45 protein-coding genes and 15 pseudogenes (1 of these 60 only partly in view) are annotated in these 57,183 nt (G+C 68.5%); 30 read left to right on the plus strand and 30 right to left on the minus strand.

What is annotated here, in order from left to right; all coding sequences use genetic code 11:
- Positions 1 to 404, plus strand: a 404-nt coding sequence (locus AB0412_RS33065) for a DUF2182 domain-containing protein (protein ID WP_366406301.1), incomplete at its 5' end; no start/stop codon positions are given.
- A gap of 138 nt (positions 405 to 542) precedes the next feature.
- Positions 543 to 1,199 carry a DUF1326 domain-containing protein gene (locus AB0412_RS33070; protein WP_366406302.1) on the plus strand — a complete coding sequence of 219 codons (657 nt, stop codon included), beginning with the start codon at positions 543 to 545 and terminating at the stop codon, positions 1,197 to 1,199.
- A gap of 357 nt (positions 1,200 to 1,556) precedes the next feature.
- Here AB0412_RS33070 and AB0412_RS33075 read toward each other — a convergent pair whose 3' ends face one another.
- A complete protein-coding gene (locus tag AB0412_RS33075) occupies positions 1,557 to 1,748 on the minus strand; it encodes a hypothetical protein (protein WP_366406303.1) in 192 nt (63 codons plus the stop codon).
- Positions 1,749 to 2,093: 345 nt separating this feature from the next.
- On the opposite strand from AB0412_RS33075, the gene AB0412_RS33080 reads away from it, so the two are divergent.
- The 4 genes from AB0412_RS33080 to AB0412_RS33095 all read left to right on the plus strand — a co-directional run bounded on the left by AB0412_RS33080 (position 2,094) and on the right by AB0412_RS33095 (position 6,182).
- Positions 2,094 to 2,357: a hypothetical protein gene (locus AB0412_RS33080; protein ID WP_366406364.1), complete on the plus strand. Its 264-nt coding sequence runs from the start codon at positions 2,094 to 2,096 to the stop codon at positions 2,355 to 2,357.
- Between the two features lie 836 nt (positions 2,358 to 3,193).
- A complete protein-coding gene (locus AB0412_RS33085; protein WP_366406304.1) occupies positions 3,194 to 3,832 on the plus strand; it encodes a DUF4253 domain-containing protein in 639 nt (212 codons plus the stop codon).
- Positions 3,833 to 4,267: 435 nt separating this feature from the next.
- Positions 4,268 to 5,215 (plus strand): IS5 family transposase, encoded by a 948-nt coding sequence (locus tag AB0412_RS33090; protein WP_366406305.1) that lies wholly within the window; start codon positions 4,268 to 4,270, stop codon positions 5,213 to 5,215.
- 100 nt (positions 5,216 to 5,315) lie between these two features.
- The gene (locus tag AB0412_RS33095; RefSeq protein WP_366406306.1) at positions 5,316 to 6,182 is read left to right on the plus strand and encodes an SMI1/KNR4 family protein; all 867 of its coding nucleotides are present in this window, start codon (positions 5,316 to 5,318) and stop codon (positions 6,180 to 6,182) included.
- 442 nt (positions 6,183 to 6,624) lie between these two features.
- Here AB0412_RS33095 and AB0412_RS33100 read toward each other — a convergent pair.
- The 3 genes and pseudogenes from AB0412_RS33100 to AB0412_RS33110 form a co-directional block, all read right to left on the minus strand.
- Positions 6,625 to 6,855, minus strand: a pseudogene (locus AB0412_RS33100) (SDR family oxidoreductase); the annotation flags it as partial.
- Between the two features lie 51 nt (positions 6,856 to 6,906).
- Positions 6,907 to 7,881, minus strand: coding sequence for a zinc-binding dehydrogenase (locus AB0412_RS33105; protein ID WP_366406307.1), 975 nt, complete (start codon positions 7,879 to 7,881; stop codon positions 6,907 to 6,909).
- A gap of 208 nt (positions 7,882 to 8,089) precedes the next feature.
- Positions 8,090 to 8,694: pseudogene (locus AB0412_RS33110) on the minus strand (IS5 family transposase); the annotation flags it as partial.
- Between the two features lie 779 nt (positions 8,695 to 9,473).
- On the opposite strand from AB0412_RS33110, the gene AB0412_RS33115 reads away from it, so the two are divergent.
- From AB0412_RS33115 to AB0412_RS33130, 4 genes and pseudogenes are all read left to right on the plus strand, one after another.
- Positions 9,474 to 9,887 carry a hypothetical protein gene (locus tag AB0412_RS33115; protein ID WP_366406308.1) on the plus strand — a complete coding sequence of 138 codons (414 nt, stop codon included), beginning with the start codon at positions 9,474 to 9,476 and terminating at the stop codon, positions 9,885 to 9,887.
- Between the two features lie 100 nt (positions 9,888 to 9,987).
- Positions 9,988 to 10,071: pseudogene (locus AB0412_RS33120) on the plus strand (IS5/IS1182 family transposase); the annotation flags it as partial.
- A gap of 30 nt (positions 10,072 to 10,101) precedes the next feature.
- Positions 10,102 to 10,554: pseudogene (locus tag AB0412_RS33125) on the plus strand (IS5 family transposase); the annotation flags it as partial.
- A 120-nt stretch (positions 10,555 to 10,674) separates the two neighbouring features.
- Positions 10,675 to 11,181, plus strand: coding sequence for a DUF6624 domain-containing protein (locus tag AB0412_RS33130; RefSeq protein WP_366406365.1), 507 nt, complete (start codon positions 10,675 to 10,677; stop codon positions 11,179 to 11,181).
- 76 nt (positions 11,182 to 11,257) lie between these two features.
- On the opposite strand, the gene AB0412_RS33135 is transcribed toward AB0412_RS33130, so the two are convergent.
- The 3 genes from AB0412_RS33135 to AB0412_RS33145 form a co-directional block, all read right to left on the minus strand.
- A complete protein-coding gene (locus AB0412_RS33135; RefSeq protein WP_366406309.1) occupies positions 11,258 to 11,530 on the minus strand; it encodes an NUDIX domain-containing protein in 273 nt (90 codons plus the stop codon).
- Between the two features lie 201 nt (positions 11,531 to 11,731).
- Entirely contained in the window at positions 11,732 to 12,241 is a 510-nt protein-coding gene (locus AB0412_RS33140) for a hypothetical protein (RefSeq protein ID WP_366406310.1), read from the minus strand.
- A 40-nt stretch (positions 12,242 to 12,281) separates the two neighbouring features.
- Positions 12,282 to 13,013 (minus strand): TetR/AcrR family transcriptional regulator, encoded by a 732-nt coding sequence (locus tag AB0412_RS33145; RefSeq protein WP_366406311.1) that lies wholly within the window; start codon positions 13,011 to 13,013, stop codon positions 12,282 to 12,284.
- Positions 13,014 to 13,104: 91 nt separating this feature from the next.
- Between AB0412_RS33145 and AB0412_RS33150 the strand changes: the two genes are divergently transcribed.
- The gene (locus AB0412_RS33150) at positions 13,105 to 14,139 is read left to right on the plus strand and encodes an amidohydrolase family protein (RefSeq protein WP_366406312.1); all 1,035 of its coding nucleotides are present in this window, start codon (positions 13,105 to 13,107) and stop codon (positions 14,137 to 14,139) included.
- A gap of 269 nt (positions 14,140 to 14,408) precedes the next feature.
- Positions 14,409 to 14,918 (plus strand): annotated as a pseudogene (locus tag AB0412_RS33155) (hypothetical protein); the annotation flags it as partial.
- A 2,251-nt stretch (positions 14,919 to 17,169) separates the two neighbouring features.
- On the opposite strand, the gene AB0412_RS33160 reads toward AB0412_RS33155, so the two are convergent.
- The gene (locus tag AB0412_RS33160) at positions 17,170 to 18,138 is read right to left on the minus strand and encodes a helix-turn-helix domain-containing protein (protein WP_366406313.1); all 969 of its coding nucleotides are present in this window, start codon (positions 18,136 to 18,138) and stop codon (positions 17,170 to 17,172) included.
- A 113-nt stretch (positions 18,139 to 18,251) separates the two neighbouring features.
- On the opposite strand from AB0412_RS33160, the gene AB0412_RS33165 reads away from it, so the two are divergent.
- The 4 genes and pseudogenes from AB0412_RS33165 (at position 18,252) to AB0412_RS33180 (ending at position 21,430) form a co-directional block, all read left to right on the plus strand.
- Positions 18,252 to 19,196: an MBL fold metallo-hydrolase gene (locus AB0412_RS33165; RefSeq protein WP_366406314.1), complete on the plus strand. Its 945-nt coding sequence runs from the start codon at positions 18,252 to 18,254 to the stop codon at positions 19,194 to 19,196.
- Positions 19,193 to 20,398, plus strand: a complete 1,206-nt coding sequence (locus tag AB0412_RS33170) for an MFS transporter (RefSeq protein WP_366406315.1) — start codon at positions 19,193 to 19,195, stop codon at positions 20,396 to 20,398. The genes AB0412_RS33165 and AB0412_RS33170 overlap by 4 nt, the downstream gene beginning before the upstream one ends.
- A 384-nt stretch (positions 20,399 to 20,782) precedes the next feature.
- Positions 20,783 to 20,919: pseudogene (locus AB0412_RS33175) on the plus strand (IS5/IS1182 family transposase); the annotation flags it as partial.
- 151 nt (positions 20,920 to 21,070) lie between these two features.
- Complete coding sequence (locus AB0412_RS33180; protein WP_366406366.1) at positions 21,071 to 21,430, plus strand: ribosomal protein L7/L12; 360 nt, start codon at positions 21,071 to 21,073, stop codon at positions 21,428 to 21,430.
- 9 nt (positions 21,431 to 21,439) lie between these two features.
- Here the strand turns inward: AB0412_RS33180 and AB0412_RS33185 are convergent.
- Positions 21,440 to 22,020 (minus strand): annotated as a pseudogene (locus AB0412_RS33185) (IS5 family transposase); the annotation flags it as partial.
- 2 nt (positions 22,021 to 22,022) lie between these two features.
- On the opposite strand from AB0412_RS33185, the pseudogene AB0412_RS33190 reads away from it, so the two are divergent.
- A pseudogene (locus AB0412_RS33190) lies at positions 22,023 to 22,256 on the plus strand (hypothetical protein); the annotation flags it as partial.
- 206 nt (positions 22,257 to 22,462) lie between these two features.
- Here AB0412_RS33190 and AB0412_RS33195 read toward each other — a convergent pair.
- Positions 22,463 to 22,555: pseudogene (locus tag AB0412_RS33195) on the minus strand (N-acyl homoserine lactonase family protein); the annotation flags it as partial.
- Positions 22,556 to 22,761: 206 nt separating this feature from the next.
- Between AB0412_RS33195 and AB0412_RS33200 the strand changes: the two are divergent.
- From AB0412_RS33200 to AB0412_RS33225, 6 genes are read left to right on the plus strand one after another with little or no spacing between them, the layout of a single operon-like run.
- Positions 22,762 to 24,141: an ATP-grasp domain-containing protein gene (locus AB0412_RS33200; RefSeq protein ID WP_366406316.1), complete on the plus strand. Its 1,380-nt coding sequence runs from the start codon at positions 22,762 to 22,764 to the stop codon at positions 24,139 to 24,141.
- Complete coding sequence (locus tag AB0412_RS33205) at positions 24,050 to 24,475, plus strand: hypothetical protein (RefSeq protein WP_366406317.1); 426 nt, start codon at positions 24,050 to 24,052, stop codon at positions 24,473 to 24,475. Before AB0412_RS33200 ends, AB0412_RS33205 begins: the two co-directional genes overlap by 92 nt.
- Positions 24,468 to 28,103: a hypothetical protein gene (locus AB0412_RS33210; protein ID WP_366406318.1), complete on the plus strand. Its 3,636-nt coding sequence runs from the start codon at positions 24,468 to 24,470 to the stop codon at positions 28,101 to 28,103. The genes AB0412_RS33205 and AB0412_RS33210 overlap by 8 nt, the downstream gene beginning before the upstream one ends.
- Positions 28,104 to 28,128: 25 nt before the next feature.
- Positions 28,129 to 28,728, plus strand: a complete 600-nt coding sequence (locus AB0412_RS33215; protein ID WP_366406319.1) for a LamG-like jellyroll fold domain-containing protein — start codon at positions 28,129 to 28,131, stop codon at positions 28,726 to 28,728.
- Entirely contained in the window at positions 28,689 to 29,786 is a 1,098-nt protein-coding gene (locus AB0412_RS33220) for an amidohydrolase family protein (RefSeq protein WP_366406320.1), read from the plus strand. Before AB0412_RS33215 ends, AB0412_RS33220 begins: the two co-directional genes overlap by 40 nt.
- Before the next feature lie 21 nt (positions 29,787 to 29,807).
- Positions 29,808 to 31,061, plus strand: a complete 1,254-nt coding sequence (locus tag AB0412_RS33225; protein WP_366406321.1) for a hypothetical protein — start codon at positions 29,808 to 29,810, stop codon at positions 31,059 to 31,061.
- On the opposite strand, the gene asnB is transcribed toward AB0412_RS33225, so the two are convergent.
- The 3 genes and pseudogenes from asnB to ssuE form a co-directional block, all read right to left on the minus strand.
- Complete coding sequence (gene asnB / locus AB0412_RS33230) at positions 31,034 to 32,872, minus strand: asparagine synthase (glutamine-hydrolyzing) (protein WP_366406322.1); 1,839 nt, start codon at positions 32,870 to 32,872, stop codon at positions 31,034 to 31,036. The two genes, AB0412_RS33225 and asnB, sit on opposite strands and share 28 nt — an antisense overlap.
- A 20-nt stretch (positions 32,873 to 32,892) precedes the next feature.
- Positions 32,893 to 34,371 (minus strand): radical SAM protein, encoded by a 1,479-nt coding sequence (locus AB0412_RS33235; protein ID WP_366406323.1) that lies wholly within the window; start codon positions 34,369 to 34,371, stop codon positions 32,893 to 32,895.
- Positions 34,372 to 34,764: 393 nt separating this feature from the next.
- Positions 34,765 to 35,321: pseudogene (ssuE, locus tag AB0412_RS33240) on the minus strand (NADPH-dependent FMN reductase).
- Between the two features lie 404 nt (positions 35,322 to 35,725).
- Here ssuE and AB0412_RS33245 point away from each other — a divergent pair.
- Positions 35,726 to 35,893 (plus strand): hypothetical protein, encoded by a 168-nt coding sequence (locus AB0412_RS33245; protein WP_366406324.1) that lies wholly within the window; start codon positions 35,726 to 35,728, stop codon positions 35,891 to 35,893.
- 510 nt (positions 35,894 to 36,403) lie between these two features.
- Here the strand turns inward: AB0412_RS33245 and AB0412_RS33250 are convergent.
- The 9 genes and pseudogenes from AB0412_RS33250 to AB0412_RS33290 form a co-directional block, all read right to left on the minus strand.
- A complete protein-coding gene (locus AB0412_RS33250) occupies positions 36,404 to 37,246 on the minus strand; it encodes a GNAT family N-acetyltransferase (protein ID WP_366406325.1) in 843 nt (280 codons plus the stop codon).
- A gap of 80 nt (positions 37,247 to 37,326) precedes the next feature.
- Complete coding sequence (locus tag AB0412_RS33255) at positions 37,327 to 38,538, minus strand: bifunctional class I SAM-dependent methyltransferase/NUDIX hydrolase (protein WP_366406326.1); 1,212 nt, start codon at positions 38,536 to 38,538, stop codon at positions 37,327 to 37,329.
- Positions 38,522 to 40,381, minus strand: a complete 1,860-nt coding sequence (fxlM, locus tag AB0412_RS33260; protein ID WP_366406367.1) for a methyltransferase, FxLD system — start codon at positions 40,379 to 40,381, stop codon at positions 38,522 to 38,524. Before fxlM ends, AB0412_RS33255 begins: the two co-directional genes overlap by 17 nt.
- A gap of 66 nt (positions 40,382 to 40,447) precedes the next feature.
- Positions 40,448 to 40,642, minus strand: a pseudogene (locus tag AB0412_RS33265) (hypothetical protein); the annotation flags it as partial.
- Positions 40,643 to 40,786: 144 nt separating this feature from the next.
- A pseudogene (locus AB0412_RS33270) lies at positions 40,787 to 41,453 on the minus strand (IS5 family transposase); the annotation flags it as partial.
- Positions 41,454 to 41,504: 51 nt separating this feature from the next.
- Complete coding sequence (locus tag AB0412_RS33275) at positions 41,505 to 41,930, minus strand: transposase (RefSeq protein ID WP_366406327.1); 426 nt, start codon at positions 41,928 to 41,930, stop codon at positions 41,505 to 41,507.
- Positions 41,927 to 42,463 (minus strand): annotated as a pseudogene (locus AB0412_RS33280) (winged helix-turn-helix domain-containing protein). Before AB0412_RS33280 ends, AB0412_RS33275 begins: the two are co-directional and overlap by 4 nt.
- Positions 42,464 to 42,575: 112 nt before the next feature.
- Positions 42,576 to 43,166, minus strand: coding sequence for a hypothetical protein (locus AB0412_RS33285; RefSeq protein WP_366406328.1), 591 nt, complete (start codon positions 43,164 to 43,166; stop codon positions 42,576 to 42,578).
- A gap of 80 nt (positions 43,167 to 43,246) precedes the next feature.
- A complete protein-coding gene (locus tag AB0412_RS33290) occupies positions 43,247 to 44,740 on the minus strand; it encodes a hypothetical protein (protein WP_366406329.1) in 1,494 nt (497 codons plus the stop codon).
- 675 nt (positions 44,741 to 45,415) lie between these two features.
- Here AB0412_RS33290 and AB0412_RS33295 point away from each other — a divergent pair.
- Positions 45,416 to 45,661, plus strand: a complete 246-nt coding sequence (locus tag AB0412_RS33295) for a hypothetical protein (RefSeq protein ID WP_366406330.1) — start codon at positions 45,416 to 45,418, stop codon at positions 45,659 to 45,661.
- Positions 45,662 to 46,129: 468 nt separating this feature from the next.
- Here the strand turns inward: AB0412_RS33295 and AB0412_RS33300 are convergent.
- Together AB0412_RS33300 and AB0412_RS33305 are read right to left on the minus strand one after the other, a co-directional pair.
- Positions 46,130 to 46,268: pseudogene (locus tag AB0412_RS33300) on the minus strand (IS5/IS1182 family transposase); the annotation flags it as partial.
- Between the two features lie 92 nt (positions 46,269 to 46,360).
- Positions 46,361 to 46,765 carry a DUF6336 family protein gene (locus AB0412_RS33305; RefSeq protein ID WP_366406331.1) on the minus strand — a complete coding sequence of 135 codons (405 nt, stop codon included), beginning with the start codon at positions 46,763 to 46,765 and terminating at the stop codon, positions 46,361 to 46,363.
- Positions 46,766 to 48,330: 1,565 nt separating this feature from the next.
- Between AB0412_RS33305 and AB0412_RS33310 the strand changes: the two genes are divergently transcribed.
- Positions 48,331 to 49,137 carry a hypothetical protein gene (locus AB0412_RS33310; RefSeq protein WP_366406332.1) on the plus strand — a complete coding sequence of 269 codons (807 nt, stop codon included), beginning with the start codon at positions 48,331 to 48,333 and terminating at the stop codon, positions 49,135 to 49,137.
- Positions 49,138 to 49,324: 187 nt separating this feature from the next.
- Here the strand turns inward: AB0412_RS33310 and AB0412_RS33315 are convergent, their stop codons facing one another.
- The 5 genes from AB0412_RS33315 to AB0412_RS33335 all read right to left on the minus strand — a co-directional run bounded on the left by AB0412_RS33315 (position 49,325) and on the right by AB0412_RS33335 (position 52,719).
- Positions 49,325 to 50,515 carry an amidohydrolase family protein gene (locus tag AB0412_RS33315; protein ID WP_366406333.1) on the minus strand — a complete coding sequence of 397 codons (1,191 nt, stop codon included), beginning with the start codon at positions 50,513 to 50,515 and terminating at the stop codon, positions 49,325 to 49,327.
- A 29-nt stretch (positions 50,516 to 50,544) separates the two neighbouring features.
- A complete protein-coding gene (locus AB0412_RS33320; protein ID WP_366406334.1) occupies positions 50,545 to 50,892 on the minus strand; it encodes a DUF6545 domain-containing protein in 348 nt (115 codons plus the stop codon).
- Complete coding sequence (locus tag AB0412_RS33325; protein WP_366406335.1) at positions 50,873 to 51,664, minus strand: MAB_1171c family putative transporter; 792 nt, start codon at positions 51,662 to 51,664, stop codon at positions 50,873 to 50,875. The genes AB0412_RS33320 and AB0412_RS33325 overlap by 20 nt, the downstream gene beginning before the upstream one ends.
- Positions 51,664 to 52,113, minus strand: a complete 450-nt coding sequence (locus tag AB0412_RS33330; protein ID WP_366406336.1) for a hypothetical protein — start codon at positions 52,111 to 52,113, stop codon at positions 51,664 to 51,666. Before AB0412_RS33330 ends, AB0412_RS33325 begins: the two co-directional genes overlap by 1 nt.
- Positions 52,114 to 52,263: 150 nt before the next feature.
- The gene (locus AB0412_RS33335; protein ID WP_366406337.1) at positions 52,264 to 52,719 is read right to left on the minus strand and encodes a helix-turn-helix domain-containing protein; all 456 of its coding nucleotides are present in this window, start codon (positions 52,717 to 52,719) and stop codon (positions 52,264 to 52,266) included.
- Positions 52,720 to 53,148: 429 nt separating this feature from the next.
- Here AB0412_RS33335 and AB0412_RS33340 point away from each other — a divergent pair, with 429 nt between their 5' ends.
- The gene (locus tag AB0412_RS33340; protein ID WP_366406338.1) at positions 53,149 to 53,982 is read left to right on the plus strand and encodes a tryptophan synthase subunit alpha; all 834 of its coding nucleotides are present in this window, start codon (positions 53,149 to 53,151) and stop codon (positions 53,980 to 53,982) included.
- A gap of 731 nt (positions 53,983 to 54,713) precedes the next feature.
- A pseudogene (locus tag AB0412_RS33345) lies at positions 54,714 to 55,146 on the plus strand (restriction endonuclease); the annotation flags it as partial.
- 167 nt (positions 55,147 to 55,313) lie between these two features.
- Here AB0412_RS33345 and AB0412_RS33350 read toward each other — a convergent pair.
- Positions 55,314 to 55,532 carry a hypothetical protein gene (locus AB0412_RS33350; protein WP_366406339.1) on the minus strand — a complete coding sequence of 73 codons (219 nt, stop codon included), beginning with the start codon at positions 55,530 to 55,532 and terminating at the stop codon, positions 55,314 to 55,316.
- A gap of 722 nt (positions 55,533 to 56,254) precedes the next feature.
- Here AB0412_RS33350 and AB0412_RS33355 point away from each other — a divergent pair.
- Positions 56,255 to 56,953, plus strand: coding sequence for a hypothetical protein (locus AB0412_RS33355; protein ID WP_366406340.1), 699 nt, complete (start codon positions 56,255 to 56,257; stop codon positions 56,951 to 56,953).
- A 62-nt stretch (positions 56,954 to 57,015) separates the two neighbouring features.
- On the plus strand, positions 57,016 to 57,183 hold the 5' portion of the coding sequence (locus tag AB0412_RS33360) for a hypothetical protein (RefSeq protein WP_366406341.1). Its footprint extends 306 nt past the window's final position; the window shows 168 of its 474 coding nt (coding positions 1-168); its start codon is at positions 57,016 to 57,018; the stop codon falls past the right edge of the window.

Genomic DNA, 57,183 nt, shown 5'->3' on the forward strand with positions numbered 1-57,183 from the left:
GGCGCTGGATCGGCTCGATCGCCTTCCTGCTCGCGGGCCTGTACCAACTCGGTCCCCTCAAACACGTCTGCCTGCGGCACTGCCGCGACCCGCTGGGCCATCTGGTGCGCTACGCCGGTTTCCGGCGACCCGCCCGCGACCTGCGGGTGGGCATCCATCACGGGGCCTACTGCGTCGGCTGCTGCGCCGGGCTGATGGTCGTCCTCGTTCCGCTCGGGGTCATGAACATCGCGGCGATGGCCGGTCTGGCCCTGGTGATCTTCGCGGAGAAGCTGTGGTCCCGCGGGCCGGCGCTCGCCGGCGTCGTGGGCATCGCCTTCCTGGTCCTGGCCCTGCTCGCACCGTTCCAGGACTGGCTGCTGCCGGGGCTGCAGGGCTCGATGCCGTCGATGGACGGCATGTGACCCCCCGGCCGGTTTCCCGGCCGGGGCGTGAGGTGCAAGCTGGAAGGGAGGCCGCGTCCCGAACCCGGGAACGGGCTCGATGCACACGGTCTCGCCACTCCGAGTGAGCCCCTTCGGGCTCGGCAGGAGGAAAGCGAGATGACACACCAGGCCACCACCGGTACGCGCTGGCACCTGTCCGGCGACTGGTTCGATGCGTGCAAGTGCGCCATACCCTGCCCGTGCACGTTCGCACAGCCCCCGACCTACGGCGACTGCGAGGGCGTGCTGGTCTGGCACATACGGGAAGGCAACTTCGGCGACATACGGCTCGACGATCTCAACGTCCTGATGCTCGGCTCCTTCGAGGGCAACCCGTGGGCCGGCACGCACACCCACCCCTACGCCGCGGTCTTCCTCGACGAACGCGCCGACGACCAGCAGCGAGCCGCGCTCGAGGCCGTCTTCGGCGGTGAGGCGGGCGGCTGGCCGGCGCAGTTCGGGGAGATGTTCCATCCCGAGATGCGCGGCATGGACGTCGCACCCATCCGCGTGGAGGTCGACGAGGACCTGGCCACCTGGCGTGCCGAGATCCCAGGCCGGGTCACAGCGACCGCCGAGGCTCTCACCGGCCCGACCACCCCGGACGGCGCTCGCGTCCAGGTCCACAATGCGCCGGGTGCCGAGGTCGGGCCGGGCCAGATCGCCACATGGGGTCGGGCCACCGTCGACCATGCCGACGCGTTCGGCTTCTCCTGGGAACGCTCCGGCAAGTCGAGCAAGTACTTCCCCTTCGAGTGGAGCGGGCCTGAGTGAGAGGAAGGGCTGATTTCGTCCTGCGCCTGCACCTCGATCTCTGGCTACGGCGACCCCGGCCGTAGCTCAGGACCTCGCGGCGTCGTGATCTCCCGCAGGATGCGGGTCAGGTCCGCCGGGGACGCCGCCAGGCGGACCAGGGTGCCGGTGTCGTCGCGTTCGGCCACGTGCCAGGTGCGTCTCGGCGGTGCACGGGACGGCGGATTTCCAGTCCCGGTACGGGGACTCGGCCTTCGGCGCGAGCGACGCGACCAGTGCCGCGCCCGCCGGCAGCAGCCCGCACAGGGCCACGGCGCCGGCCCCGCCACCTCGGCGGGCCGGCCTCGGCGCCGGGCCTGTGAGTCTGCGGAACAAATGCTAGGTGCGGACCATCTGGTAAGAGACGTCGACGGCGTCGTGCTCGTCGAGCAGCCGGTCGTAGATCCGCTTGACCGTGTGTCGCTGCTTCCGCGGAGCGGTCAGATCCGACTTCAAGATGGCGTCGATCACCGGCTTGTAGGGGTCCAGGCGAGTGGCGCGCGGCCGCATCTTCTTCCGCGGCTCCGGCATGGCCGAGATCAAGGCCCTGTGCACGGTCTCGTAGCCGACGCCTCGATCTTGGACTTTGGCAGCACCCGTGCCCCTTCGCCACGAGGAGCACAACCATGGTCCCGAAGCAAGCACCGAGGCGTTCTCGAAACTCAGCGACATCACTCTCTCGTGGAACCGGGCGTCTCACAGCTGAGCGACAGACGTTCTTGAAATTCACCTACAAAGCCATCGTCCGCCTGTGAATGACTCCCTCAGCACAGCCCGCCGGCGCCTAGAGAAGCCGGCCGAAGCCGTCCCTCAGTGGCGTGCCGCATGGTGGAAGAGGACGCTGGTGAGGGGGTCGATGCGATGGAAAGACGTCTCATGACTCAAACCAGCACAGACAAAGCGCACACGCCGTTCCTGTCTCGCCCCGGCGTACGCCGTCTCATGCCGTTCGTCCTGATCACTGCGATCGCTCTGGTCTTCATCTTCGAGAACCGGACCAGTGTCGAGATCCGCCTCCTCATTCCGATGGTGACCATGCCCCTGTGGGGTGCTCTCCTGATCGCCTGGGCGCTCGGCATCCTCGCCTGCTTCTTCACGGCGCGCCGGAGGTCGAACCGGCACTCGAAGCGCCCGAGGTGAATTCCTGTTGATTTCCTGTTCAACGTCCGGCAAGGCAGCCTTTCCTGTCGGCGATGGCTGAAAAGTGGTTCTGGATCACTTTCAGTGTCGGGAGGAGGGGACAAGTTGATCTACTGCGGTATCGCCTGGGCGGAGACGAACACGACGTTGCCTCGATCGACGACACAGGCCGGATGTTGGCCAAACAGCACATCACGGATGATGCGACTGGTTACAAGCGCCTGCTAGGGCCTGTCCGGCGGACCATGCCCGCGGCAGGTGAGGAGTCCGGGCAGCAAGAGAGCATCTGATCAATGTGCACGCCGATGTGAGTGGGATGTCTGTTTCGGTTCGCCAGGTTGGTGTGGATTCTCCGGTCAGCTCGCGGGGCATTTTCTTAGACGCCATCCGCATACCGCTCAACAGGCTTGATCAGTCGAACAGGGCTCCTGTCCAGGTGAGAAACATCCAGGCGCTGGGAATGCCCTGCGCCGAGTCCGTGCTGGCGGAGCGGGGTCTTTGGGGAGCTGGCCTGGTGGTGCGACGTGTAGGAGGTTCGCATCAGGCCGAATCCGTGCCGTGGCCGATGGAATGCGTCGTGCCGCGCGAAGTTCAGGTGCCGGTGGGCCGGTGACCGCCGACCCTCCACTGCGCGTGAGCGCCAGGAACGGGAGGGATACGGAAGAACGATGCGGGGCGACTCCATGGACACGCTCGCGGCCGAGCTGGGCGTGCGTGCGGAACAGATACGGAGGGCTCGAACCCCGAGAGGGGGTGTACTCGTCGGTTTCCGGTGCGCGCCCGGGGCGTGTCTCGACGTGTGGAGGCGCGCTCGTGAGCGATACGGAACCACAGGATTGTGGCCCTTCATCACCCACACCTCGCCGACCGAATGGGAATGGGCGGACGCACCCGGCGAAAGCCACGACGAGAAGCACGGCCAGTCGATCATCGACAGGCTGATGGAGCTGCAAGCGAACGAACTCCTCACAGAGGCGGAGTGGTTCAAGCCGTCCCAAGGACACCCGAGCCCTGCCCGCGACCTCGAAGACCTGGCCCGGCTACTCACAGATGCCACTCCGGTGGCCGAGACGCGGGCACCGAGGTCTGCGGAATCACTGCTTGGCGCCTTCTTCGCAGAGCCTCCCGAGTGGATCTGCCTCGTTCCCACCGAGGACCCGCCCAGCCTCCCGGAACTCCTGGACGCACCGGACACGCCGAACCACACGCCGTTCCCCGGCGGAGAAGCCCTGTCCTACCGGGACCACGCGAACGTCCTGCGGGAGTGGCACAACCGGTACGGCGCGGAGATCTGCTACCTCGACACCCACGAGGTGCTGCTGTCGGTCGAGCACCCCCCGGCGGCCCCGTCCGAGACAGCACGGGTCGCGATCGAGCACTACGCCTACTGCCCCGACCTCGACCAGGTCATCGGCGGACTGCCCGAGGTCGCCTTGCAGGTCCCGACACGGACCTGGTTCTTCTGGTGGGATTGATAAGCGGCCCGCGTGCGGGGCTGCTTGAGCACCTGTTGTCCGTGCCCGTCGACGCACTTCGGATCTATGGCGGGCAGACCGGGCAAGGCGTGGCTGCTGGCTGACCGTGAAGGATTTATGTCCAGCCCAGCTACTCCGGTGCACGAACAGCGGGAGTCCGACAGGAGTGAGACGTCATCCGTATGCCGGCCGATGGACGTGATCAGTCGAACGGGGTTCTGGATCGGGTGATCGTTGCGGTGTCGGTGTATTAGGCGAGGATCCCTCGGTAGCTCGGAGTTGCGAAGCTCAAAAGACCGAGGAGGCCCTCTTGTCGCAGTCTTGCGCGACCATGCCCGCGGCGTCCGACTCCCGCGTGTCGGTGTGCGATTGCCTCGCGCACCGGTTCGGGAACGCGCCGATCACCCGGAGCGCACTGCGTGTTACGGCTCGGACATGACGGACGCGGAATGGCAGGTCATACGGGCGGCACTGCCGGTTCCGGCATGGCTTGAGGGGCGGGGCGGCCGGCCCGAGGGCTATTGCCACCGCGTCATGCTGGACGCGGTCCGCTACGTCGTGGACAACGGCGTGAGGTGGGCGAACCTGCCGCGTGACTTTCCGCCGTACCGGCGCGTGCATGCCTTCGCCCGCCGCTGGCAGATCACCGGCCTGCTCGCCGAGCTGCACGGCCGGCTGCGCGACACGGTCCGCGCCAAGGAAGGCCGCACGCCGGATCCGACGGCCGCCATCGTGGACTCGCAGTCGGTTCGGGCGGCAGCGAATATTCCCAGGTCAACGTCCGGATGGGACGTCGGGAAGAAGGTAGGCGGCAGGAAGCGCCACCTGCTGGTGGACTGCCTCGGTCTGGTTCTGGCCGTGGCGGTGACCGCGGCGAGCGTGCAGGACCGCGACGCCGCGGTCCCGCTGCTTGAGCGGCTGCGGCAGCTGTACTTCTCGATCCGTCTCGTCTGGGCGGACGGCGCCTACACCGGAACCCTGGTCGCCTGGGCAAGGCAGAAACTGCAGCTCACCGTGGACATCGTCAAACGTACCGACCACCGCCCGGGGTTCGAAGTGCTGCCGAGAAGGTGGGTAGTCGAGCCCACGCTGAGCTGGCTGTTTCACTCACGCCGACTGGTGCGCGACTACGAGGCCAGCCGCGACAGCTCCGCCTGGGCCGACCCGAGCGCGGCCTGCACCCGCTCGGCCTCCTCCTGCAGCCGGGCCACCTCCTCCCGAACGTTCATCTCCCGGGCCTCCAGCAATCCGAGCACCGACGGCATGACCACCTCCGCGAACGACACGAGCAGACGAACCACTCGAACCAATCCGCTACACAAGGGAGTTCACGCACCACCAGCCAGCATCAAAGGATCACTTCGGAAAGGGGATGGCTTCTGAGAGCTCCTAACACGATCACGGCGGGACTCAGTGGATCTTCACTGCTCGGCAGGCGCTTGGCCGGCTCCCTGCTGTCAGTGACGCGTGTTTGACTGCCGCCATGGATGCAGATCAACTACTGGCGACCGTGGCGGGACTCGTGTGGCCTGACTTCGGTGAGCTGACGTGCGACGAGCCTGGGCATCCGGCGGGACATGTCTGCCTGCCGGTATCCGCCAGCACGCCCGTGAACTACCTCGTGGAGACAATCGACGACCGGTACGGGTCTCCTCACAGCCACCTGCCGTCACTGCCCTGCGATGAAGAGATTGACTGGCTATGCGCCTGGGCGTTCGGCGGGCGGTGGATCGCGTTCGGTCATTACCGAAGCGGCGTGGACGTCCGGCCGGTGGTGACCGTCACCGAGCGGAGCACGCCGAGCCCGGACCAGCTGCCGGCGGAGGCGTCGTGGCTGGATCGGCTCGTCGCGATCACGGGGTGGGCGCCGGGACAGGCGCATGAAGTCGACTGGGCAGCGGTCGAGTCCCGGCTGGGAACGCGCCTGCCAACCGACTACAAGCGTCTCGTCGAGACGTTCGGCGAGGGCCAATTCGACGGCTTCCTTGACGTCTACCTTCCCGAGACGATGAGGCAGTTCGCCGCATGCGAAGCGGCACTGGGGCAGCAACCGTGGGAGCCTCATCCGCCCTTCCCGGCTCCTGACGGATTGCTGCCCTGGGCAGGCAACGAGCACGAGCAGGCGTTCTACTGGATCACCGAGAGTCCTGACCCCGACCAATGGCCCATCTACGCCACCGGCGTCGGCTCCGAGGAGGGACATCGTTTCGACTGCAGCGCCACGGAGTTCTTGTTCCGTCAGCTCACCGACCGGCGACATCCCTTCTCCATCCCTGCCGACTTCCACGCTCATTGGTTTCTGAGCTACGACGGCAGCGGCGAACGTTCGTATGCCGCCGCCGACAGATGAGCACACAGCTGAGGGAGACAAGGGCGTCGTCGTCACGCTTGGAGCGCCGGGGCGCCGCAGCTCAGAGGTTTTCGACCACCCGGCGGGGCGGCCGCCGCGGTCTCCTGCACTGGCCGCCCCGGGCGGTTCAGAGCATGGGTCGTTGGCACGGGCCCGTCGGCCGCCGTCCTCGGCTGGCGGGTAGATCACACGGGCTGCGCGCGGGCCATTGCACCAGGGTGTGGTGTACGCCGAGGGCGCGCGTGCGGGGTGCCGGTGGTCTCCGTAGGCTGGGCCCTTCCTGCCTCCGCCGCAGTCCGCCGCACCTTCGACCGGCACACCCTGGACGGCGCCGGAACCCGGCTGCACTGCTGGACCTGGTCGTCACCCTCGGGACGCCTGCTGCGCCACCGCGGCCTGGCCGCCCGTGCCCTGAGGCTGACGGTGAAATTCGTGGGCGGGACTAGGCGATGCCGCCGTTGTTCATCAGCAACTGGCCGTTGACCCACTCGCCTTGTCTGCAGCACAGGAAGTCCACGAGGTGGGCGGTGTCCTGCGGGGTGCCGAGACGGCCGAGCGGGGTGTGGCGGATGCAGTGCTCGCGGATCTCCTCGGACATTCAGCCGGTGTCGATCGGTCCGGGGTTGATCACGTTGGCGGTCACGCCGAGGTGGGCGAGTTCGCGGGCGGCGGCCTGGCCTGCCGGTGGGGGCCGGGCGCCAGGCTCCCACCGGCAGAGCCCCGTTCAGCGCACGGCGAGCACGGTCTTGGCGGGTGCCTGTCGCTGTTCCAGAGCACGGTGGACGTCGGCGGCCTGGTCCAGCGGCAGCACGGCCGGGGCGGGCTCGCGCAGGATGTCACGGTGCGTCAGACCGACCACCGCCGACAGCGCCGCGGCGACCCGGTCGGGCACGAGGTGCGCCACTGCGCCCAGGCTGAGGCCGAGCACTTGCCTGGTGCCCAGCCACGCCGAGTCGGTCGACACCGGATGCTCGTGGCCGCTGGCGTTGCCGAGCACGACCAACCTGCCGAACGGCGCGAGCAGTTCGTAGGCGCGCCTGCTCAGCTCACCACCCACGGGGTCGATGACAACGTCCACCTCGCCACTCGCGATGCTGCCGAGGTCGTCGCTGCCGACGGTGTGCGTCCACGGGCCGGTGGCGGACGCCCCGCTCGGGGTGCGGCCGAAGACGCCGGTCACGGATCGTGCCGGGTGGCCGGCGGCGATACGGCCGGCGATGCTGCCCAGACCGCCGCTGGCGCCTAGCACGAGGACGTTGTCGTGGACGCCGAGCCGGGCCAGGTCGTGCAGGGCGAGCCACGCGGTGACGCCGTTGACCAGGACGGCGGCGATGCGCGCCAGGTCGGCGTCGTCGGGCAGGCGGGTCACCATCGTGGTGTGGGCCACGGCGACCTCGGCGTAGCCACCGGCCCGCATGCCCCGGCCGAAGTCGTTGAGCAACGCGGCCACCAGCTGCCCGGGTCGGAAACCGACCACACCGGGTCCGACCTCGCGCACGTGGCCGGTGACCTCGATCCCCGGCGTGAACGGCGTCGGCACCTCAAACGCACCCGAGCGGAACAGGGTGTCCACGAAGCCGACGCCTGCGTACGCGACGTCGATCGCCAGCTCACCCGGTCCAGGTGAGGGCTCCGGCACCTGTGCGAGTTGAAGGGCATCCACCGGTCCAGGGGTCTTGACGACCACAGCGCGCATCATGCTCCTTCCGCGTCGGCCACTCCGACAGCCCCATCAACCAGGGCGGTGCTGCGCGCATTCCGCCGCCGGGTCGCCGAGGTTGCGCCCAGCGGAGGTCCAGCGGTGGCCAGCAGCAGGACGCGTTCCATCGCCTGGCCGGCGCAGCAGTCAGTCCTGCGGACGAATCGCCCTCCGTGCTGAGCAGGGCTAGGCCGTTTCTCTTGGATCACCGTGCTGACCAGATGTCGGCCAGTACTACAGCTGGCCGGGTTGGGGGACGTCCGACGCGGTGGGGGATGCGCGGTCGTGCCATCACGTCAGTGAAGGTGGGCGCGTCGCCGGCCTGTCCTGCCCTGAGTACAAAGGCCAGCGGTCGGCAGTTGCCGTCGGCGGCGAGATGGATCCTCGTTGTCAGGCCGCCGCGGGACCGGCCGATGGCGTGGTCCGCGGGCTCGTTGGCCGGACCCCCTTTTTTGCGGGCTCCGGCTGCGTGCTGATGTGCCCGAACGACAGTGGAGTCGACGGACACCACCCAGCCCAGCCCTCATCGGCGTCTGCCTGTGCCAGAAGAGCGGTGAACACTCGCTCCCAGGGCCCGTCGATCGCCCGGCTCCTCAGGCGGCTGTAGGCGCCCTTCCATGAACCGAACTCTGCAGGCAGATCCATCCACGGAGATCCGGTCCGGTACTTCCAGGCGATTACATCGATCACCTGCCGGTGGTCACGCCGCCTTCCTCCTCTGCGAGGAGTCCGGTCAGGCAACAGGGGCTCGATCCTGGCCCACTGGGCATCGGTCAGCAGGCTCAACACAACGACGGGCCCTTCCCGCCGCAACGCCTCAGAACCCGGCCATGGATTTGTCGAGCACTCCGCCCAACGCACCGTAGGCACTGCAGCGAACCGAGTGCCTTCCCCTGCGGCGGAGCCCGAACCCAACGATGAACGACAACGCGAAGACCCCACCGAGGACCATGGCTACCAGCGGGTCGTAGACGAAGTACGCGAAGCACGAGACGCCAGTCCAGACGAGGATCGGCAGGATCGAACCGCGCAGCACCGACCAGAACCTGACCCGTTCTGGCCCCGACGGCAGGGCACGCCCATGCCACACCTCTATGTGGTTCCTGGTCAGACAATGCTCAGGTCGCATGAAGCCATCACAGCACAGCTCGGAACAGTGCTGTGATCCGTAAGAAAGTGCCTAGGTGAGGGTGGTGCTCGAACTCGGCGGCGGTACGGCCTGCCACCGGCCGGTCGCCGGCGAACTGCGTTCGACATGGCGGCGTGACAGCGGCCGCTCTCATGTGCTTGCGTCTCGTCCTCCTCGGGCACGGCTTCGTCACCCCGTAGGCCGGAGGCTGGGGCCTGGAGGAGCAGCGGTCGGGAGGAAAGTTGGGCGGCGCGGCCAGGGAATGGGGCGTCTGAGCCGGTTGCGCGTCGGCCGGGGCCGCCGCGCCTGGACTTAGGATCTGCAGCACTACCAGGACCGCATGGACCCTCCTGGCTGCGAGGCGGCCCGCCAGGGCTTCATCAGCAGCCTCAGTGTCTTCGCCGGTTCCCCGGCTGGGCTGCACCCTTGACCTCAACCTTGGTTGAGGCGCAACACTCGGCGCATGGAGACCACAAAGAGCAACACCATTCTCTTCCGCAACACCATGCGCATCACAGACGGTCACCTCGACGGTTTCCGGCGTGCCATCGCGCAGGCGGTGACATTCGCTCAAGAGCACGGCCCTCAGCTCATGGTCGAGGTCTTCATCGACGAGGAGCGGATGCTGGCGCACAGCTTCCAGCTCTACCGCGACTCCGATGCCGTCCGCGCCCACTGGCGTCTCTCGGATCCGTACATCCGCGAGGTAATGGAGCACTGCACCGTGCAGCACTTCGAGATATTCGGTGCACCGGACCATGACATCGTGGCGGCTCTCAAGACCCCCGATGGCGGATCCTTCCCCTTCGTCGTCTCGCCGCGCCTCGCCGGCTTCAACCGTCTTGGGACGCCCGGCTTGGATGAATCACACTCTTAGCATGATTCATGACTCTTTGAGTGGATCTGCTGGCGCCTGAGGGTGTGGCTGCGGGGGCGGATCTGCCGGTCCGCGCTTGTTGATCTGGTGCTGTGACCGGGTGAGTGAACGCAAGCCGTACCCGAGCGACTTATCGGACGAGCAGTGGTCGTTGATCGAGCCGGTGATCACCGCCTGGAAGGACCGGCACCGCTCGGTCAGCGGCCACCAGGGGGCCTAGATTCACCTTGCTGGAGAAGGCGGGCGCCGCCCCCTGGCCTTGCTGATCACTCCGGGCCAGTGGGGCGACGCCCCGCAGCTCATCCCCGTCATGGAACGCATCCGCGTCGGCCGGCTCGGCGGCGGACGCCCGCGCACCCGTCCGGACCACCTCGGCGGCGACAAGGCCTATACCTCCCGGCGTAACCGCCGCTACCTGCGCAAACGGCAGATCAAGCACACCATCCCCGAGCCGAAGAACCAGCGGGCCAACCGCCAACGCCGCGGCAACAAGGGCGGACGGCCAACCGGCTTCGACAAAACGATCTACAAACGCAGAGACGAGGTGGAGCGCACGATCAACGCCCTCAAGGACTTCCGGGCCGTGGCGACGAGATTCGACAAGCGTGTCTATGTCTTCCAGGGCACCGTGACCGTCGCAGCGATCCGGCTCTGGCTTCGGGGGTAGATCCATTATCTCGGGGCGGGGATATGTCTGTCACCGTTCTCCGGAATGATCTTTACATCCGATTTGCGCCTCTAGGCTTGCGGGCGGACGCAATGCATGGACCTGACCTGGGAGTTGAGAGTGGCGCACGACGTTGCCGCGCTGGCCGTGGAACTCACGGATATGGCTGCGGCCGATCACGAGTCCGCAGTCCGCGCGAACAGCGATGACCCCGCCGAGCAGCTGGCGTGGCGGCGACTGACCGCTCGGCACGGCGACCGGCTTAACGAGATCATGGAGGAGTACGGCTGGCCGACGGCGGAACTGGTCGGCGAGGAGGCCGCACGCGCGGCATGGCTCATCGCTCAGCACGCCGACCGGCAGCTCGACGTTCAGCGTCGCGCGCTCCAGCTGATGCAGCAGGCGGTGTCGGCAGGCTCGGCCAGCCCGCGCGAACTGGCCTTCCTGCGCGACCGCACGCTGGTCAATGAGGGCCGCAAGCAGGTCTACGGAACGCAGATCGCTGGTGTGAAGGACGGGGCGCCGGTTCCTTGGCCCTGTGAAGAGCCCGACCGCATGGACGAACTCCGTGCGGAAGTCGGCATCGAGCCCTTCGACGAGTACGTCGCCAAGTTCTCCATGGCCTGACGTCCCCTTCCCAGTCGCGTCCAGTGGATCACTGCCCGGGCTCACCTGCCGCGGGCAATGATCCACCGGACAGGCCCTACCTTGAAATCCTGGTCCGCCTCGGTGAGTTCCTGCGGGCCGAGTGTTGGATCGCGGGCCTCCAAGAGGTGCACCCGCGCCCGAGACCAGCGTGATCGCGTGGGAGCCGAGCGGGCGCCAGCTGGGCGGTCACGCCGGCTTCCTCGCCCGGTTCACGGCTGGCGCATTCCAGCGGGGTTTCGCCCGCTTCCCGGCGGCCGTCGGGAAGGAACAGGTATGCGCCCCCGTGGGCGGGGAAGTCCGCGCTCAGCTGGGACCAAGCCGTCTGCATCGCGCGCCACGACCACGGAGGCGTCACGCATGGGCCCGTCGCTCATGACGAGCGAGCGCGGCGCTCAGGTATGCACCCACGAGGCGAACGGCACGTTCCATCCCACGGGTGGGCGATGCCACGGCCGTGGCAGCCGTCGTCGTCGTAGGCGTCGCCGTGGTCGGCGCACATGATGACGAGCCAGCGCTCCCGGCTGGCCAGTCAGTCGAGCAGTCGGCCCGCATGCCCATCTGCGTAGGAGAGCGCTGCGGCCTGTGAGGCGGTCGTGTCCTGGCTGCTGTCGAGGTAGTGGCCGTGCGGCACGTGGGTGGCGGAGACATTGACGAACAGGAAGAGGGGCCGCGGCCGGTGTAGCGGCCAGCGATGTCGAGAGTCTGGTCCACCTGGTGGCGAGTGGAGTCGACCTCCGGGGAGCAGAACTCGGGTCGCCGGTGCGCTTCGTGGAACATGGCGGGCAGTACCGACCCGAGACGTCTCCTCGGAGAAACAGGTGACACCGCCCATGCAGACGGTGCGGTAGCCGTGCATCGCGAGCCCGTCGAGGAGGTTCGGGGCGTCGAAGACGAACGTCTCAGGCGGAACCTCCTCGAAGGCGGGTGGCCGGTTCCGCCCGGGGGCGTCCAGGGTGATCACCGACGAGAACGATGGGTCGCGCAGGATCCGCTCCACATCCGCGTACCGCGTCACGATCCAAGGCTCCTGCCAGAGCATGCGTCTCATCGCCGGCGGGAACGCACGAGCCGTCGCCGCGTCACCCGTCGGCGGCTGCCAGGCGGTCCAGCCACTCCCTCAGCAGCCGCTGCTCCGCGCCGCTGAGGGTTGTCTGGTCGGGCAGTGCGGCACGCAGCGCGCGGGCGGCGCCTGCCGGGCCCGCGTCCTGCACGGCCGGCTGCTCATTGGTGACGGCGGCGATCATGGTCTCCCGCAGCGTGGCCAGCAGGGCCGGGTCACGCCGTTCCTCGGGCAGGGACAGCCAGGTGAGCACCGCGCCGCGCGCTGTGGCATGGATCAGCTGGGCGGCGAGTTCCTCGTCGACGCGGAGCCAGCCGCGGGCGGCGAGGCGGCGGATACGGCGCATCAGGATCTCCATGCCTGCCTTGAAGGCGGCCGAGGTGGTCTTCGTGGGTTCGGCGTACATCAGTGTGTACAACGCGGGATTGGCCAGACCGAACTCGACCGCGACGTCCCAGCCGGCTCTCAGGTCCTCGATGGGGTCCTGCGGGTCGGGGTCGACGTGCTTGGTGGCGAGGAACGCGGCGAAGCCGTGCTCGGCCACCGCGTCGAGCAGCCCGTCCTTGTCGCCGAACAGCCGGTAGATGGCCGGGGGTTGCAGGCCCGCGGCATCGGCGACCGCGCGGGTGGTGACGGCGTCGCGGCCCCCGCGCGTCAGCAGGCCTATGGCGGCCTCGATTACTCGCTGCCGGGTCTGTTCGCGCCCGGTGGCCACGGGGACGGCTGCGCCGCCGCTCAGTGCAGGTGACATGAATCAATGATAGCGAACTGCCGGTTCCATCGTTAGTATCAGTGTTACGCTCTTGCTGTTTCCGATGGAATCACACGTAGAGGAGTCTGGCATGTCCGACCGACTGCGGATCACCGCATTGGAAGAGCACGTTGTCCTGCCCACGATCATGGAGGCGTGGTCGCGGTCCGGTGTGCCGGAGCTGCCGAACCTGGGATTCGGCGCCAGTCCCGTCGCCCGACGGCTGCGAGACACCTCGGAGGCAAGGCTTGCGCACATGGACGACCAGGGAGTCGACGTGGCGGTGTTGTCGATCTCGACGCCGGGTGTGCAGAACCTGCCCGCCTCGGATGCCGTCGCCGTGGCCCGCGATACCAACGACGAGCTCGCTCAGATCGTGGCCGACAGGCCCGATCGGTTCCAGGCGTTCGCGGCGATCCCCACTCAGTCACCATCGGCCGCGGCTGCGGAGCTGGAGCGGGCGGTCACCGAGCTGGGCTTCCCGGGCGCCATGATCTACGGGCGCACCGGATCCAAGCTCGCCGACGACCCGGGATACGACGAGCTGTACGCCGCCGCGGAGCGGTTGCGCGTCCCGCTCCACTTCCACCCGCAGATGCCCGTGCAGGCGGTCATCGACGCCTATTACTCGAACATCGGCCCCATCGGGACCGCGCTGGCAGGGCCCGGGATCGGCTGGTACTACGACCTGGGCATCCAGTACCTCCGGATGATCTTCTCCGGCGTCTTCGACCGGTACCCGGACCTCCAGGTGATCGCCGGCCACTGGGGAGAGGTCGTGCTCTTCTACCTGGACCACGTCGGGTGCCTCGCCGACGCCGGCGGCCTGGCTCGCCCGCTCGCCGACTACTTCAAGCAGAACTTCTGGATCGCCGGCAGCGGCACGGTAAGCCCCCGCTACTTCCGCTGGACAGCCGAAGTCGTGGGCACCGAACGGATGCTGTACTCCACGGACTACCCCTTCACCTACGGGTTCCGCCCCGCCGGCTTCCCCTTCGTGGACACCAGCGCCGGCGTCGCCCGGTCATTCCTGGAAGACTCCCTCTTCACCGATGAGCAGAAGGCCGACATCGCACACCGCAACTGGGAACGCCTCACGTCCCGCGCCGTGCACCACTGCCGGTGACCTGAAAGCAAGCCGGCTCCGACTCCCGGGGAAGGTGTGGCGGTTGCCCTTGCCGGAGCAGCGGCGGCCGACGCGGTAGCGGGCTGTCAACGGCACATGATCAACGCTGTTCTGCAGATCCGTGCCCAGCGATGTCGCGTGGGTGAAGGCAGCGAAGGCCGAGTGGAAGGCCAGAACGCAGAAAGGGGCGCTCACTAAAGCCGCCCGCCCGTTACACGAGCACGCGCGTGGTGAAGGTCAACTGCGCGTTAACGTAGCAGCGGTGCTCCGCCTGGGGCTTTGTCACCGACGGAAACCGCGAGAGCCAAGCGGTCTTCCGGTGCAAAGCCCCAGGCTGCGGACACCGCGACCATGCCGACGTGAACGCCGCGAAGAACATCAAGGCCGCAGGACATGCGGTCTCAGCCTGTGGAGACCTCGGTACCAGCCGGTCCGTGAAGCAGGAACCCGTAAGCCGGGCGACCGGCCGAACCCCGTCACAGGGGGATCCCCGGGCTTCAGCCCGGGGAGGAAGTGGCCTACCGGACAGGCGATCCGCCGCATGCTCCCCGACGTGCTCCAGCAGCCGGACGGCATCGCCGCCTGTGGAAAGGATCTCGTTCAGTCCAGGCCCCATCGTGGGCGACTACTACAGTTCTGGATTGAGCTCCCCGTATCCCGGGGAACGGATCAGCACATCGCATGCACCCCTGGCTTGGGTGATGCCCTGCGCGCGCCTGCGGCTGGGCAGTCGCCGCCGCGGGTGTCCCATCCGTCCCTGGTCTAGGACTGGTTCCTGATGCTTCCGCCGCGGTCACCGGTGCGGAACGTATCGCGCCGGGAGAGGCGGCCGACATCCCCTTCTCCATCCGTGAGCAGACGGCCGGGGTGAGGGGCAGGGACACCGCTGCCCCTGAGCCGGGGTCAGTGGTGATGCCTGTCGACTGCCCGGAAGCTGCCGACAAGCGCGAACGGCACCACGGCTCCATCGAAAACGACTGTTCCGGGGATTGCGTTGCTGGAGTCTCCGCGCCCGATAGTCGCAATTGCAGCACCGTTGTCGCACGTAATCCCGCTGAAGAATTCTACCCTACGGTCAGTTTCGTTCCGGACGTTGAAACTGGTCGCCGGACTACTGATTACAGCGATGCACTCACCCCCCTCGACCGAATACGTTCGCTCGTTGACATAGACCCGTCCGCGATCGTCCGAACGGTCGCCGTACCTCCTCTGCCCGTTCCCTCCCGTCTGCCCGTTCCCTCCCGCCTGGCCGTCGCCGCCCGTCTGGCCGAATCCTCCCACGTCTCCTCCTTGAGGCGCGGAGGCAGCAGCCTCTTGCACCGACGGGGCGGACGCGGAATTTGAAGCCGCCGCATAGTCCACGGTGGTTACAGCCACGACGGTGACGCCCACCGACAATGCGATCCCGACCACGGTGCGCGTTCGCATTCCGCTTCTCCCTCTCGCAGGCATTTCGCTTCTCCATCTCTCAGGGATGCCAGCCGATCCGGCCGCCTACGAATGAACCTACTCACGCCGAATTCTGTCGCCACTTCAGAAATCCATGAGGGGCACAAGAGAGGGGCCGATCGGGCGTTCAAGAGTCCGGAAACGGGGCATGTGACGGATCGTCACAAAAGCGAGAGAGAAAGCGACTTGGCTACAAGGCTGGGCCATAAGGGGGACACCACTGACACCCCGTCACACTTCTGCGCGCGTGTCGGGCATTGACAATGCTCCGCACGACAAGGACGCCACTCTCGGACATCGGGATCTGACCTGGTCAGCGCCTCACAGCAGGAAGCCTAGCGGGCGCACACGCTCGCCAGGGGACAGACTTGCCGAAGCCCGCGGCACAAGGACCGGAACGCGACCGGTTCAGACACGCCCACCGCAGCCGCAGCAAGGGCAAGGCCAGCGACCAGGGCCATGGCACCCCAGGGTGGCCGGCGACAAGACACAGAGCAGGCCGTGACCGTCACCGACACCCGCCACTACGGCAGAGCGACCACGCGATGCCGGTGAAATCCAGGGTGCCGCCGTGCCCGGTGAAGACATGCACGTCCCAGACGTCCCTTCGGCGTTCCGACTCCGGGGTTGCCCCCAGTCGGGTCAGCCAGACCAGCATTGTCCGTACCACGCTGCGCGTCGCCTTGGTGTGGACGAGCGTCTCGAACTTCGCCGGTCGGCGAACACCTCCAGACTAGGTGCGCCGTCAGCCCGCAGCCGGTCGTACAGCGGAGGCAGGAAGTGGTCCCAGGTCTTGGAGCCCTCCTCGGTGCGGGCCCGCAGGCCTGGCAGTAGCGGGCCCGTGCGTACTAGCGCTGCCGCCAGCGGGCGGCCCTTTTTGAGGGCGCCGCGTACCGCCGAGGCCGCTGACTCCAGCGCCTCAGGCTCAAGCTCCTTGCGGCGGGGCGGTCGTGCGGGGGGGGGGCTTCCCCTGCGCGCGAGGGGAGTCCTTGCGCGCCGGGGTCGGCTGCTTTCGATCCAGGCATTGGTCTTGCGCCGCTCGCTGCCCGATAGGGAGCTGCCGGCTGCGCTGGCAGCTGCAGTCAGCTGTGTGATCAGTCGGCATTCGTCGGCGGCGGATAGGTCGGATGCGCTGTTGAGGTAGACGAGGATGCTGCGGACTTCCCGTAGCGCCGCTCGGCGTTGGCGACGCTCCTGGCGTGCGCCGGTGAGTGGTGTTCCAGTGTCTCCTTCGGGGACTGCGGCCTGCGCGGCGGCTGCGGCTTGGGTACCTCGCGTGGTGGGCTGGGCCGTTTGGGTTGGGGGCGGGGACGCAGGCGCGGGGGAGGGGGAATGTGAACCCCCATCAGGTGTGCTCTCGTGGAGCTTCAGAGGGGTGACGGCAGTAGTTGATGGCGCCGGCGGCGAACACGGTCGGTGTTCGCCGCCGTTGCCGTGCGCCTGTGCGTGATTCAGGTGTCGTTGAGGTCAGGCTGCCTGCCGTCGGGGCGGGGAGGCGCGGGCTCGTGTTGCCGCACCGTGGGGCGGCTTTCGGTGACTGGCGGTGCCGTGGCCGTCAGGTTGCTGTCTCGTTGGCTGCTGTCAGGGCGATGTCTGCCTGGCGCGGAAGGTGTGCCGGTAGGCCGTGGGTGACACTCCGATGGCGGCGGCCAGGTGCTGGCGCAGTGATGCCCCGGTGCCGAGTCCAGCTCGGGCGGCGATGGCGTCCACGGTCAGGTCGGTGGTCTCCAGGAGCCGGCGGGCGTGGTCGAGGCGCTGCTGGGCGAGCCACTGTCCCGGTGTCATGGCTACTTCGTTGTGGAAGTGCCGGGTGAGCGTGCGCACGCTCATGCCCGCGTGCGCGGCCATGTCGGACAGTGAAAGGGGCTCGTGCAGCCGCTCCAGCGCCCAAATGCGGGTTCGTGAGGTGGGGCTCTGTGACGGTTCGGGCATCGGGCGTTCGATGTACTGCGCCTGCCCTCCTTCGCGCCACGGTGGTACGACACACATCCGCGCCACCCGATTGGCGATCTCGCTGCCGTGGTCACGGCGGACCAGGTGGAGGCACAGGTCCACCCCGGCGGCGACCCCGGCAGCGGTGAGCACCCGGCCGTCGTCGACGAAGAGCACGTCAGCGTCGACCTTCACCTTGGGAAAGGCACGCTTGAAGCGTGGTGCCTCATTCCAGTGCGTGGTGGCCGGGCGGCCGTCCAGCAGGCCGGCCGCGGCCAGCACGTACGAGGCGGTGCAGATGGACATGATGCGGGCGTCGGGCCGGATTCGGCCCAACGCCTCGGCGAGAGGGTCGGGCAGCCACTCCCGCTCCTCGTCGGGGCCGCAGGTGAACGGAGGAATCACCACGGTGTCCGCGCTGTGAAGGGCCTCGCTGTCGTACTGGACCGTGATGGCGAAGTCGGCGCTCGTGATCACAGGGCGTCCGTCGAGGCTGCAGGTGAGGACCTCGTACAGCGGCTCGCCCTGCTGGCCGGCCGCGGTGCCGAAGATCCGGACGGGGATGGTCATTTCGAACGGATAGACGCCCTCGAGGGCGAGTACGACCACACGATGCATGACCACATTCTTTCGACCTGTGTCCACATGGTCACTCGCGGGGTTCCCGCACCCACCGGCAGCCTTGATCGCAGTCGGCCCCACCGGGGCTGTTGTGTTGAGGAGAACCCACGATGACCACACCCCAGTTGGACGCCGACGCAGCGTACGCGGGCCCCGCGCCGCGGCACAGTGAGCGGCTGTGCCGGCCCTCCGGTATCCGTTCGCTGCAGCTCGGCGACACGAAGGTGACCTACGTGCCGGACGGCGCGGTGCAGCTCACGCCGCGAGGCTGGCTGCCGGACACCACCGACGACACCTGGGCCGGCCACCCCGAGTACCTGGACGAGACCGGGAACCTCGCCGCGGGGATCGGCGGACTGCTGGTGGAGCGCGGCGAGCGGGCACTGCTGATCGACGCCGGCTTCGGGCCGCAGTCGTTGCCCGCCGAACCCGGCAACGCGCACGGCGCCATCCACGGGGGCGCCCTCCTGGACAACCTCGCCGCCGTGGGCCGGGCGCCGCAGGACATCGAGGCGGTGGCCTTCACCCACCTGCACATCGACCACCTGGGCTGGGCCTGGCACCCCGCGCCCGGCACCGACCGTCGCGTCTTCTCCCGGGCCGACTACCTGGTGGCTGAGCCCGAGTGGGCCCAGCGGCAGCTCCTGCAGGCACACGGCACCACCGGCGACATGCTCGAGGCGCTGGCGCCCCATGTGCGTACCGTGACGGACGGCCAGGAGATCTTCCCCGGCCTGCGGGTCCGGTTCGTCCCCGGCCACACGCCCGGTCATGCCGCGTACGTCCTGTCCGTCGGCGGGCAGCGGCTGATCGCCTTCGGCGACGCCATGCACTCGCCGATCCAGGTCGCTCACCCCGAATGGTCCGCGGCTCCCGACCACGATCGCGCCCGGGCAGCCGACTTCCGCCGCCGCCTGATCGCCGAGCTCGCCGAGCCCGGCACCGTCGGCTTCGGCATCCATTTCGCCGACGTGGTCTTCGGACAGGTACGCCAGGGTGAGAACGGCCGTCCCGTCTGGCAGCCGGTCGACACCTGGCCCGGAAGTGCGGCGTGACCGTCACGCGTGCCTGCGAGCCGATCACTCCGCTCCCGCGCCCGCACCCGCGGCACTGGCCGTCGGTCACCGCAGCGGCGCTGACCGCGACCGTGACCGTCATGCCCGGCTTCGTCGTCGGAGCGCTGGCTCCGGTGATCGAGACCGGCCTCGGAATGTCCCGCAGCGCGCTGGGGCTTGCGCTGAGCTCCTTCTACGCCGCCACCGCGCTGGGCTCTCCGGTCGCCAAGCGTGTCGCCGCACGACTGCCGGTGCATGTCGTCCTGGCGACCGCGGCCCTGATCGCCGCTGCCGTCATGCTGGCGGCCGCGCAGGCAGAGGGGATGGCCTCGCTGACGACAGCGCTGGTCGTAGGCGGTCTGGGCAATGCTCTCGTACAGCCGGCGGCCGGCCGGTTGATCGCCACACGGACGCCGGCACACAGGCGTTCGCTGGCCGCGGGCATCGTGGGCGCCGCACTGGCGGCGGCCACGCTCGTGCCCGGTCTGCTCGTCGCCCTGGTAGTCCCGGCGTACGGATGGCGCACCGCCCTGCTGACCGCCGGCCTCATCGCGCTGATCCCGGTGGCGCTCACTCCACTGGCCCGGTCACCGCACCGGCCCCAGCCGGCCCCGCCGGCGACCGCCGCCCCGCGTCGGGTCGGGGGAACGCTGGCGTGGTGGTCTGTTGCCGCCGCACTGTCGGCGGCCGGCAACAACGCGGTCGCCACCTACTTCGTTCAGCTCGGTACCGATTCCGGGCTGCCCGCCGTGGCCACCGGCAACCTGCTGGCGCTGAGTGCGCTCCTCGCCATCGCCATCCGTATCGCGGCGGGGGCCCTCACCGACCGCGCCCCGCGCCGCAATCCCGCGGTGATCGCCTCGATGATGCTCGCCGGAGGCCTCGGCCTCGCCCTGATCTCCGCCGGCACTCCGGTGTCGTTCGTCCTCGGCGCGATACTGGCCTTCTCCGCCGGCTGGGGCTGGACCGGCCTGCTGCTCGCCACAGCGCTGCAGTTGGTCCCCGACAGTGCGGAGCACGCCGGACACACCGTCCAGGTCGGCATCTACACCGGCGCGACCATCGCTCCCTTCGCCTTCGCGACCCTGTCCGGCGCCGTCGGCCACGCTCCCGCTGCCCTCGTCTGCGCGGCAGCCGCCTTCGCCGGAGCCGGGGCCGTCGTAACGGGAGCCCTGCTCCTGCGGGGCCGGCCCGGGAGGTGACCCGGCAACCGCCGTCCTGGGATGTGACCCGGCAGCCGCTTCGAGCGCGCCCATCGGCGCCGCCTGGGCCACCCGGACCGACAGGGTCCGCAGCGCCTTGTGCGCCCCGCGGCCACGGCGGCGGCCGCGTCTGGAGGAGCGGTGGCAGGCTGCAAGGCGGGTGTTCCGCAACGGCGTGCCACTTCTACGGTGCATCTCGCCTGTGCCCACTGGTGGAGGTGAGGCGTGCTGACGAGCGCTACCGCGGTCCAGGAGTTCTCAAAGCGTGGATTTCCTCTGCTTCCTCTTGCGCGAACTGGACCCGCGGGCAGCGCAAGGCCAGTCCGTGGCCGCCAACGTTTCGTGGGCCGCCCCGTTCGTGGAGACGGTGCGCGACGGCCTCGGGGACGAAGGCTTCGCCAGCCGGGCCGCTCCGGGGCACCTCCGCGCGCCCGCCCACCTTCGACGCCGAGATGCACACCCCACGCTACGTGGTGGAGCGATGCATCAACCGGTTCAAGCAGTGGCGCGGCCTGGCCATGTGAACGGGCAAGCCGGCCATCGCCTCCAGGCCGCATTCCACCTTGCCGCCCCCCTTGTCCGGCACTCGGCGGCAGCGACTGCGGGGATGATTCACTTGCTGCACAGCTTGGGGCTGCCGGGAAGGGCGTGGAAGAGCCAGGATTTCGCGTCGTGCTAACGGAGTCGGGGGGCCGGAGGACGGAGGCGATCCGTGCGATCCGAACCCTCACCGGCCTCAGCCTTTGGAACAGCAAGCTCCTGCTGGAGAGTGCGCCCCTAGCGGTCACAGAACCCGACTGGCTCGAAGGCGCCCAGGACGCAGCCGGTGTCCTTGAGGCCGTAGGCGCGCACGCGGCAGTGGTCTGCGGCTGGTGCGACCGCACCGTCACGCCAGGGGCTGGTCCGCTCGACCCGCACCTGTGCAGTGGGCCGTGGCCTGCCGAGGCCTGTCGAGTGAGTTGTCCGCCTTCAACCGACTGGGTACGGGAAGTGATGACGGACTCACAGCCAAATCTGAGAGACGCGCTCTAGGGTCCGTCTTCAAACGGATCTTGCCCAGAGCAGGAACGATGCGAGGGTGACCGCCGCTTCGTAGGAAGTTGCGGTCTTCTCGTATCTCGTGGCGATCCTGCGGAAGCCCTTGAGCCGGTTGAAGCAGCGCTCGATCACGTTGCGCCGCCGATAGGTCTCCCGGTCGAACCCTGGCGGTCGCCCGCCGCGGCAACCGCGCCTCAGCCGGTGCCGTCGCTGGTCGGTCTTCTCCGGGATGGTGTGCGCAATGCCGCGTTTTCGCAGGTAGGCGCGGAATCCGCGGGAGCTGTAAGCCTTGTCTGCGATGACCTGGTCGGGCCTGCACCGAGGTCGGCCCAGGCCGGTGCGGGGGACACGGATCCGTTCGAGCAAAGGGCGTGCGCAGACACTGTCGTGGCGTTGGCCGGGCGTCACCAGGATCGCGAGCGGGCGGCCCTTGCCGTCGCAGGCGAGGTGGATTTTGGTGGTCAGTCCGCCGCGGGATCGGCCGAGGGCGTGATCGTCCGGTTCGTCCGGCTGATGCCGCCCCCTTTTCGGCCGGTGGCGGCGGCGTGCTGATGAGCACGGACGATGGTGGAGTCGATCTGGACCAGAGGAGCTGTACAGCGACACCGCGAGCAAGCTGTCCGACGGCACGGGCCGAATCTGCGACGCCATGACCGGCTGCCCGGAGTACCAGGTCCTCGTCGGCAGCACCGCAATCGACATCAGCACGCAGAACGTGACCCCGCCCCAGCTCGGCGACGAGCAGTGGGGCCAGGTCCTCACCTTCACCGCCGATGGACGCGACACCGTGGTGAAGCAAACCGCGATCCGCGACGGCAGCGCATGCCGCGCGGCAGGCCCCGGCCGACGATCCGGCGCTGCTCCATTCCGCGGGCGGTCACACGCCGGGCCTCCAGGGCCTCGGCCGCGCCCGGCCCGCCTGCTTCTACGACGCGCAGCAGAGTCCTGGGGTCATGCCGGATACAGATCGTCACTATCCCCGCTCTCATCGCTCGCTCCCATCTAATCCAGGGGCGACTTCGACGCGGGTTCCACCCTCGGCTCCGGGCCGGCGGTCTCCGAGGCGGGCCGGACGAAGCAGTCCAGGTCGATGCGGCGAACCGTGATGTCGGTCCCCATGCGGTCATGCTGTCAGCCTGCCGGGGCCGCCCCGGCCGGTCTGCAGAGGGCAGACTCACGCGCGCCACCGAGTGGATGCGCGCGGGGCGCACGCCCGGCTCCAGCGCCCCCTGCGCGCGCCCTGTTCGCGGCGGGGGGTTCATGCCACTCTGTGCCCTGATACGGCACGCACCGTCGGGTTCGTACGCGCCTTTTCTGGGGGACGGATGGCTCGGCACAGTGACCCACGACTGGATCCCGGTGTCGCGGCTCTGGTCCTCAAGACAGGCGACTACCGGCTCCACCACGGAGGGCTCGGAGCCATCCGCTCGCTCGGCCGGGCTGGCGTCCCGGTCTACGGCGTGCACGAGGACCCCTTCACGCCCGCCGCGCTCTCGGCGTATCTGCACGGCGGTTTCGTGTGGCGCACCGGGGACCAGTACGACTACCAGCACCAGCTCCTGGACGGCATCGGCCGGGTCGCCGAGCGGATCGGGGGCCCCTGTGTGGTCGTCCCCACGGACGACCACACCGCCGTCTTCCTCAACGAACGGGCGGACCGTCTGCCCGAGAAGCTCCTCGTCCCGGACTGCCGCCCCGGACTCGCCCTCGACCTCGTCAACAAGCGGCGCTGCGCACAGATCGCTGAGCAGGCTGATTTTCCCATGCCGCGCACCCGCGTCCAGCGGTGCCCCGCGCCCGAGGGCGACCTGGCCGACGTAGAACTCCCGGTGGTGGTCAAGCGTGCCGTCCGGGCGCTGCTCCCGGACGGTTCGCGCACGTACAGCACCCTGATCGCGCGAACCCGCGCGGAGCTGCGCGCGGCCACGACGGAGCCGGGCCCGGAGTACGAGGTGCTGCTCCAGGAGCTCGTGCCGGGCCGGCCCGGCGACGACTGGCTCTTCCACGCCTACTGCGACACCGACTCCGTCAGCCTGGTCTCCTTCACCGGCCGCAAGCTGCGCTCGTACCCCGCGTACGCGGGCGAGACGGCCTGCGCGCGCTCCGAGGACAACCCCGAACTGCGGGAGCGGGCCGAGCGCTTCCTGAAGGCGGTCGGCTTCAGCGGGGTCGTCAGCATGGATGTGCGCTACGACCGCCGCGACCGCAGCTACCGGGTACTGGACGTCAACCCGCGCGCGGGGGCGGGGTTCCGCATGTTCGAGAACATCCACGGCGTCGACGTGGTGCGGGCGCTCCACCTCGACCTCAGCGGGCGCCCCGTCCCGAGAGGTCCCCAGCTGGACGGTCGTACCTACGTCGTGGAGAACTACGACCTCAGGACGCGGCGCACCTATGCGAAGGAGCAGGGGCTGACCCGGCGCGCGGTGCTGCGTGGCCTGCGCACGGCGGACGAGCGGGCGTGGTTGACTGCTGACGACCTCGTACCCGCCGCCGCCCTCGCACTGCGCGGCCTGCTGCCGCCGCGGTGGCTGGAGCGAGGGCCCACGACCCTTCACTACTTCTCGGGACGCGCCTCCCGGCCGTCCTGGTACCCGTGGCCATGGAGGCAGCATGGAGATCCGCCCGCTCGTCGACTTCCTCGCACCGTTCCTCGCACCGCTGCTCGAAGGAGCGGGCCGGGCGACAGCCGCCGCCGCGGGTGAGGCCTGGGACCACGCCGTCCGGCTGTGGGGGCGGCTCGCGGACCGGGTCCGTTCCCGCCCGGCCGCCCTGGAGGCCGTCCAGGACGTCGCCGAGGCACCCGACAGCACCGGCGCGCGTGACGCCCTGGCCTGGCAGCTGGAGAAGCTGCTCAACGCCGACGCCGAGCTGCGCGAGGAGCTCAGCGCGCTGTGGAGCCAGGCCACGGCGGCCGGCGTCACCGTCACCAACGTGACCGCGAGCGGCACCCGCTCCATCGCCGTCGGCCGCGATGTCAGCGGCGGCAGCGTCAGCACCGGCGACACGGCCTCGCCGCGGCGGGACCCGGATGAGTGACCTCGGGCCGGCGCTGCGGGCGGTGGCCGCGACCGGCGACCGGAGCATCGCCCTCGGCGGCGACGCGATCAACAGCCTGCTGGTCACCGGCGACAACAACACGTTCTTCGTCGGCCAGTACGCCCGCCTCCAGGACGCCTACCTCAGTCCCGCACAGCTCCACCGCGAGCTGGAGCTGAACCGGTTCACCGGCCGCGGCTGGCTGCTCGCCCAGCTGGACGCGGCCATCGCCCGGCACGACCGCGGCTACGTTCTGATCGAGGCCGAGGCGGGCATGGGCAAGACCACGTTCGTCGCCTGGCTGGCCCGCGAACGCGGCTATGTGCATCACTTCGTACGGCTGATGCCGGACCCCGACGACTCGGGTGCGGCGCTGCGCAATCTGAGCGCCCAGCTGATCCGGGCCTGGGACCTGGAGACCTACGCCACCGGTGGCGTCTTGCCGCCCACCGCGGACCGGCCCGAGTTCCTGGCCGAGCTGCTGGAGGCCGCCGCCGCCCGCAGAGACGCGCTGCATCCGGGCGAGCCGATCGTGCTCGTCGTCGACGGCCTCAACGAGACGACGCCCGCGGCCGGCCAGAACCCGCTGGGCCTGCCGGCACGGCTGCCCTCGGGCGTGTTCGTGGTCACCACACAGCGGCCCGTGCACATCCCGTTCCGGATCGACGTCCCCAGGGAGATCATGCGCATCGACCCGGAGAGCGAGGAGAACCGCGACGACGCACGCGCCTACCTGGAGGGGCGCGGCGAGAGCGACCCGCTGCGCGGCATCCTGGAGCGCGACGGTATCCCGCAGAGCCGGTTCGTGGACACGCTCCTGGCCAAGTCCGAGGGCGTGTGGGTCTATCTGCACTACGTCATCGCCGAGATCGCCGCCGAGCGGCTCGCCCCGGACCGCATCGACCGGCTGCCCACCGGTCTGTGGCACTACTACGCCCAGTACTGGTACGACTGGCAGCGGCGTCACGAGGAGCGCTGGCACGAGCTCGACCTGCCGGTGCTGTCCGTGATCGCGGCCGCGGCCGAGCCGCTGTCGGCCCGGCTGATCGCCGAGCTGGCGGGGACGGCGCACACCGGCACCGTGGAGGACCTGCTCGACAACGACTGGCGTCCTTTCCTGCACGCCGACGAGAGCGGTGAGGACGTCCTCTACCGCACCTTCCACGACAGCCTCGGCGAGTTCCTGCGCGGCGACGTCGCCACGGAGGAACTGACCACCGCCGAGCGGTCGTTGGCCCGCCGTCTGGCCCGCGCCACCCGCCAGGCGCACGCGCGCACGGCCGAGCGCTACCTCACGGCGTGGGGAGGGCTCGCCGACGGCCTGCCCGGGCTCGCCGAGCCCGGACCGGAACGGCTCGACGGAGGCTACGGCCTGCGCCATGTCGTCGATCACCTCGTCGGCGCGGACCGGCAGGACGATCTGCACACGCTGCTGACCCTCTCCCTCGACGAGGGACCGCGCCCCGCCAACCTGTGGTTCACGGTCCATCGGCGGGCCGGCGAGATCGCCGCCTACCGCCGGGACGTCAACGTCGCCCGCAACGCCGTCCGGCTCGGAACCCAACCGCTGTCCTGGATGCTCCAGTTGCGCTACGTCCTGATCACCTGCTCGCTCAACAGCCAGGCGGAGGCGACGCCGCCCGCGCTGTGGTCGCTGCTGGTGCGCCACGGCAGGATGTCGGTGGCCGAGGCGCTGACCCAGGCCCGGGAGATCCCCACCGCGGAGGACCGGGCCGAGGCACTGACCAGCCTGATCGACGAAGTGCCCGCGGAGCTGCGAGAGGACGTCGAGCGCGAGGCCATGGCCGCCGTCCGCTCGGTGCCCGACGAATTCTGGCGGGTGGGCGAACTGTGGCGGCTGTACCACCATGTCTCGGCCGAGCGGCAGGGCGAACTGCTGTCGGTGGTACGGTCGTTGGCCGATCCCTACTTCCAGGTGGTCGCGCTGCGGCTGCTCGGGGTCCAGGAGGGCATGCCGACGATGTCGATGCCCCGGGAGGGGCACGGCCACGAGGAGAATTTGGAGTCGCCGTCCGGCATGGCGGCCAGTGCCGCGTTCATCGAGGACTACCGGCGCCGCCGTCATCAGGCGGCGGCGCGACTGGGCCAGGCGGGTTTCTCCACCGGCGGCTCCGCCCCGCACGAGAGCGACGATCCGGCCGCCCGCTACTGGCGCGCGCATCTGCTGACCCTCGCGGCCGTCGACGCGTCCGGGAACGAGGCTGCGCGGCTCGTGGAGGCGGCCTACGAGCTCGGCACGGCCATCGACGACCGCCGTGAGGGCACGCTCGCCTGGGCGTCACTGGCCTCGATGCTCCGGTGGACGTCCGGCGGCCGGGCCGTCGACACGCTCGCCGACCGGATACCCGCCCCCGCGCATCGGCTGGCCCTGCTGATCGCCGTCCTGGCCACGGCCACCGAGCCGGACCTGCGGGAGGCCGCACACCGCGGGGCGCTAGCCGCCCTCGCCGCGATGCCGGACGACACGACCCGCTCGGCCGTCCTCACCGACCTCGCCCCCACCCTGGCCCGGTGCGATGCGGAACGCGTCATCCGGCTCACTGACGCGGTGGACGACGTACCGGCCCGTGTCGGCGCGCTGCTGGCGGCCGCCGACTGCGCTGACAGCGCCGAGGCGGAGCGCTTCGCCCGGAGCGTGGCCGCACTGCTCGCCGCCGCGGACCGACCGCCCGGCTGGGTTGCCCTGCTGGCACGGGCGGCGTCGCACCTGCCCGCCGATGCCCTCGACGAGGCGGCCGCACTCACGCTGTCCATCCCGCAGGACGAACTGCGCTGGGCCGCCCGCTGCGCCCTGGGAACGCGGTTGTGCGCGCTGGGCCGTACCGAGCAGGCGGGCGAACTCGCCGACTCGGTGGGCGGACTGTGGCAGGGCGATCTGCTGTACGCGCTGGCCGACGCGCATCTGGAGCAGGGGCGGGCGGAGACGGCCCTGGAGCTCGCCGCACGAATCCCCTACCGGACCCGGCACGCGGAGATCCTCGCCCGGGCGCTGCCCGCGCAGGACACGGGGCGACTGCTCGCCGAGGTGCACGAGCTCACCGCGGGCCTCGACGCCTCCTCACAGGTCTCCGTCCTGGCCCGCGCGGCGGCCGCGGGGTCGCCGTCCGCACGGACCGGCCTGTGCGAGCAGGCCCTGACCCTCGCGCAGGGCATCGAGGACTACTACGAACGGTCCGTCGCCCTGTGCCGGGTGACCGAAGCCCTCGTGACCTGCGGGGACATCGCCCGGGCGAGTGAGGTCTGCGCGGACATCCCCCTCGACCTGCTGCGCGCCGACGCCCTCACCGCCGTACTGCGCGGCGAGGCCCCACGCGTCCCGGCCCTGCTCGCCGAGCAGATCGCCCAGCTCGCCGACCGCCCCGCTCGGGCCCGGGTCCGCGCCACGGCCCTGCACCGGGCCCTGCGTGACACCCCGGCGGGCACCGGCGAGCGAACGGCGCTCGCCCTGCTGTACGAGTCGGCGCTCGACGACCTCGCCGCCGGTCCGCGCGAGCGGCTCTTCGCGAGCCTGCCCGACCTGCTGGAGGCCTTGGCCGAACATGACGGCCCCGCGGCGCTGCGCACTCTGGCGGAGGATCTCGCCGACATCCAGAGCTGGTGGCCATGACCGTCACGACCCCTGCGAGGAGCGCGTGTTCGAGCTCGTCCTGCACCACCGTTACGACCGTCCCGGTGCCGAGGACCTCTCGGGGCACCGCAACCACGGCTACGGCGCACCCCGGCGGGGAGCCGGCAGCGCACAGGGCGCGGGCGCCGCGCTGTTCGACGGAGCGACCGACCGCGTGTTCGTGCCGCCCTCACCCACGCTCACCCGGCCGGGGGGCCTGCGCGCCGACCTGACCGTGTACCTGGAGGAGTACGGACACCGGCGCACCCTGCTGGAGGGCTACCTGTCCTTCGCCTTCGGTGTGGAGGGCAACGGCGCGCTCGGCGCCAGCATCTACCGCAGCATGGAGTGGGGCGGCATCCAGAGCCGTCCTCATCTCGTGCCTCTCGGCCGATGGGTCCACGTGACGTTCGTGTACACCGACGACGGTGCCATGGCGCTCGTGATGGACGGCGAACTGGTGGCCGAGGGCTACCGTCGACTGGGCACGGCGCAGGGCGTCTACTGGCCGTTCGGTCTGAACATCGGCGCCTGGCCCGACGGCGACCAGCGCATGTGGAAGGGCCGGATCGAGGAGGTCATGCTGTGGCGGACCACGCCGGACCGCACCGAGGCGTCCCCGTGACGACGGCGGGCGCCGACGGCCCGCGCCTGGGCGACTACGCGCCGCGCAGTCGGCTGCGCGTCCCCGTCACCCGCGTCGAGCGGGCGAGCGTCCCGGCGGTCGACGCGCACGCCCATCTCGGCCGATGGCTCACCGGCGACTGGGCGGTTCGGGACCCACGGGCACTCCTCGCGACGATGGACCGCTGCAACATCCGTGCCGTGGTCAATCTGGACGGCAGGTGGGGCGCGGAACTGCGGGACAACCTGGACCGCTACGACCGGGCCTTCCCGGGCAGGTTCGTCACGTTCTGCCACGCCGACTGGTCCCGGCTGCGCACGGCACCGGGCGAGCGGGCCGGCGCTCTGCTCGCGGACGACCTCGAAGCGGCCGTGGCGGCCGGCGCACGCGGCCTGAAGGTCTGGAAGGACCTGGGCCTGTCCGTCCGGGACGGCGCGGGGCGCCTGGTCCTGCCCGACGACGCCCGCCTGTGGCCGCTGTGGCGCCGGGCGGGCGAGCTGGGTGTGCCCGTCGCCGTGCACACCGCCGACCCCATGGCCTTCTTCGACCCGCCGGACGTCTCCAACGAACGCCTCGAAGAGCTGCTGGAGCACCCGGAGTGGTCGTATGCCGGAAAGGGCCTGCCCACCTTCGAACGGCTCATCGCCGCGCTGGAGAACGTGATCCGCGCGCACCCCGGCACCACCTTCATAGGCGTGCACGCCGGATGCTGCGCCGAGGATCTCTCCGTGGTCGACCGCATGCTCGCCACCTGCCCCAACTACCGCATCGACATCTCCGCGCGGCTCGCCGAGCTCGGCCGCCAGCCGCGCCGCACCAGGGCGCTCCTGCTCCGTCACCGGGGCAGAGTGCTGTTCGGCACCGATGAGATCCCGCCCCGTGAGGCCGCGTACCGGATGCACTTCAGGTTCCTGGAGACCGAGGACGAGCATTTCCCCCACACCGAAGAGCATCCGCCGTTGCGCGGCCGCTGGATGATCTCGGGGCTGGGCCTTCCGCCGGACGTCCTGGAAGAGATCTACGCCGGTACCGCGCGCCACGTCATCCCGGGGCTCTGAGGCCAGAGGCGAGGAGGCACAGTGCACCTGCGCGACACCGTCCTGATCCTCAACCACCGTTTCGTCCCCGACGAACCCGACGCCCCGTTCCTCTACGGCGTCGTCCAGCATGCCCTCAGGGCCGCGGACATCCTCCAACGCGGCGGTGGGCAGGCCGCGTTCGTGCTCTACCGGCGCCGCGACGAGCTGTCTCGGCCCCGGCTGAGCCGCACGCGTGTCCTCGGCCGCCATCCGGCGGTCACGGTGGAGTTCCACTACGGCATGGCGGAGGCGGACGTGACCGACGCCTTCCGCGCGGCGATCGGGCAGGCCGTCGAGGCACGGCGTGAGACCTCACCCGTCGCCTATTACCAGACGTCGGCCGTACTGCCTTACGCGCCACCGGAGTTCGACTCGCTGGTCACGCATCACTCGCCGTTCGTCGGGCACGTGGCCGAGGCGATCGGCTGGCCGGCGGCACGGCTGGCCTTCGACTGGGACCACGCCAAGGCGCGGCACCTGCACGACGTCCAGCAGCGCGGCCTGGACGTGGTGCGGCGCCGGGAGGCCGTCGTGTGCGCCGAAATATCGCCGCTGCAGGTGCGGCGGCTGCGCGCCGAGGGGATACCGGCCGGGCGGGTCACCGCGCTCGCCCAGCCGCTGGACGGCGCGCTGGGCCGCGCGCCCCTGCCGGCCGAACTCGGCGCTCTTCGCGAGGAGTCCGGCCTGGTGGCGGTGACCGCGGTGTCGCGGCTGGACCACTTCAAGAACGTCGAGCTCTTCGTGGACGGCTGCCGCGTCGCGATCGAGAACGGGCATCTGGGGAGGGCCGTGGTGATCGGCGGCTTCCCGCAGGACGCGGAGCGGGAACGGCTCAGGGCCCGACTCCCGCGGGAACTACGCGAGGCGTTCGTGTTCACCCCGCGCATGAGCCGGGACACTCTGGTGGGCCGCGTCTTCCCCTCGCTCGCGGGCAACGGGGTGTTCGTCTGCTCCTCCCGGTTCGACCTGGTGCCCTACACGGCGCTGGAGGCCACGCGCTCCGGCCTGTGCACCCTCGCCCCGGCGCTGGCCGGCGTGGGCGTGCAGGAGATGCTTCCCGAGGCGTACCGCTTCCAGGCCACCCCCGCCGGTCTGGCCGACTGTCTCAAACGGCTGGCCCACGACCCCTCGGGGATCAGGGACTTCGCCGCCACGAGCGCCGGCATCAGGCGCGCCACCAGCGACGAGGCGTTCCTGGCCGGCTTTCGCGACGCGTGCGGACGCTTTCAGCGCACCCGGAGCTCGGGCTTGTAGAGGTCGAGCCAGACGTCGAGGTTGAGGACGTCCTCGATGCCGTTGCGGACCGCGGCGGGCAGGGCGGCCGGGGCGGTGCGCACCGCCCCGGCCAGCCAGCGGGGGGCGACGAGGTCGAAGACCGGCCGGCCGGGCTCGCGGAGCAGCTGCGCCGCGGCCTCTTGGAGCAGGCGTGTGTGGCGGGGCGCGCGCAGGGTGGGGTAGGCGCTCTTGCGGCGGCGGAGCACCGACTCCGGCAGCAGGTCGCGGCCGACCGCTCGCAGCAGACTCTTCTCCCGGCCGTCATGGCACTTCAGCCGCCAGGGTGTGTTGTGCACGTACTCCACGAGCCGGTGGTCGCAGTACGGCACGCGCACCTCCAGACCGACGGCCATGCTCAGGCGGTCCTTGCGCTCCAGCAGGACCCGCAGCATCCGCGTCAGGTGCAGATGACTCGACACCCGCATGCGCCGCTCCAGTGCGCTGTCGTCCGGCAGGTGCTCCACCTCGGCGACGGCGCTCGCGTACAGGTCGCGCAGGTAGGCATCGAACTCGAGCGACCGGGACAGTTCCGGGCGCAGGGCCGAGCGCAGTTGGCCGTAGTCGTCGAGGCCGGCGATCCACGGGAAGTCGGCCGTCCGCTGGAGCCGCGGGTCGTGGTTCCAGTGGTAGCCGCCGAAGAGTTCGTCGGCGGACTCGCCCGACAGCGCCACGGTGCAGCGGCGGCGGATCTCCCGGAAGAGCAGGTACATGGAGCGGTCGCGGTCCTGTGAGCCGGGCGGCAGGTCGTACACGGCCACGGTCTCCCGCCGCAGATCCGGTCCCGCGATCTCGTCGGCGTCCAGCAGGACCTCCGTGTGGTGCGTGGACAGCTGCTTGACGACCTCGCGGACGAACGGGGCGTCGGCGTCGGGGCGTTCGCGGTCGTCGACGGACATGCCGGTGTGGTCGGCGAAGTCGACCGAGTACGTGGTGACGGCCTCGCCCGAGGCACCCGGTCGAGTCGCGGCAAGCGCGGTCATCGTGCTGGAGTCCAGGCCTCCGGAGAGCAGCATGCACACCGGCACGTCCGCGATCAGCTGGCGGTGCACGCTGTCCCGCAGCAGGTCCCCGATCGTGTCGACCGTCTCCCGCGTGCCGTCGCGGTGTTCGCGGGTGGTGAGGCGCCAGTAGTGCCGGGTGCGCGGGCCGTCCCGGTCCACGGTGACCACGGCGCCCGGCGGGACGTGCCGCAGGCCCGCCCATACGGGCAGGTCGAGGCTGAGGCTGTGCGCGATCATCTCGCGCAGCCCGTCGGTGTCGAGCACGGGGCGGGCCAGTGGGTGGGCGAAGACGGATTTGGCCTCGGAGCCGAAGAGCAGGCCGTCGGAGGTGGGCCAGTAGTACAGCGGCTTGATGCCCAGCCGGTCCCGCACCAGCACGAGACGCTCCACTCTGGCGTCCCACACCGCGAACGCGTACATCCCGTTCAGCCGCTCCACGACGTCCAGGCCCCAGGCGAGATAGCCCGCGAGCACCACCTCGGTGTCGCAGCTGGTGCGGAACCGGTGTCCGGCGGCGGAGAGTTCGGCGCGCAGCTCGGCGAAGTTGTACGTCTCACCGCTGTAGGTCAGGGCGACCGGACCGTGCGGTGTCGGTGCCACGAGAGGCTGGCCCCCGTGCTGCGGATCGAGCACCGCCAGCCGGTGATGGCCGAGGGCGGCGTGTCCCGCCGTCCACACACCGCTGCCGTCCGGGCCGCGTCTGCTCAGCGTGTCCGTCATCGCCGTGACGACGGGCCGCTCCTCGGTCAGGTCGCGGTCGAACGACACCCATCCGGTGATACCGCACATCGCAGCTCCGTCGGCAGGATTCAGTAACCGAGGTAATGCTTCCGGACGGTTCGGTAGGCGTCGGTGACCTGCCGGTCAAGCCCGAGTTCGAGACTCACCCCGTCCAGCGACATACGGGGGAAAAGGCAGCCCGCGCACGGGCGTTCGGCGTCCCGGGCGAGCCGCCCGCGTCCGTCGAGGATCCACTCCGCCATCTCCGAGGCGCCCAGGTCCCAGAACTGGCGCGGGTGGGTGACGGTGCCGGCGTTCCAGAAGCAGCCGGGATGCCCTCCGGCGTGGCGCTTGCCCGGAGCCGGGCGGCCCCATCCGATCTGCACGCAACGGCCCGAGCCACGGCGGGAGTAGCACGTCCACACCCCGGCTCCGCCGACCCGGTCCGCGACTTCGGCCGTGTCGGCGTCCATGTCGAGCAGGCTGAGCAGCAGCAGCCAGTACGGAAGCCGGGGTGCCAGGTTCCAGCGGGGTACGCCACCGAGGTGACGGGTGACGTGACAGTCCAGCGCCACCTCCACGACGTCGCGGAGCCGGGCCAGGTCTTCCTCGCCGAGGGCGCCCTGCTCGCCGAGGAAGGCGGACTGGACGGGATACGGATTGAGGATCGCGCCCGGCACATGGGCGCCGATCCGGTCCAGCAACTGCGCGGCGAAGGCCAGGTTGTCCGGGTGCAGGACGATGTTGAAGAGCAGCGGGGGCAGCGGTTCGCGTTCGGCCAGCTTGCAGATCTGTACGGCTTCGACGGCCTTGCGGCGCTGCCCGTGGGCCGCCGGAACGGAGCGCCACAGTCGCGCCAGGGCGTCGGGGTCGAGGGCGAACCACTCGTCCAGTTCGTCCGGCGAGCCGAAGTCGTCGGCGCTCACGGCGAGCACATCGGGCGGCATGCGCAGCAGTCGGGCACGGAATTCCGGGTCCCGGACGATACGGCGGCCGGTGGTGGTCAGGTGCGTCTCCATGCCCGCGTCGCGCAGGCCCTCGATGATCTCCACACAGCCCGGATGCAGCTCCGGACTTCCCCCGAAGAGGTTCACGGAGATGTGCCGGCTGCGCAGAGCCGCCTCGAACTCGGGGCGCAGGTGGCCGGGCACGGACTCCTCGCGGAAGTACGCGGGAAGGTCGTCGCGCAGGAAGTCCTGCTGCGCGGCACGGATACCGTCGGCCGTGGTCAGCAGCCCCTGGACCAGCAGTTCGGCGGGAGCGACATCGCGTGAGCCGACGCCGGGGTTGAGCGACAGGGAGGCCGGGCAGGTGTAGTGGCCTCCCGTCGGGCGGCCTCGCACCGACTGGGTGCAGTTGTGGTCGCAGAGGGTCACCTCCGCGTCCTCGCCGTCCTTGCCGCGCCGTGTGACGGCGTTGATGTCGATCTGGACAACAGAGAACGCCGACGCCACCAGCCCGAGCCTGCGCACGAAGTCACCGGCTGCCCGGCCGGGCCCCGGACGTGGCACCAGCGGAAGAGGGTGGGCCGAGGCCACGGAACGGGAAAGGATCGCGCCGTCGTGCATGAGGTCGCTCCCTCGTGCTCGGCTCCAGTCGCTCCATTGTCCGCCCCGCCTACGCCGTCGGCCATCCAGGAATCGGCCCTTTCCCCGACCGGACGCAGCCACGTGCCGGTGCCCTCAAGGGGCCCTGCGTGATCGGCAGCCTGGTCGCGAGGCTCCGGGGCGGTGGTCAGGTGCCGCCCCGGAGCCGTCGGGGGGCCCGTCAGATGACGAGCGGTGCGGTGAGGCGGATGTCGGCGACGGAGCGGGCTCGGGACCCCAGGGATCAGCCACACCCTGAGGCTTCCGTCAGCATGCGCCCAGGACGAGTACGGACGGAAATCCTGGCGTTTTCTTAACGCCCGCCTGTACGGACGGGGGCGGTGGTCTCGCGGAGGCGGGGGATTCAGCGGCCCGTCACGCGCCGGCTGCAACGAGCGCCGTGCGGCCGCTCAGTTGCATGGAGAACTCGTCGGTGACCCGCTGGAGTGCCTCCTCCGCTGCCGGTGCGACCGCCAGTGTGCCGTCGTCGTTCGCGACGATGTCCTTGTCGAGGGTGAACCACCCCTGAACGACGTGGCCCGCGCCCATGGAGCTGAGGACGGGCCGCAGGGCGTAGTCGATGGCTAGGACGTGCGCGGTGGTTCCGCCAGCGGCCGGCGGCAGCACCGTCTTGCCCGCGAGGGCGTACTGGGGGAGCAGATCGAGCAGCGACTTCAGCAGGCCGGAGTAGGCGGCCTTGAGACGGGGGTGCCGATCACGATGCCGTCCGCCTCCTCGAACAGCACCGCCGTGCCGCTGATCACCGGGTGCCGGAAGTCCGCTCCGAGCAACGCCTCGGCGGGCAGGGTGCGGACGTCCAGGGGGATCACCTTGTGGCCGTGGGCCGTCAGACGGCGGCCCAGGTGGCGCAGGAGGCGTGCGGTGCGTGACGTGGCGGAGGGGCTTCCGGAGACGGACAGGATGACAGCCATGGCGGACCTTTCCGGGTCGGGTTGGGATGTCAGGGGTTCGGGGAGGCGGCGGCTAGGCCGGTGACCGGCGGGCGGCCTGTCACCATGCGCTCGATTGCGCAGAACCAAGCGGCCGAGGACGTCGCCACCCGCTGGCGAAGGGAAGCGGCAACCCTCGCGGCCCGCATGGTTGTCGCCACTGCAGACGAAGCAGCAGCCCTAGCGGGGGACAACGGCGTCCCCCTGCCGGCCATTAGCAGAACCGTGGGTCCCGACGTCCACCCGACGCTTGCGTCGGACAAGCGCACCGTGGTCTGGGCCACCGAAGAGACGACCGGTTGTTGGTCCGTCACCCATGTCTCGCCGACCACCGTGATCGCTCGCCTGCCCAGGCTCGCGGTTGAGGGCGCGCGTGCCTCATTGAGGTGCGTCAGCTGGTACGCGCTGCCTTGCCGGCCGATCCTTCGGCTGCAAGCGTTCGCATCGGGCAGCTCCTCGACGAACGCGACACCGAGCAGCGCGTGCTGCGCGATGTCCTGCAGCAGCTTCAGGAAGGCAATGCCGAGTTGCCGAAGAGCTGCATGGCAGGCTGAGGGACCGCAATGGACGGCCTTGCTCAGAGCCGCCCGGCGACTGCATCAGTGGTCCCCATGCCATCTCCCCCCCCACACAGGAAGACCTCTCTCGTGAAGAAGTACACCTATGCCCTCCCGTTGCGCTGGGCCGACGCGAACGCTGGACTACCGCGCTCCTCTGTCGTACCGCGAGGAACCCGTTGACGTGCACGTCAGGGTCGTCACCTGCCGGGGGGGCGAGGCTGGAACTTGCCTACGAAATCCGTGACGCGGACCGTCTGTATGCCGAAGCCACGACCTTGATGGCCGCGTACAACCTGGAGACCGGCAGGTCACGGCGGATCTCTCAAGCCGAGCTGGACTTCCTCGCTCGCTACACCGAGTTCTGGGCCGAAGCGCTGTCTCTGCAGGCATGCAGGCCCCGGCTGACGACGTCCAGCCGGGGCCCATGCGTCTGTGGCCGCATGTGTCACTGCCAGGAGAGGCGGTTGAGCACGTCGAGAAGAGGGAGCATGTGGCAGGGCTGCGTCAGCGAAGCAGCTCGTCGCCGGAACCCTGTGACGGAAGGAATTTCAGGGCTTTTTGGGCCAGGACGGCAGTGAAGTATTCACGTGCGTCGGGACGCAGTCGTGCGAGGGCGACCATGCCAGTGATGACAGCGTCGGCCACCTCCTCCTGAACGTCTGTCCACGTGTGGCTGTGCTCTTTTCGCGGATTGGTGCCCCGGGCTCCGATGACGGCCTGCGCAGCCTCGCCAACCTCTTCCGCGAGCTTGAGCACTTGCAGGGTCCATTGCTCCTCTGGTGCGAGTCCGTTCTCGGCATCGAGACGGCTGAAGCTGAACGTGTCGGCCAGACGCCGGATCGTGTCCCAGTCGTCGGTCAGAGCGCCGCACCTGTGCTGACCGCCGGATTGCGGAGGTAGTGCGGTTCTGCGCATCAGTGCTGGATCGCTAACGAATCCGAGCGCCTCGTACAGAGACCTGGATTCGTCACTGGCGTGCAGTTCGAAAAGGGTGATGTCTTCCTGCTCCAGGTCGTTGAGGAGCGCGGTGAGGGCGGCTTTGGCGTAGCCGCGACGTCGGTACCCGGGCCGGGTGGCCACGGCTTGGATGCGTGCGGCCAGTCCCTTGGGGTACCGGGGCGCGGACAGTACGGGGCTGACGAGAGCCAGGGCGCAGGTGACGAGTCCTCCATCGGGTGCGTCGACGACGTAGGCCCGGGCATCGCCCTGAGCCTGGAGCCGTTCGGCCAGTTGGTCTCGGCACAGGGCCAGCCAGTCAGGGGTGAGCGGCTGGGAGAGGATCAGCTCGGACCGCAGGCGGGTGATGCCTTCGGCATCGGCGGGCGTGGCACGGCGTGAAGTGGTCACGGGATCGATCCTGTTGATTCAGCGATGGGTGAGGCGGTAGGGGGTGCACCGGTCGGGACCCGCCCCAGTAAGGGCTGGGATCACGCGGAGGCGGTGGTGCGCGGATCGGTGATGGGCGAGAAGCGGGCGGGGACGTGGTCGATCGGGAGGTCCGGGCGCCAGGCTGTGAGGATCTGCGCACTGCACTCGAACAGGTCCGGCGGCAGGGCATCCAGCGGCCACCAGCGCCAGTCTCCGACACTCTCGCCAGGCTGGTCGGCCGGCTCGCCTTGCCAGTGGGTGACGAGCGCGCCAAAGGTGATGCGGACGACGTCGCCGACCTGGTCGAGGAACATGCCGAGAAGACGGACATCGGCCGGGTCCGCATACAGGCCGGTCTCCTCGGCGAGTTCGCGCACGACTGCCTCGTGCAGTGACTCGCCCGGCTCCACGGTCCCGCCGGGCAGCTCCCGTGTGCCCAGCCGGTGGCGGCCAAGGAGGAGGCCCCGGGGTCCGAGGAGCACTGCCCCGACGCCGACGGCCGCATGGGCGACGGGTGGCTTCGCGGTGCGGGGACGGGCGGTGATCCGGGCCGGCCGGTGGACCTGGAACAGCCGGTAGGAGGCGCGGTTGTTCTTCTCCGGCGCGTCGAGGACGGTGATGCCCCGCACGCGGAACCCGTAGCGCACGAGCAGGTCTTCCCACAACTCGGGTGTGAGCACCCACATGGACACGGTGAGATCGTCGCCGCCGGCCAGGCGCAGGATCTCCGGTCGTGGGGTGACGGTCGAAGTGGGCCCATCGCCGGCGGAGTTGGTGTGCAGCACGGTGAAGTACAGCCGTCCGCCCGGTTTGACGGCGGCCGACAGGGCGGGCAGGAGCCGGTGCGGGTCGATGAAGTGGAAGGTGCTGAGGGAGTAGATCACGTCGTACGGGGCTGTCGTGCCGAGGTACTCGACGGCGTCGGCGTGCACCAGCCGCAGGTCCGGTACATCGGGGTAGCGGGCACGCGCTCTCTCGATCTGGCTGAGGGAAGCATCGACGCCGTCCACCTTCGCCCCGTAGGTGCGGGCCAGGTGGGCGGCGTGCCGACCGGGGCCGCAGCCGATGTCCAGGACCCGCAGGCCCTCGATGTCCCCGAGGAGGGCGTCCCCCGGCCCGCTCGCTGCAGGGCCCCAGCTGATCCGGTCCACTTCCGGCAGGGGAGTGGAGCGCTCCAGGTGGTGCTTTCCATAGGTGTCCCAGGCGAGGCGGGTCTGATGTTCGATGTCCAACTCGTCGACCTCCGTGCTCAGTTCAGGGATGGAGTGCATAGCAGCGCAGCACGTCGAGATCGGCGGTGCGTACGACCGACCAGTCCGCAGTGAGGATTTCGGCCTCGGCGGGTGTGATCCCGAGGTGCCTGTACGGATCGTCCTCCTCACGGCGGCCGGCGAGTTCGGTGACGACCCAGAAGGTCCCGTCGGGCGCCAGGACCTGTCGGACGCGGTCGAGGAAGGCCGCCTTGTCGTCGATCCACCGGTAGACCAGGCGGCAGGTGACGACCGCATACGCGGCATCCGGCAGGGCGCTGAGGTCGTCGGAGACGAAGTCCATCAGGTGCCAGGCCGGCCCGTCGCCCTGCTGGGTGTCGCGGGCCGCGGCGATGGCGCTGGGCGCGAAGTCGATGCCGATGGTGCGGTAACCGAGCTGGTGAAGGTGGCGGGCGAGTGAACCCTCGCCGGTGCCGATGTCGAGTGCCGGGCGTCCGTGGCCCGGTCCGACATGGTCGGCCAGCAGCGCTGCCTCGGTGCTGGTGACCTCGCGATACCGGCGTCCGCCGGCCCAGAGCGGCTCCCAGTAGTCGGCGGTGGCTGGCGCGGTCGCCACTCGGCCGCTTTGCGAGCGGGCAGGACAGCAGGGCTCTTGGTCCGGGGAGTCGGCAAGGGCTGCAGGCGCTGCTTCGCCGGGAACTTCGGGCCACTCGATCTTGATCCGCGTGTGTTTCTTATGGAACACGTGCAGGCCGTCGGTATAGGCGCCGGTCGGTTCGGTGGCGTCCTTGGGTTGGACCGTGATGTGCGGGCAGGGTGCGGCGCGGTGGTTGCGCTGCCAGTGCTGGACGTGCTCGGCCATTTCTGTGGCTGCCAGGTGACCGGCTGGTCCGTAGCCGTGGATGACGAACTCGTAGCGACCTCCGTCGTTTTCGCCGTCTCCGATCCGTTCGTGTGCCAGACGGGCGAGTGACGTCCCACGCACCATGGCCGCGCCGGGCCAGTGCGAGGGTGGGGGGTTGATGAGGCCGGTGTGGTGGTCCGGGTCGACGGACAGGTGGCAGAAGCCGGGGAGAGCGCCGGCCAGATACAGGGTGAGAGAGTCGAAGGGTTCCTCACCCCGGACGGTGACGTGTGTGCGGACCGTTAAGGGCGCCCTGTCGAAGGCCGGGGCCAGTTGGTCGACGGGCATGGGCGTTCCTTCCTCAAAGGCAAGGCGGATGCCGCAGCCTGGGATGGCGCGTAGATTCGGTTCCCATGTGCCGGCGCCCTGCATAGGGACGAAGCCGCACACGGTGAGCGGCTCCTCACTGATGAGCGCACCGTCGTGTTTCGTGAACCCGATGGACCAAACGTACTGGTGGAGACGTAGCGGGGCGACGAGGCGTCTGCTCTCCGCGACCATGGTGATCCACGGCAGATCCCAGGTGTCGACCGTGACGATCACCGCGTCGAAGCCGCCTTCGGGGACGACATCGGCCGGCAGATACTCGGCGTCCGCGGTGAGGACACGGACACGGTCGTATCCGGCGGCGGCGAGGAAGCGGGCGGCGCGGTCGGTGACTTCTGGGTCGATGTCGACGGTGGTGACCTGTCCGGTCGGGCCGACCAGTTCGGCGATCAAGGCGGCGTTGTAACCGCCAGAGCCGACCTCCAGGACACGGTCGTCCGGCTGGATGCGGGCCGCTTCGAGCATCACGGCCTGCAGCCACGGTGCGCTGACGGAGCTGCTGATCCGGCCGTCGGGCGTGTGACGGGTGGGGATGATGTCATCGGCGTACGCGGTCCGCACAGGCACTTCCGGTGCGAAAGCATGGCGGGGAACCCTGCGCAGGGCGGCCTCGACAGGGACGGTGCGGACGTGACCGGCCTCGAGGAGCTGATCGACGAGCCGGTGCCGCAGTGCGCTGGGACCGTGTTCCTGCGCGGTAGCTGGGGGGAGTCGTCACCCTGGGGCCTTTCGAGCGGATCATGCGGGATCTGCGATGGTGGGGGAGCCGGGGCGGGGGATGGTGCCCGCGGGGGCGTACTGGGCGGCTTGCGCGTCGAACATCGAGGCGTAGCGCCCTTGGGTGGCCATGAGTTCGTCGTGGCTGCCGTGCTCGACGAGCCGTCCGTGGTGCAGGACGTAGATGCGGTCGGCATGGCGGACGCCGGCTGCCCTGACATTGCGGACACGACCTAGTGCCACGTTATGGGGAGTCGCATGTGCTGGTGTTCTGGCCGAAGTCAACGTGGTCCCCCTTGACGGTTGTGCGGCTGGTTCGTGTGGCTCAACGAGCCGGCCGCAATTTCGAACACATGTGTTTCGGTCGAGGCCGGAGCCGTGCTCGGTGCCGCGGCGGGCAATGACGGGTTTGATGCCCTTCGCCCGGACCTGGCGGCGGTAGCAGTCGTGGTCATAGCCCCGGTCGGCGTAGACCTCCCCCGGCCGCTGCCGGGGCCGACCGCGGTTGCCTCGGATCGGCGGGATCGCCGCCAGCAGTGGCATGAGCTGGGTGATGTCGTTGCGGTTGCCGCCGGTCAGGGCGACGGCGAGCGGGATGCCGGTGGCGTCGCAGATCACGTGGTGCTTGGAGCCCGGCCGGCCTCTGTCGACCGGGCTCCGGCCCGTTTTGGGCCGCCCTTGAGCGCCCGGATGTGCGAGCTGTCGATCACCGCCCGGGACATGTCCGGGCGGTCCGCCGCCCGCAGCTCGGCCAACAGCACCTCGTGCAACCGCTGCCACACTCCGGCGTTGTTCCAGTCCCGCAGGCGTCGCCAGCAGGTCATCCCCGAGCCGAAGCCCAGCTCGGCAGGCAGCCACTCCCACCTGATGCCGGTGTAGAGGACAAGATCCCGCACAGCACCTTGCGGTCATCCAGCGCCTTCCGGCCCGGGTGCCGATGCCGCCGCTGCGGGACAGGCAGCAGCGGCTCGATCCGAGCCCACAAGTCATCGTCGATCAGCCATGGTTGGGGATCGCGCTTCCTCAAACCCAAGCAACCGACCCACTCCGTTGGAGGACACGGTCATCCCCTATTCCGTTAGGAGCTCTTAGGTTGGCTGCGGCAAGGTTGCCAATGTCCCGCTTGACAAGGGCCCATGCCCTCCTGCGGATTCAGGTCGGGCGCATAGGCGGGCATCTGGAAGACGGTGAGCCAATTCGCGGCGATGAACTCCCGCATGCCAGCGGTGAGATGAAGCCGCACGTTGTCCCACACCAACACGACGGGGCCACCGAGTTGGATACGGGTCCGGATAAGAAGGTCACGCAGGTCACGCCAGGAGAAGCCTTTCGGCTGGCCCTTCCGCCCGTTGCACTCGCGGGCCGCGTAGAACACCCGGGACCGTTCGCCGCGTTTGAAGCGGACCATCCCAGCCATGGACACACGTCCCGAGCCCCGGCCGCGCACCCGTACGACGGGGGTTCGGCCCTGACGGCCCCAGGTTCTGGCACGCGGCGGTGTCATCGACTGCCCGGCCTCGTCCTCGAAGAAAGTTCAGGCACCGGACGCCGCCGCACAGCTCTTACCCGCGGCCAGACCTCCTTCTTCCACACCTCCACCGCATCATCATCACGCTCGATCGCCCGCCGGGCGGGCTGCTGCCACGACCAGCCGTGCCGCTTCAGCAGCCGCCAGGCGCGCTGCACCGTGTACGAGACATGGAAGAGCCGACCGATCAGCGTCTTCACCCTGGCGAGCGTCCACCGCTGGTCTGCCCAGCCGTGCACCAGCGGACCGCCCTCCAACTCACGCTCCAGCCTGGCGATTTGGACCGGATGAGCCGCGGCCGCCCAGGCGATCCTCTCGAGGCGACCCCGGCTTTGCCGTTCTCACGCCAGGCCCGCCGCCACCGTTCCACCGACCGTTCGCTCACCCGCAGGGCAGCGGCGATCTCCCTGTTCTTCTGCCCGCTATCGAAGCGCCACAGCCTGGAGCCGGATCCGCTCTCGCGCGGCCCTCCCTGCGTCGGTCAACCCGCCGCCCTGCGTGTATCTCACGGCCCACCGGACGACAGAACCCTCACCATCCCCGTCAGGTGAACCAACCCGACATCACGCATTCAAGTTCAGTAGCAGCCCCCTGAAATACAACAGGAACCATGGCTACCGCTCAATGGTCCCCACGGCTGATACCTGACAGCCAGACTCCTCCCAGATCGAGATCACGAAGCTCGATTCCTGTTGCCGCGTAGATGGCGCGGGGTGCGAGCTCGGAGTTCGGGAACGGCTTGTGGGTGATGTCCTCGAACGGGCCGTCCGCAGGGAAACCTGATTCGTTGAGAGCTTCCGCGAGCTGCTCGCCCATGGCACCCCATCTTTCTCCGGTGAGCATGTCCAGGCCGCACCACTCCCAGTTGTCATCCAAGCAGAGCATCTTCAGCACGCCTGCGGTTTCCATGAAGGTCACCGCACGCCGGCCGGGGAGGTGGAGCTCTTCGAGGATGCGTCGTTGTGTGCAGATGAACCCGGTCAGGCCGAATGTCTCGACTACCAGTGTCCATGCTGGCGTGATGCGGCTGGCAAGAAGAAGGATGCCGTCGTCTTCGACGCCTTCGTCATCTGCTTCGCGGAGAGTGGTGAGAGGGTCAGCGACCTGCTGCACACTGCTGGCGCCGATGACCCGGAGAGCGTCGTGGGGATCGAGCGGCGTGAAGGTGTAGGACCAGCCTCCGAAGTATGCGGTAAGCGTCTCTGTGTCCATGGTGAATGCTCCGTTGACGGTAACAGCGCCACCCCGGTGATCGAGGTGGCGCTGTGATTCTCGCAGCCGGGTTAGACGACTTAGAAGTCGACGATCTGTACGTAGTACCGGTCGTTGTAGTCGGCGGGGATCAGGTCATCCCAGGCGAGGATGCGGTGGTTGCGCATGTAGATCATGAGCATTTGCCCAGCGGATCCGTTCTGCGTGCCGTTGACCGCCTGGACGGAGAAGTCCCAGTCCGGGCTTGCAGCGCCTTCGAGACTTACACGGAACGGGTATTCGTCACATTCTTCTCCATTGGCGGTGTCCGGGCGAAGGGAGAGCGGAAGACCGGTGAGAGAGTATTCGCCGGTCGATGTGCAAGCGGCATCCTTGTGTGCCGTGTTCGCATCCATCTTCGCCTGGTGGAAGTTCGCGTGCAGACGGTGCAGCCCGGGCGCGAGGTAGCTTCCGTCGATGTACTTGCCGGGAATCTTCTTCGCTGTCGAACTCGTCGGATAGGTACTGTCCGGGCTGTTCTGAGCCTTGTAGATGTGATCGGCGACTTCCTTCTGAGGGGAGTCCGCCGCGCGCGAGTACATCAAGCGGGGAATGGTTTCGAGGAAAACGCAGCCCTTCGGCCAGTCCGGGTAGATGTAGGTTGCCGAGTCACAGCGGATCAGGCGTTCGACGAACGAACCGCGGTTGACCGTCTGGTAGTCGCCGGTGTTGGTGTAGATCTCGACGTGCGAGCGATGAGGGGACTGCTTGTCCCGTCCGATGCCCCTGGTCTCGTCGCTGTTGATGTTCCAGTTGTACCAAGTGTTGCTGCTGTTCCAGTTCTCCCAGCTCATGGTGACGGGAGAGCCGGTTGCCGAGCAGCCGCTCGTGGTGTCGATGCAGTTCCCGACGATGGTCAGGTCGATGCCGGGAGCAGTCCAGATGTTGTCCCACCATCCCCAGTCATAGACGACCGAGTCCTTCTGCATCATTCCAAAGATGCGCATGGAACGGGCAGTGTTGTACTGCTGCTGGAAGAACTGAACCTTTGCCTTGGTGGTGCCCAAGTGCTCGGGCGGCTCGTTCGAGCTGATCTTGTAGTAATCGACGATGAGATGCACGCGGGAGCAGGAGGAGAACCTGTCGATCACCACGTCGAAGACGTCGATCCCGCTGAAGCACTTGACGTCCAGGTCAGCCGGAGGGACGGTCCCGACCGGATACCCAACGGTGCTCTCGTTGAGGTCGTAGGAAGCGACCGGGCTCATCGTGATCTCGCTGCTGCCGCTGGTCGCCTTGTCGGCGTCGCGCCCGAAGTCCTTGTACGGATGCTTCCGGGCTTCCTTGTTGCGCTGATCTGCCAGCTTGTACGCCTCGCCGAGGGTCAGAGCCTTGGCGTCCTTGTGGTCGAGTTCCTTCGGGCGCTCGCTGGTCTGCTTCGGAGCAGTGGGAGCGCTACCGGCTTTGCCAGCCTTGACTCGTTCACGTGCTTTGTCGATCTGTTCCTGGGTGACGTTGGCTTTCAGTCTGATGGTGGTGTTCGCGGTGGTCGCGTACTGCGGCTGGATGTCCCGCGTCTGCGCGACCTCCGTCACGGTGTCCTGTCGACTCGGTGAGCCGTGCTGGGGGAAGGGTCCGGCAAGGACTGCGATGGCCGCAACGGCCGCGCATATGAGAGTAGTTGGCTTCTTCACAACCATCCTTGTAAATCGAACTCTTGTTCGCCTGGAGGCGAGGGTGCAGACCCTACCCATCGACCGCAAAAGAGATCAACAGTGAAGGAAGCCACGCGTAATGCCTCCATGCCGAGAAAGGGCAGCACGCAACCCCGTAGCAGAGTGAGTCATTCCGCCCTGAAGCTGCCGGCGACTCGCCTACGCACGGTGCGGAGTTGATGCCCCTCCAGGTCACTACGTCCAGCGTCCTGAAGATCTTGAACGTCACGGGTGATCGAAGAAGATCACAAGGTCAACACCCTTGTGGAGACTGACGCTTATTGCCTTCGCTGATGGGCCACAAAGCATGCACAGGCTGCACGCCATGTACCTGCGAAGACAACCGTGTGACGCGCCACCTCCCCCGCGGGCGACGTCTCCGAAGCCACGCCGACATGGCCGCGTGAACACAGGTCTCCTTGGTGACGCCACGACAGCACTGGTTGTGTGCGGCTTCACCGGATTTGGCGTGCTGTTCAGCTTCCGTGCGTCCGGGAGGTAGGAGGCGGCCGCGCGTTCCGGTTCTCCAGCCACCACAGGTCGCCCAGGACGCTGGTGGCGTCCTTCCCATCCCAGCGTCTGGGCGGAAGCGTGCGCGGCTGCACCAACGCCTGGAAGCTCTGGGAGGAGATCGTTCCCCTGGGCTATCGCGGCAGCTACCGCCGGGTCAGCGCCTATTTGCGACAGAAGCGCACCTCGCCACGGCCGGTCGCCGCGCAGCCGCCGGCACCCCGCGTGGTGACGAGATGGATCCTCAGCCGACCCGAGACGCTGACCGAGATCGAACAGCTCCGGCTCTAAACCGTCCTGGCCAACTGCCCCGAACTCGATGCCCTGACCGGTCACGTCCGGTCCTTCGCCCACAAGCTCACCGAACGCCAGGGTGAACGACTCCCGCAGTGGCTCGACGCCGTCCACCAGGACGACCAGCCCAGCCTTCACACTCTCGCGGCCGGTATCGACCGAGACCGTGACGCGGTTATCTTCTCCTCCCGCTCCGTCAGAACCTGGAACAGCAGCTCAGCGCCCCGTCGGCCTGAGTGGGAAGGCTGAGCACACTAGACGAAGAGATTCCCCGCACCCGCGGGGATGGCCCCCAGGCCACCGTGCTCCCTGCACCCGCGGGGTAGCTCCACCAAGGCCGCCGCCCGACCTAGTAACCAGGGCCGTCCCCGCACCCGTCCTCCGCACTTCGGCGACCGCCCGCCCGGCTTGTAGCAGCACAGGGCTGCCGCGAGTCCAAAGACAGGCAAGGTAGGTACGGGGATCGCGCTCGTAGCGGGGGCTGAGTCTGCGGTAGCCGGACAGCCACGACATCGTGCGCTCGATCACCCACCCACGTCGGCCCAAGCGTTCGCTGGACCTCGATGCCCGTGCGGGCGCTGCGTACTCCAATCCGCCTGCCGCGTAACCATTTCCGCAGGTCGGGGCGGTCGTAGGCTTTGTCGGCGTGCGGGCGCTGCACTCTTCATGTGACCGTTTGCCGGTCGGGGGCAGGTTCTAGCTGTGCAACCAGCTGCCGTACGGTGCAGCGGCCACGAGTTGGTGCAGTCCGAGAGCGGCAGCTCCGAGGACGAGCAGAAACAGCCCGGAGCGCAGGAACAGCGGACCCACGATGGTCACTGAGGCGGCCTGTGACGTGAGGGTGCGCCAGTCCCGCAGGCGTCGGACGTCCTCCGCACTGGCCCACCAAAAGCCAGCACCGATCACAAGCAGGATCGCACCGAAGAGGCCGGCAACACCACTGACGACGGCCAGGAACTCTTGTCGGTCGCTGTGGCCAGTGATACTCAAGGCCGCCACCACGAGCGGCACCACGCCCAGCAGGCCGAGGGTCATGCCTCGCCGCGCAACGTCCGTCGGCCGCAGCCGCGGCAGCTTCACGCCGTCCTGGTCCAAAGCCATGGCCAGTACCCTAGCCCGTTGGGCCCCGAGCAGCCGCAACGTGGCCGCCACCACACCGACAGCCCGCCGTGCAAACGAGCCCTGCCTGTGACCGCCTGGTCCAAGATTCAGTTGAATTAGACCGTTCCGGCAATGGAGAAAAACTGGCCGCCCGGGACCACGCTCCACGTGTCCGGCTATTCCTGGGCCGGGGCAGTGGCATGTGAGTCCCGCCCGGGGTGAGGAGTTCGACCGGCTGCGCCCCGACCTGCGCCGGCTGCGACCGATGCCGCGCGTACGCGGCCGCCGTCCTCACCCTGCTGTGGGCCAGCGCCCAGCGCGGCTCACGCGAAGGAGGTCGCTCTCTCGCGCGGCGCCTTCACCCGCCATCCGCGCGCACCGGGGATGCGTGTGGCACCGTGGATGCAGGCGTGGGCCGTCACTCTCCCCGTGGTGGCGGACCACGCCTGTCTACGTGGCCGACGGTGCGGGCTCTGGCAAAGAAAAACTTCCTCGACGACCTGCAAGCCCAACCCGGGCTGTCCGGCATCACGGGTGGTGCATTCGGCCGTCGAAGTGCTCCGGCTCGGGCGATCGCGGCCTGGATGTCGAGGACGGTGGCATTGTCGAAGCCCGCTACGTCGACGACGAGCCGGATCCGCCTGACCTCGGTGCCTGATGCCTGTTCTTCAACTGCGGAAGACATCCTCCATCTCCCACAGAGTCGAACTGATCTTGTTTACGCTTTCCCCGGTGCTGAGTACGGCGTGGGTCAGGGCCAATAGGGCGTATGCCGTGGCGCGTTGCCCGGGATCAGTGACCTGTACAAGTTCCTGGTCAGCCAAGTTCGCATAGTTCCGGGCTTCGCTGCTGTGGCCAGCCGCAAGTCCTCCTCGTCATTGCCTCGACGGTACTGCGCAGCACTGACACTCATGCCATTCGTGGCTGACCTCGAACTCGGCAATACGGCACGGAGTCCTTCGGGTTCGTCATCGCCAGGAGACCACCCCGTCTTCGTGTACCCACAGACCGTCTGCGCCGGTGTCGGACGACGCCAGGAGTGAATTGCCGCTTTCATTCGTTTCCAACCTCGGTCAGGTGAAGAGGGGTTGGGTTGGTGGACATCCATAGCGACCGCTGCTCAGTTTGGAGGATCCGCGCCGCAACCATCGGTAAACGTCGACCTCATCACGTCCATACCTGCGTTTCAGGCCGAACGCCCCAGTTACTGAACCTTGGAGCGGCAGCGCGGCGGCCTGTAGGAAGGTTCCCGGCGCGACTCAACCCATCCAACCGGCCTGTGTCCCGGGGGCATGCATAGCCATGAGCTCGCGGGACGGGGCCTGAAAGGACCATCCAGCGTGTCTGGAACGACAATAAGAAAGCCGCTGCTTGTCCCGATTAACCACGGTCGTTACCGCCGGGGCCCTGTTATTCGGCACCGGCGTGGCGTCTGCCGCTGACAACCCGGCTCCGAGCGAGGATGGGAACTACGCTCCGTCGTCGCGGCCGGCCGCAGGGCCGGAGAAGGGCACCCGAGCTGATGGTCGCCCCGTGTCGGGGAGCAAGCCCGAAGCTGGTCCCACGTGGAAGCAGAGCGGCAATGTGTGGCAGGTCGACCGCACCGGGCGCAGCTGCGTAACTCGGTCACGGACCCGGACGGGGACAAGGCGAACCTCACGTTCGAGGTGTGGACCGTCGACTCGGCTGGGAAGCCGAAGGCCAAGGTGAAGCTCACGGGTCAGAACGCCGACCCGGCCAACCAGGGCACGGTGTCTGCCGAGTACGGCGTCATCGTGTCCAAGATGGTGGCCTCGGGGTCGAAGGCCACGGTCACCGTCCCGCACGGCAACCTCAAGCCCGCCACCACCTACGCGTTCCGTACCTCCGCCTACGACGGCTCCCTGTACGAGACGGACTGGTCGCCCTACGCGACGTTCAAGACCCGGGGCCGGCAGGTCGATATCACTCTCCCTGCGCCGAAGAAGGACGCGACGGACCCAGCGTTCGACACCTCCTGGCAGCCGGTCCCCGGCTGGGGTTCGGTGCAGACCAGGGACGCCGAAGGTGAACAGCACTGCGAGGCAACCGCGCATGGTGACCGGCTGTGCATCGCCTGGGAGCCAGCCACGAAGGAAGACCTTCAAGCCGCCCGCGAATCCAGGGCAATCGACACACTGCATGGCCCTGAAGAACCCATGCCCGCCTTCCCTGACGATCTCCGGACGCTCGCGGACGAGGCCCTCGCTCGCGTCATCAGCGAGGAGGCCGGGCCAGCCTCGAACTGGGTCGACTCGGAAGATTGGAAGCAGTGGCGAGCCGACCTCGACCGCCTTCGCACAGTCCTTGCTCCGCCACCATCGTCCATCCCGCTGTTCGATATCGGGCAATGACAGAGCGTCACCCGCCATAAACCCCAGAGCTTTTTCGCGTGCTCATTCCTGCACCTAACGACGAGTGAGTGACGTTCCAACTCGGGCCCGGGCGGTCCAGCGGCAGACACGCCGCCGACATTGCAACCGCTCCGAGGCGGACGGCGGCGCCTTCGCCCGCAGTGAAGCACGGCCCACCAGACAGGCCCTAGCGCTCGGGGACGCGCGGACGTCCGCCTCTTAGAACCAATCGGATGCTGCGCAGGGCTTGTAGGTCATTGAGGGGGTTGCCGTTCACCACCAGCAGATCAGCGTCAAGGCCGGGTTGAAGTGCGCCGGTGATGTGACGGATGCCGAGGGCTTGGGCTGCGCCGCTCGTGGCCAGGTCGATGATCTCGGCAGGTGTACAGCCGATGTGCTCGAAGAATTCGAGGCTGGAGACAAAGTCGTTGAAGACGGCTCGGCTCACTCCTGCATCCGTGCCGGCGATGAGCCGTACTCCTTGTTCACGCATCCGGCGCAGAGTGCCGAACATGATGTCGGCTCGCTCGGGGCCGAAGCGCTGCGCGAAGCCGCGCCAGTCAGGGCTGGCCGCTGGGCACACCGCGATGCCGTTGGCTGCCATGGTGGAGATCAGGTCCTCTCGAATGTCGAACCCGTCCCGGGCTATCCACGTGCAGTGTTCGATCGTGTTCACCCCGGCGGCCACGGCCGCGGCGATCCCCGGTGTGCCGTGGGCGTGCGCTGCGACCGGCAGCCCGGCTCGCCGTGCTTCTTCCACGACGATGTCCAGCTCCGCCGCGGTGAACTGTGCTGCCCAGATGGGAGGGCCGCCCTTGGTGATGCCGCCTCCGGTGGCCATGACCTTGATGACGTCGGCTCCGCGCTCAACGTTGCGGCGGACTGTCGCCCGGATGGCATCGGCGCCGTCGGCCTCGCCTCCGAAGAACCAGCAGTGACCGCCGGGAGCAGTCACTGGTGTGCCGGCCGCCAGAATGCGCGGACCGACCAGCCGACCGCTTGCGATGTCGTTCCGCAGTCGGAATACGAGCCCGTTGCGGTCGCCTAGATCGCGGGCAGTGGTGATGCCGACGTCGAGCAGCTGAGTCGCTCGCTGGGCCATGGCGCTGCTCAGGGCTGTGTCGTCCACTTCGTCCAGAGCTGACACCGGATCCGGGCCTGCATCGAGTGCGAGGTGTACATGGGTGTCGATCAGACCGGGCAGGAGTGTCCCGTGTGGATAGGCGAGGCTGGTGATGCCGCGCGGGGTGCGGGCTTCGATGTCTTTCCGGGGGCCGACGTCCGTGATGACGCCGTTGTGGATCACGACTGCCCCGTCGGTGATGTGGTGCCCGGCCGGGCCGAGCAGCACGCGTCCCGCCGAGACAATGGTGTCCACCGGTGATCCTCCTTGGTTCGGCGCTGCGCCTATAGGGCGTCGGAGAGCAGTACGAGTTCACGGACGTCGGCTTCCAGATCGCCGCCGTCAGGTACCGCGATGGGCAGCGCCTGGGCGGGAGCGGGTTGGTCCAGGGTGTAGGCGTTGAGTGCCGCTCGCAGGTGGCGTGCCGCCGTTTCGGGGGAGACGGCGTGACTGCCGTCCTGACTGCCATCGGGGACGTGCTGGACCAGGAAGGGGCTGATCCGGACCAGGCCGTCGCGGCATTCGATGACGCGCCGGTAGTAGCGGCGGTGCACGGCTCTGGGGCTTATGGCGTCGAACCAGGTGCCGGGGTGGGTTCGGCGCAGGGAGTCTTCAGGAAAGGCCTGGTGCATTGCCTTCCACAGCGGCTCCAAGCGCCGATACACCTGCAAGTGGTGCCCACCAGAGGCGGAGGCGAGCCCACCGGGTCATCGCTGCGGGGTAGAGGATTCCGAGGACGAACAGGGGGATCGCGAGGTCCAGCAGCAACTTGGCAGTCATGATCAGCGGATGAGGCACCTCGATGCCGAGCCAGCGTGACACGGAGAAGGCTTCGCGGACCGCTGCTGCCGCCACCATCGTGGCCAGGGAAGCGACCACCATCCAGAGCCCGATCGCCAACGGGCGACGTGAGGCACGGGCATACTCCACAGCCCAGCGCAGCGCCACGGCGAGGGCATAGGTCAGGTACAGGCCTGCCGCCAGATAGAAGACGGCGACTCCGGTGACCTGCATATCCGCCGTGGCGTAGGTGTGGTCCCGCTCGTTCCTGGGCGTCGGCATCGCGGCGGCCATGACGAGCACGGTGGTGCTCAGCGGCACCAGCTTTTTCCGCGCGTGATCGGGCCCCGACTGCGCATGCGAAGCCGCGTAGATGAAGAAGCACTGCAGGAAGTAGACGGTCAGAAGCAGTGCGAAGTTCTGCAGGAACTTGGCGGTACCTTCGCCAGCGAGGCCGTCGACCACCCGGGCGCCGCCCGCAGTGCCGAAGGGGAACGACAGCGCTGCGCACACGATGCACAGGAGGACCGCCCTGAGTAGCTTGTCGGCGGGGTCCTTGAGGAACTGGCGCAGCTTCCATGCGAGCGCTACGCACAGCACGATGCCGAGCAGGACGGACAGCACTACAGCCACCCCTGCCGGTCACTCAGCGCGGTCTGGACGCGGCGCGCTGAACGGTTCTCGAGTGGAGGAGGCGTGATCCGGTCCAACACCGATGCCCACTCGAGAATGATGGTCGCGACCAGTTCGGCTTCGCGTTCGTGCTCGGCGTCGTACGACGTCCTCCGCAGGGCGCGCCTGATGGAGTCCGGAGAGATGTCCGGCACGAGAGGCTGCCAGTCCCCGGTGTCCGTCTCATCACTGCGGTGGTCAGCCAGGATATGGCCGACTTCGTGAAGGATGATGTGGTCCTGGTGAGTTCGACTCGTTTCCTGCTGGTAGAAGATGTAGTCGACTGTGCGGGATGCGATCCACAGGCCGAACGGTCCGGGCACGGGTAGCGGATAGGGCATCAGGCGTATAGGGCGGCCACGGTGCTCGCCGAGAAGCCTGCAGAGCTCGTCGACACGCAAGGGTGGCCTGATCCCCAGAGACTGCAGTAGACGCTTGCAGCTTCTCCTCAGCGCACGCTCGTTCACGAGATGGCTCCGCCTACTGATCACCGACCGTCAATGACCATTCATCCAATAGTGATCAGCGAACGGCGGCCAGGGGGGATTCGGTCAATCGTCCTCTTGCGGGCTGGCGCGTTCTGCCTGCTCCAGTCGGTAGACGACATCCAGCAGGTCCATGACCTGCTTGCGGTGCTCGTCGGACAACTGTCCGGCCCGCATGGCCATCAGCTTGGCGTCGCAGCCCTCGGACGCCTCCTGCAGGCGAGCCTGTTCGGCAGCGAGAGCGCTCAGTTGCTCAGAGACCCGGTCCGTCGTCGCGTCGTCGACAAAGTAGGCCGTGGGGACGCCGAAGAACTCGCTCAGCGCCTGCAGATGCCTGAGGGTCGGGTTGGTCTTCCTGCTCTTGCGGAGCTGCCAGATGTAGCTCTGGGAGATGGAGACGCCTGTCGCTCTGATGGCGGCCGCGACGTGCTCATTGCTGTACTCGCGGTCCGGGGCCGGCCTGACGGAGGCGAAGAGGTTGTTGAGCTTGTCGGCAAGGCTGCGGCCTGAGCTCTCTGACACGGCACCTACCTCGCCACGGGAACGACATTTCCACCTGTGTGAAACACGTGCAATGGCCATACTCTCCAAGCTGGTTGAACAGCGTCAACCTCCTCGGCTACGGTACGGGGCGCATCGGTTTCAACTGAGAAAAAAGTAGAGAGGGTGACCAGGATCGACGTGAGTCGATCGATGGCAGGCCCGCACTGGCGCACCTCCGCCTGACCAGCGGGGGCTCCCGAGGGGCAATGAACCAGCCCCGCCGCACGAAAGCCAGCAGGCGTCCCAGGGGAAGGACCGCACGATGCACGTGCCGAGCTCGAGCAACGCCGCTGCACGATGCCATGCCCATTCCGCAACCTCGCTGCTGTGGCCCGGTAGCCACAGCCAACCACCTCGCCCAGCCGCCATAGACCCATCCTGGACCGGCAAGCCCACCAGGTGAACGGCATGATGAACGCGCCAACCGCGGCTCCAGTGGACCGGCTGAGCGCGACATTCGCGCGGGCGAGGAAAGCCGGCCGAGCCGCACTGATAGGGCACCTCCCGGCCTGCTATCCCACCATCGAAGACAGCATCACTGCACTGTGCACGCTCAGCTGGCACGCCGACGTGCTCACCGTCGGCCTGCCGGAGGACCCAGCTCTCCGCCACCAACACGACCAGGCACCCCAGACCGCACTTGCGGCCGCAATGGAAATCCTGCACGAGGTGTCCGCGTCGATCAGCATCCCGATAGTGCTGGCATCCAGCTGGGAACCCATCGAGCGAGCCGGCGCCAGGAACACGGCCGCCGAACTCGTCGCAGCTGGAGCGGTCGGCGTGGTCCTGCCCGATCTGCCGCCCACCGGAATGGCCGCTGCCAGATGGCTCAGGGCCGCCACTTCGTATCGGCTGGCCACCAGTTTCCTCGCCGCCCGCGGCCAATTGGCCAACGCAGCTACGGTCTCGACCGGATGGGTCTACCTGCCCACGGCGGCCGATCCAGCGAGGACCGCCGGCGTGGTCGATCTCGCCGATCTCCACGAGCGCACCAGAGACGTCAGGCACATGACGGCTGCCCCCATATGTACAGGGGCTGGCATCACCACCCCCGAACTGGCGGCGGCCACCGCGTTCGGCGTGGACGGCGTCATCATCGACTCCGCCTTTCGCCAAGCCCTGCAACCCGCCGCTGGGCAGAAGGCTGACATCAGCCGACTCGACCGCTGCGCTACCCGTTATGCAGCAGCTCTGCGCACGGTTCCTGGCGGCCGGCAGCTCATACCAGCGCCTCAGTACTGACCATCCACGGGTGGAGGTGGAGGCGACGGAGTCGCCCCGAAGTGGCGTCCGGGGAGGCCTGGTTACGGGCTGGGACGCTCGGCCTGTCGATGATTAGCGGTCATCGCGACTGAGCGTCCCATCAGCCACCGGAGGCAAAAACGGGGCCATCCGAAGAAGCCATTCCAAACGGTTAGCGGCCGTTCGAACTGTTCGACCTGATCCTTGGAAGCGCTTAGCGAGGCTTCCCCACGCCGTTTTGGCCGAAGCCTCAACGACAGGAGCCATTGTGCAGTACCCGCCTGACTCTCGCCGGGCTCACCGTTTGCCCCAGGCATGGCAGCATCCTTATGTGACGGGGCTCGGCCAACGTCCTCGGCCAGTACGGGGCTTACGGCCGGCATCCAGGCAAACACACGCCGAACTGGGTGATGCAGGCGGAGCCCCGATGACCGCGAGATCGGTCTCGACCGCCCCCACGTCGAACACCCTCAGCCCTTCGATGCACGACAGCCCACAGCGCTGGCTGCAGTTGATGCCGGCCGTCGCCGCTCCAGCCGTAGGGTCTGGACCGGGCAAGCCACTCGCATTGGGACGTGCCGCCCGTGTCCGGCTGGCTGGCGCAGTGCGTGCGCTGCTGGATGCACCCGGCCTGCGCGAGGCACCCAGTGCAGTAAGCTCGCCGCGATCGTGGCCGCACGAACGCCCTGGGCTTGAGGCGATCCGGCTGCCACGGTGGGGCCGGGTTGTTGATGGCCGACGTCGACGCCTTGCCGTGGCAGGAGTTCGAGAGGTACATCGCGGAGCTGTGCCGGCGGGACGGCTGCACGAAGGTCGTCGTCAGCGGCAAGAGCGGCGACCTGGGCGCGGACGTCGTCCGCTTACCTGGCCGACGGCCGCAAGCTGGTCGTCCAGTGCAAGAAGTACGCGCCGCACCGGAGCGTGTCTTCGCAGGACATGCAGAAGTTCGTCGGCACTGCCCGCCTCGAGCACGGCGCGGACGTCGCGTTGTTCGTGACCACCTGCCGCTCGTTCACAAGAGACGCACTGGGCCTGGCGCTGCGCCAGGACATCGTGGCCCTGCACCGCGACCTGCTGGGCGCCTGGGTCAAAGGAGCCCACCTGGAGACGCTGATCCCGCTGAACGGCAGCGGTGGCGGCACCAGGCGGCGCCCCTCTGCCTGACTGCGGCGTGGGCCGACGGTAGCGATGGGCCAGCTCAGGCCGCTTACAACCTGGCCCTGGCACCCCAGAGTCGGCAAGGAGCCCGATACCACCACACCAGCCGGCGTCGACGAGGACGAACTCAACCACCGTGACGCCACGACTGTCGTGGTTTCGCCCAGGCCCGTCTACTTCCGCACCCAGAACGCCACCATCCGCGGCGTCCCTACACCGCCGACGGTGACATCAGCATCGATCCGCAGCGTCTGGGCGAAGACCCGCTCATCGAGAAGGCCATGCGCGGCGCCGGATTCACTCTCAGAGACAACCAGTCCGGTCTGTGGGATAGGCACCAGCAGGTCGGCGCCCTCACCGTCCCGGTGCAGGTTGATTTGCTTGTGCCTCATCAGCTGGCACCGCGCCCCAACACCAAGCGGCGTACAGAACTACCGCCCCAGAACGAATGGGCAACCAAGAAAGTCGCCGGCCTCGAAGTTGCTGCCGTGGACCGCTCCATCATGACGGTCAACCAGCCTCACCCCCGGTGACCCCCGACAGATCGGCGCCTACGTCGCCGGACCCGCTGCCCTGCTCGTCGCCAAAGCAGAACGCATCAAGGACCCCGCGAAACGGCCCGATTCGGCTCAGCAACAAAGACGCCGGCGACGTCTACCGCATCATGACCACCACCCCGGCCGACGACCTCGCCCAAAGCTTCGCGGAACTCAGCACTGACCCACGGGTCGGCGACACCGCACGACAGGGCCTGAACCTCCTGAGAACCCTCTCCGGCGCGGCCGCCACGCCTAGAACCTACCTCGCCGTCCAGGCACTAGGTGGTGATGTACCCGCGGACCGAATCCGCGGCCTCATGCCTGCCTTCGTTGATGCTCTCAGCCCGTGATCGGCTGACCGATACGGCGTCAACTGCCAGCGCAAAGCGGGCAGTTGGACACCTATCGTGATCACTCGGACGGGCACGCAGGGCGCTCCAATCGCTGGAGCCAGGCTCAGGTCTTGCTCAGATACTTAGGGTGACTCTTCATGTGCATGATCTAATCAACCCTGACCGCTGGCCCCTCCATAGGGTGGCCGGAAAAAGAAACAGGGGGACACGCACGTGTCGAGAATGACGACTGCCGCCGGCGTCGCCGCCGTACTTCTGGTTGCGGGGAGCTCAGTACCCGCTTTCGCGGCGGACTCGCCCGGCGGCGTAGGTGCGCCGCTCACTGCCAACGGAGCTGAAGTCGTGCCGGGGACAGTGACGGAAGCCCCGAAGGCTGCACCTCAAGAAGAAGCAGCAACAGGCGTCGACAGCGAGACGCCGTTGGAAGAAGACCTGCCGATCCCAGGCGAGGTGGATGGTCCCGACCTTCCGGCCGAGCCCAAGACGCCGATGGCTGACTATTGCGGTCATGGCAAGTATTTCGCACACATCACAAAGAACAAGAAGAACACGATGTCGGTGAAGTACGCGACGTACGTCAAGAACGACAAGTCCTACACGATCGACTTCAAGTTCACATCCAAGAAGTCCGGAACGACGAAAATCGGCTCTTCCGTCACCATCAGTTCCGAATTCAAGGTTATGTGGCTCGGCAAGATCAAGGCCGACGTGAACGCCAACGCGGAGAAGTCCTGGACGTCGGAACTTGGCATCGAGGCCGGCGGCAAGGTCAAGCCCAAGTCCACAGTGTACGGCGACTACGGGATCATGAAGGAGAACGTCGCCGGCTACACGGCCTACCGGTACAGCAACTGTGAGATCGGCCAGAAGAAGAACATGACGGTCTGGGCGCCCTACCGTGAGGGCTGGGTCATCAAGTAGCCGATCGTTCCGCAACGCGTCCCGGCCGTGGGTCGGGGCGCGCTCTCTCTGAGGAGTGTCCTATGGGTCGCTATACAGCAGTGCCCGGCGCTCTGCTGGTCCTGTTGGTCGCCACCGCCTGTTCTGGCGCCGGCCAAGAGAAACCCGCTGTCCCGAACGCGCGTTCTTCCTCCAGCGCCCATCCCAGCAGCAGCGCTGACGCCGAACCGGATGGGTCCAAGCAGCCGGAG

The organism is Streptomyces sp. NPDC052012 (assembly GCF_040689265.1).
In the GTDB taxonomy this organism is placed as follows: domain Bacteria; phylum Actinomycetota; class Actinomycetes; order Streptomycetales; family Streptomycetaceae; genus Streptomyces.

Bases quoted from the DNA above. Each gene is read 5' to 3' on its own strand.
- AB0412_RS33305 (WP_366406331.1), bottom strand. From the start codon at position 46,765: ATGGCTTTGGACCAGGACGGCGTGAAGCTGCCGCGGCTGCGGCCGACG.
- AB0412_RS33115 (WP_366406308.1), top strand. From the start codon at position 9,474: ATGGAGACCACAAAGAGCAACACCATTCTCTTCCGCAACACCATGCGC.
- AB0412_RS33075 (WP_366406303.1), bottom strand. From the start codon at position 1,748: ATGCCGGAGCCGCGGAAGAAGATGCGGCCGCGCGCCACTCGCCTGGAC.
- AB0412_RS33095 (WP_366406306.1), top strand. From the start codon at position 5,316: ATGGATGCAGATCAACTACTGGCGACCGTGGCGGGACTCGTGTGGCCT.
- AB0412_RS33340 (WP_366406338.1), top strand. From the start codon at position 53,149: ATGATGAACGCGCCAACCGCGGCTCCAGTGGACCGGCTGAGCGCGACA.
- AB0412_RS33200 (WP_366406316.1), top strand. From the start codon at position 22,762: ATGGCTCGGCACAGTGACCCACGACTGGATCCCGGTGTCGCGGCTCTG.
- AB0412_RS33165 (WP_366406314.1), top strand. From the start codon at position 18,252: ATGACCACACCCCAGTTGGACGCCGACGCAGCGTACGCGGGCCCCGCG.
- AB0412_RS33235 (WP_366406323.1), bottom strand. From the start codon at position 34,371: ATGCACGACGGCGCGATCCTTTCCCGTTCCGTGGCCTCGGCCCACCCT.
- AB0412_RS33090 (WP_366406305.1), top strand. From the start codon at position 4,268: ATGACGGACGCGGAATGGCAGGTCATACGGGCGGCACTGCCGGTTCCG.
- AB0412_RS33145 (WP_366406311.1), bottom strand. From the start codon at position 13,013: ATGTCACCTGCACTGAGCGGCGGCGCAGCCGTCCCCGTGGCCACCGGG.
- AB0412_RS33320 (WP_366406334.1), bottom strand. From the start codon at position 50,892: ATGCACCAGGCCTTTCCTGAAGACTCCCTGCGCCGAACCCACCCCGGC.
- asnB (WP_366406322.1), bottom strand. From the start codon at position 32,872: ATGTGCGGTATCACCGGATGGGTGTCGTTCGACCGCGACCTGACCGAG.
- AB0412_RS33210 (WP_366406318.1), top strand. From the start codon at position 24,468: ATGAGTGACCTCGGGCCGGCGCTGCGGGCGGTGGCCGCGACCGGCGAC.
- AB0412_RS33140 (WP_366406310.1), bottom strand. From the start codon at position 12,241: ATGCTCTGGCAGGAGCCTTGGATCGTGACGCGGTACGCGGATGTGGAG.
- AB0412_RS33150 (WP_366406312.1), top strand. From the start codon at position 13,105: ATGTCCGACCGACTGCGGATCACCGCATTGGAAGAGCACGTTGTCCTG.
- AB0412_RS33080 (WP_366406364.1), top strand. From the start codon at position 2,094: ATGACTCAAACCAGCACAGACAAAGCGCACACGCCGTTCCTGTCTCGC.
- AB0412_RS33255 (WP_366406326.1), bottom strand. From the start codon at position 38,538: ATGCACTCCATCCCTGAACTGAGCACGGAGGTCGACGAGTTGGACATC.
- AB0412_RS33160 (WP_366406313.1), bottom strand. From the start codon at position 18,138: ATGCATCGTGTGGTCGTACTCGCCCTCGAGGGCGTCTATCCGTTCGAA.
- AB0412_RS33350 (WP_366406339.1), bottom strand. From the start codon at position 55,532: ATGAGGCACAAGCAAATCAACCTGCACCGGGACGGTGAGGGCGCCGAC.
- AB0412_RS33355 (WP_366406340.1), top strand. From the start codon at position 56,255: ATGACGACTGCCGCCGGCGTCGCCGCCGTACTTCTGGTTGCGGGGAGC.
- AB0412_RS33285 (WP_366406328.1), bottom strand. From the start codon at position 43,166: ATGGACACAGAGACGCTTACCGCATACTTCGGAGGCTGGTCCTACACC.
- AB0412_RS33070 (WP_366406302.1), top strand. From the start codon at position 543: ATGACACACCAGGCCACCACCGGTACGCGCTGGCACCTGTCCGGCGAC.
- AB0412_RS33205 (WP_366406317.1), top strand. From the start codon at position 24,050: ATGGAGATCCGCCCGCTCGTCGACTTCCTCGCACCGTTCCTCGCACCG.
- AB0412_RS33275 (WP_366406327.1), bottom strand. From the start codon at position 41,930: ATGACACCGCCGCGTGCCAGAACCTGGGGCCGTCAGGGCCGAACCCCC.
- AB0412_RS33135 (WP_366406309.1), bottom strand. From the start codon at position 11,530: ATGCAGACGGCTTGGTCCCAGCTGAGCGCGGACTTCCCCGCCCACGGG.
- AB0412_RS33105 (WP_366406307.1), bottom strand. From the start codon at position 7,881: ATGATGCGCGCTGTGGTCGTCAAGACCCCTGGACCGGTGGATGCCCTT.